The sequence below is a fragment of the Paenibacillus sp. ALJ109b genome, assembly GCF_010747435.1.
In the GTDB taxonomy this organism is placed as follows: domain Bacteria; phylum Bacillota; class Bacilli; order Paenibacillales; family Paenibacillaceae; genus Paenibacillus; species Paenibacillus taichungensis.
This window is the reverse complement of record NZ_JAAIFP010000027.1, coordinates 1-57,671: the sequence shown is the minus strand read 5'-3', so window position 1 is coordinate 57,671 and position 57,671 is coordinate 1. Positions and strand designations below refer to the sequence as shown.

At 44.7% G+C, this 57,671-nt stretch carries 52 protein-coding genes and 1 pseudogene; 21 read left to right on the top strand and 32 right to left on the bottom strand.

Features of this window, described 5'->3' with window-relative positions; translation table 11 throughout:
* Nucleotides 1-2: 2 nt before the first annotated feature.
* Both G3352_RS23565 and G3352_RS23560 read right to left on the bottom strand, forming a co-directional pair.
* On the bottom strand, nucleotides 3-839 hold the full coding sequence (locus G3352_RS23565; protein ID WP_240343195.1) for a carbohydrate ABC transporter permease: 837 nt from the start codon (nucleotides 837-839) through the stop codon (nucleotides 3-5).
* A gap of 108 nt (nucleotides 840-947) precedes the next feature.
* The gene (locus G3352_RS23560) at nucleotides 948-2,237 is read right to left on the bottom strand and encodes an ABC transporter substrate-binding protein (RefSeq protein ID WP_205525028.1); all 1,290 of its coding nucleotides are present in this window, start codon (nucleotides 2,235-2,237) and stop codon (nucleotides 948-950) included.
* Nucleotides 2,238-2,549: 312 nt separating this feature from the next.
* Here G3352_RS23560 and G3352_RS23555 point away from each other — a divergent pair, with 312 nt between their 5' ends.
* The 5 genes from G3352_RS23555 (at nucleotide 2,550) to G3352_RS23535 (ending at nucleotide 10,564) form a co-directional block, all read left to right on the top strand.
* A complete protein-coding gene (locus tag G3352_RS23555; RefSeq protein WP_163760573.1) occupies nucleotides 2,550-4,088 on the top strand; it encodes a glycoside hydrolase family 31 protein in 1,539 nt (512 codons plus the stop codon).
* A gap of 13 nt (nucleotides 4,089-4,101) precedes the next feature.
* Nucleotides 4,102-5,382, top strand: coding sequence for a Gfo/Idh/MocA family protein (locus G3352_RS23550; RefSeq protein ID WP_163760571.1), 1,281 nt, complete (start codon nucleotides 4,102-4,104; stop codon nucleotides 5,380-5,382).
* 83 nt (nucleotides 5,383-5,465) lie between these two features.
* Nucleotides 5,466-7,103 carry a response regulator gene (locus G3352_RS23545; RefSeq protein WP_163760568.1) on the top strand — a complete coding sequence of 546 codons (1,638 nt, stop codon included), beginning with the start codon at nucleotides 5,466-5,468 and terminating at the stop codon, nucleotides 7,101-7,103.
* 18 nt (nucleotides 7,104-7,121) lie between these two features.
* Nucleotides 7,122-8,855, top strand: a complete 1,734-nt coding sequence (locus G3352_RS23540) for a sensor histidine kinase (protein WP_163760566.1) — start codon at nucleotides 7,122-7,124, stop codon at nucleotides 8,853-8,855.
* Complete coding sequence (locus tag G3352_RS23535; RefSeq protein ID WP_163760564.1) at nucleotides 8,849-10,564, top strand: extracellular solute-binding protein; 1,716 nt, start codon at nucleotides 8,849-8,851, stop codon at nucleotides 10,562-10,564. Before G3352_RS23540 ends, G3352_RS23535 begins: the two co-directional genes overlap by 7 nt.
* Nucleotides 10,565-10,657: 93 nt before the next feature.
* Here the strand turns inward: G3352_RS23535 and G3352_RS23530 are convergent, their stop codons facing one another.
* On the bottom strand, nucleotides 10,658-11,413 hold the full coding sequence (locus tag G3352_RS23530; RefSeq protein ID WP_163760562.1) for an SDR family NAD(P)-dependent oxidoreductase: 756 nt from the start codon (nucleotides 11,411-11,413) through the stop codon (nucleotides 10,658-10,660).
* Nucleotides 11,414-11,725: 312 nt separating this feature from the next.
* The gene (locus G3352_RS23525; protein ID WP_163760560.1) at nucleotides 11,726-12,298 is read right to left on the bottom strand and encodes a TetR/AcrR family transcriptional regulator; all 573 of its coding nucleotides are present in this window, start codon (nucleotides 12,296-12,298) and stop codon (nucleotides 11,726-11,728) included.
* Between the two features lie 168 nt (nucleotides 12,299-12,466).
* Between G3352_RS23525 and G3352_RS23520 the strand changes: the two genes are divergently transcribed.
* Nucleotides 12,467-12,913, top strand: a complete 447-nt coding sequence (locus G3352_RS23520; RefSeq protein ID WP_163760558.1) for a hypothetical protein — start codon at nucleotides 12,467-12,469, stop codon at nucleotides 12,911-12,913.
* 47 nt (nucleotides 12,914-12,960) lie between these two features.
* Complete coding sequence (locus G3352_RS23515) at nucleotides 12,961-13,413, top strand: hypothetical protein (RefSeq protein WP_163760557.1); 453 nt, start codon at nucleotides 12,961-12,963, stop codon at nucleotides 13,411-13,413.
* A gap of 153 nt (nucleotides 13,414-13,566) precedes the next feature.
* Here the strand turns inward: G3352_RS23515 and G3352_RS23510 are convergent, their stop codons facing one another.
* From G3352_RS23510 to G3352_RS31745, 8 genes and pseudogenes are all read right to left on the bottom strand, one after another.
* The gene (locus G3352_RS23510; protein WP_163760555.1) at nucleotides 13,567-13,932 is read right to left on the bottom strand and encodes a hypothetical protein; all 366 of its coding nucleotides are present in this window, start codon (nucleotides 13,930-13,932) and stop codon (nucleotides 13,567-13,569) included.
* A gap of 187 nt (nucleotides 13,933-14,119) precedes the next feature.
* Entirely contained in the window at nucleotides 14,120-15,049 is a 930-nt protein-coding gene (gene rbsB / locus G3352_RS23505; RefSeq protein WP_163760553.1) for a ribose ABC transporter substrate-binding protein RbsB, read from the bottom strand.
* A 14-nt stretch (nucleotides 15,050-15,063) separates the two neighbouring features.
* Nucleotides 15,064-16,035, bottom strand: a complete 972-nt coding sequence (locus tag G3352_RS23500; protein WP_163760550.1) for an ABC transporter permease subunit — start codon at nucleotides 16,033-16,035, stop codon at nucleotides 15,064-15,066.
* Between the two features lies 1 nt (nucleotide 16,036).
* Complete coding sequence (locus G3352_RS23495) at nucleotides 16,037-17,518, bottom strand: sugar ABC transporter ATP-binding protein (protein WP_163760548.1); 1,482 nt, start codon at nucleotides 17,516-17,518, stop codon at nucleotides 16,037-16,039.
* Nucleotides 17,519-17,533: 15 nt separating this feature from the next.
* Complete coding sequence (gene rbsD / locus G3352_RS23490) at nucleotides 17,534-17,935, bottom strand: D-ribose pyranase (RefSeq protein WP_163760546.1); 402 nt, start codon at nucleotides 17,933-17,935, stop codon at nucleotides 17,534-17,536.
* Nucleotides 17,932-18,813 (bottom strand): ribokinase, encoded by an 882-nt coding sequence (gene rbsK / locus G3352_RS23485; protein WP_163760544.1) that lies wholly within the window; start codon nucleotides 18,811-18,813, stop codon nucleotides 17,932-17,934. The genes rbsD and rbsK overlap by 4 nt, the downstream gene beginning before the upstream one ends.
* Nucleotides 18,806-19,795, bottom strand: a complete 990-nt coding sequence (locus G3352_RS23480) for a LacI family DNA-binding transcriptional regulator (RefSeq protein WP_163760542.1) — start codon at nucleotides 19,793-19,795, stop codon at nucleotides 18,806-18,808. The genes rbsK and G3352_RS23480 overlap by 8 nt, the downstream gene beginning before the upstream one ends.
* Before the next feature lie 395 nt (nucleotides 19,796-20,190).
* Nucleotides 20,191-20,298 (bottom strand): annotated as a pseudogene (locus G3352_RS31745) (hypothetical protein); the annotation flags it as partial.
* 186 nt (nucleotides 20,299-20,484) lie between these two features.
* On the opposite strand from G3352_RS31745, the gene G3352_RS23475 reads away from it, so the two are divergent.
* A complete protein-coding gene (locus tag G3352_RS23475; protein ID WP_163760540.1) occupies nucleotides 20,485-20,910 on the top strand; it encodes a MaoC family dehydratase in 426 nt (141 codons plus the stop codon).
* A gap of 102 nt (nucleotides 20,911-21,012) precedes the next feature.
* Here G3352_RS23475 and ppsA read toward each other — a convergent pair whose 3' ends face one another.
* The 3 genes from ppsA to G3352_RS23460 form a co-directional block, all read right to left on the bottom strand.
* Nucleotides 21,013-23,628: a phosphoenolpyruvate synthase gene (gene ppsA / locus G3352_RS23470; protein ID WP_163760538.1), complete on the bottom strand. Its 2,616-nt coding sequence runs from the start codon at nucleotides 23,626-23,628 to the stop codon at nucleotides 21,013-21,015.
* Nucleotides 23,629-23,988: 360 nt separating this feature from the next.
* Nucleotides 23,989-25,728: a sensor histidine kinase gene (locus tag G3352_RS23465; protein WP_163760536.1), complete on the bottom strand. Its 1,740-nt coding sequence runs from the start codon at nucleotides 25,726-25,728 to the stop codon at nucleotides 23,989-23,991.
* Nucleotides 25,725-26,477: a response regulator transcription factor gene (locus tag G3352_RS23460; protein ID WP_240343194.1), complete on the bottom strand. Its 753-nt coding sequence runs from the start codon at nucleotides 26,475-26,477 to the stop codon at nucleotides 25,725-25,727. Before G3352_RS23460 ends, G3352_RS23465 begins: the two co-directional genes overlap by 4 nt.
* 154 nt (nucleotides 26,478-26,631) lie before the next feature.
* Between G3352_RS23460 and G3352_RS23455 the strand changes: the two genes are divergently transcribed.
* Entirely contained in the window at nucleotides 26,632-26,943 is a 312-nt protein-coding gene (locus tag G3352_RS23455) for a YbjQ family protein (RefSeq protein ID WP_163760533.1), read from the top strand.
* A 154-nt stretch (nucleotides 26,944-27,097) separates the two neighbouring features.
* Here G3352_RS23455 and G3352_RS23450 read toward each other — a convergent pair whose 3' ends face one another.
* Nucleotides 27,098-27,532: a MepB family protein gene (locus G3352_RS23450; protein ID WP_413027944.1), complete on the bottom strand. Its 435-nt coding sequence runs from the start codon at nucleotides 27,530-27,532 to the stop codon at nucleotides 27,098-27,100.
* Nucleotides 27,533-27,755: 223 nt separating this feature from the next.
* On the opposite strand from G3352_RS23450, the gene G3352_RS23445 reads away from it, so the two are divergent.
* Nucleotides 27,756-28,700 (top strand): DMT family transporter, encoded by a 945-nt coding sequence (locus G3352_RS23445; RefSeq protein ID WP_345940798.1) that lies wholly within the window; start codon nucleotides 27,756-27,758, stop codon nucleotides 28,698-28,700.
* A 127-nt stretch (nucleotides 28,701-28,827) separates the two neighbouring features.
* On the opposite strand, the gene G3352_RS23440 is transcribed toward G3352_RS23445, so the two are convergent.
* The 4 genes from G3352_RS23440 to G3352_RS23425 form a co-directional block, all read right to left on the bottom strand.
* Nucleotides 28,828-29,961, bottom strand: coding sequence for a serine hydrolase domain-containing protein (locus G3352_RS23440; RefSeq protein WP_163760531.1), 1,134 nt, complete (start codon nucleotides 29,959-29,961; stop codon nucleotides 28,828-28,830).
* Between the two features lie 168 nt (nucleotides 29,962-30,129).
* Nucleotides 30,130-30,645, bottom strand: coding sequence for a spermidine/spermine N(1)-acetyltransferase (gene paiA, locus G3352_RS23435; RefSeq protein ID WP_163760529.1), 516 nt, complete (start codon nucleotides 30,643-30,645; stop codon nucleotides 30,130-30,132).
* 192 nt (nucleotides 30,646-30,837) lie between these two features.
* A complete protein-coding gene (locus tag G3352_RS23430; protein WP_163760527.1) occupies nucleotides 30,838-32,346 on the bottom strand; it encodes a response regulator in 1,509 nt (502 codons plus the stop codon).
* A 19-nt stretch (nucleotides 32,347-32,365) separates the two neighbouring features.
* A complete protein-coding gene (locus G3352_RS23425; protein ID WP_163760525.1) occupies nucleotides 32,366-34,129 on the bottom strand; it encodes a cache domain-containing sensor histidine kinase in 1,764 nt (587 codons plus the stop codon).
* A 212-nt stretch (nucleotides 34,130-34,341) separates the two neighbouring features.
* Here G3352_RS23425 and G3352_RS23420 point away from each other — a divergent pair, with 212 nt between their 5' ends.
* The 7 genes from G3352_RS23420 (at nucleotide 34,342) to G3352_RS23390 (ending at nucleotide 40,004) form a co-directional block, all read left to right on the top strand.
* Entirely contained in the window at nucleotides 34,342-35,649 is a 1,308-nt protein-coding gene (locus G3352_RS23420; RefSeq protein ID WP_163760523.1) for an ABC transporter substrate-binding protein, read from the top strand.
* Nucleotides 35,650-35,717: 68 nt separating this feature from the next.
* Entirely contained in the window at nucleotides 35,718-36,590 is an 873-nt protein-coding gene (locus G3352_RS23415) for a carbohydrate ABC transporter permease (RefSeq protein ID WP_163760521.1), read from the top strand.
* A gap of 1 nt (nucleotide 36,591) precedes the next feature.
* Nucleotides 36,592-37,422, top strand: coding sequence for a carbohydrate ABC transporter permease (locus G3352_RS23410; RefSeq protein WP_163760519.1), 831 nt, complete (start codon nucleotides 36,592-36,594; stop codon nucleotides 37,420-37,422).
* Nucleotides 37,423-37,712: 290 nt separating this feature from the next.
* Nucleotides 37,713-38,444 carry a dihydrofolate reductase family protein gene (locus G3352_RS23405; RefSeq protein WP_163760517.1) on the top strand — a complete coding sequence of 244 codons (732 nt, stop codon included), beginning with the start codon at nucleotides 37,713-37,715 and terminating at the stop codon, nucleotides 38,442-38,444.
* 36 nt (nucleotides 38,445-38,480) lie between these two features.
* The gene (locus G3352_RS23400; protein WP_163760515.1) at nucleotides 38,481-38,798 is read left to right on the top strand and encodes a carboxymuconolactone decarboxylase family protein; all 318 of its coding nucleotides are present in this window, start codon (nucleotides 38,481-38,483) and stop codon (nucleotides 38,796-38,798) included.
* A gap of 21 nt (nucleotides 38,799-38,819) precedes the next feature.
* Nucleotides 38,820-39,215 (top strand): cupin domain-containing protein, encoded by a 396-nt coding sequence (locus tag G3352_RS23395; RefSeq protein ID WP_163760514.1) that lies wholly within the window; start codon nucleotides 38,820-38,822, stop codon nucleotides 39,213-39,215.
* Between the two features lie 42 nt (nucleotides 39,216-39,257).
* Nucleotides 39,258-40,004, top strand: coding sequence for an SDR family oxidoreductase (locus G3352_RS23390; protein WP_163760512.1), 747 nt, complete (start codon nucleotides 39,258-39,260; stop codon nucleotides 40,002-40,004).
* 675 nt (nucleotides 40,005-40,679) lie between these two features.
* Here G3352_RS23390 and G3352_RS23385 read toward each other — a convergent pair.
* The gene (locus G3352_RS23385) at nucleotides 40,680-41,720 is read right to left on the bottom strand and encodes an NAD(P)-dependent alcohol dehydrogenase (protein ID WP_163760511.1); all 1,041 of its coding nucleotides are present in this window, start codon (nucleotides 41,718-41,720) and stop codon (nucleotides 40,680-40,682) included.
* A 178-nt stretch (nucleotides 41,721-41,898) separates the two neighbouring features.
* Between G3352_RS23385 and G3352_RS23380 the strand changes: the two genes are divergently transcribed.
* Nucleotides 41,899-42,312, top strand: a complete 414-nt coding sequence (locus G3352_RS23380; protein WP_076289189.1) for a MerR family transcriptional regulator — start codon at nucleotides 41,899-41,901, stop codon at nucleotides 42,310-42,312.
* 92 nt (nucleotides 42,313-42,404) lie between these two features.
* Here the strand turns inward: G3352_RS23380 and G3352_RS23375 are convergent, their stop codons facing one another.
* The 4 genes from G3352_RS23375 to G3352_RS23360 all read right to left on the bottom strand — a co-directional run bounded on the left by G3352_RS23375 (nucleotide 42,405) and on the right by G3352_RS23360 (nucleotide 46,243).
* On the bottom strand, nucleotides 42,405-42,884 hold the full coding sequence (locus G3352_RS23375; protein WP_076289188.1) for a DUF6530 family protein: 480 nt from the start codon (nucleotides 42,882-42,884) through the stop codon (nucleotides 42,405-42,407).
* A gap of 103 nt (nucleotides 42,885-42,987) precedes the next feature.
* A complete protein-coding gene (locus tag G3352_RS23370; protein WP_163760509.1) occupies nucleotides 42,988-43,347 on the bottom strand; it encodes a GIY-YIG nuclease family protein in 360 nt (119 codons plus the stop codon).
* Nucleotides 43,348-43,382: 35 nt separating this feature from the next.
* A complete protein-coding gene (locus G3352_RS23365) occupies nucleotides 43,383-44,594 on the bottom strand; it encodes an MFS transporter (protein ID WP_163760507.1) in 1,212 nt (403 codons plus the stop codon).
* A 428-nt stretch (nucleotides 44,595-45,022) separates the two neighbouring features.
* Nucleotides 45,023-46,243, bottom strand: a complete 1,221-nt coding sequence (locus G3352_RS23360; protein WP_163760505.1) for an MFS transporter — start codon at nucleotides 46,241-46,243, stop codon at nucleotides 45,023-45,025.
* 233 nt (nucleotides 46,244-46,476) lie between these two features.
* Between G3352_RS23360 and G3352_RS23355 the strand changes: the two genes are divergently transcribed.
* Nucleotides 46,477-47,340, top strand: a complete 864-nt coding sequence (locus tag G3352_RS23355; protein WP_099856195.1) for an AraC family transcriptional regulator — start codon at nucleotides 46,477-46,479, stop codon at nucleotides 47,338-47,340.
* Nucleotides 47,341-47,436: 96 nt separating this feature from the next.
* Here G3352_RS23355 and G3352_RS23350 read toward each other — a convergent pair whose 3' ends face one another.
* Nucleotides 47,437-48,336: a cation diffusion facilitator family transporter gene (locus G3352_RS23350; RefSeq protein ID WP_163760503.1), complete on the bottom strand. Its 900-nt coding sequence runs from the start codon at nucleotides 48,334-48,336 to the stop codon at nucleotides 47,437-47,439.
* Between the two features lie 317 nt (nucleotides 48,337-48,653).
* Between G3352_RS23350 and G3352_RS23345 the strand changes: the two genes are divergently transcribed.
* Together G3352_RS23345 and G3352_RS23340 are read left to right on the top strand one after the other, a co-directional pair.
* Nucleotides 48,654-49,193: a GNAT family N-acetyltransferase gene (locus tag G3352_RS23345; RefSeq protein ID WP_163760501.1), complete on the top strand. Its 540-nt coding sequence runs from the start codon at nucleotides 48,654-48,656 to the stop codon at nucleotides 49,191-49,193.
* Nucleotides 49,194-49,215: 22 nt separating this feature from the next.
* A complete protein-coding gene (locus G3352_RS23340) occupies nucleotides 49,216-50,034 on the top strand; it encodes a MerR family transcriptional regulator (RefSeq protein WP_163760499.1) in 819 nt (272 codons plus the stop codon).
* A 141-nt stretch (nucleotides 50,035-50,175) separates the two neighbouring features.
* Here G3352_RS23340 and G3352_RS23335 read toward each other — a convergent pair whose 3' ends face one another.
* From G3352_RS23335 to G3352_RS23310, 6 genes are all read right to left on the bottom strand, one after another.
* Nucleotides 50,176-51,048: a YitT family protein gene (locus G3352_RS23335; RefSeq protein ID WP_076289180.1), complete on the bottom strand. Its 873-nt coding sequence runs from the start codon at nucleotides 51,046-51,048 to the stop codon at nucleotides 50,176-50,178.
* Between the two features lie 111 nt (nucleotides 51,049-51,159).
* Nucleotides 51,160-52,287, bottom strand: a complete 1,128-nt coding sequence (locus tag G3352_RS23330; RefSeq protein WP_163760497.1) for a Ger(x)C family spore germination protein — start codon at nucleotides 52,285-52,287, stop codon at nucleotides 51,160-51,162.
* The gene (locus G3352_RS23325) at nucleotides 52,284-53,378 is read right to left on the bottom strand and encodes a GerAB/ArcD/ProY family transporter (RefSeq protein WP_163760495.1); all 1,095 of its coding nucleotides are present in this window, start codon (nucleotides 53,376-53,378) and stop codon (nucleotides 52,284-52,286) included. Before G3352_RS23325 ends, G3352_RS23330 begins: the two co-directional genes overlap by 4 nt.
* 3 nt (nucleotides 53,379-53,381) lie before the next feature.
* Nucleotides 53,382-54,857 carry a spore germination protein gene (locus tag G3352_RS23320; protein WP_163760715.1) on the bottom strand — a complete coding sequence of 492 codons (1,476 nt, stop codon included), beginning with the start codon at nucleotides 54,855-54,857 and terminating at the stop codon, nucleotides 53,382-53,384.
* A gap of 329 nt (nucleotides 54,858-55,186) precedes the next feature.
* The gene (gene nspC, locus G3352_RS23315; RefSeq protein WP_163760493.1) at nucleotides 55,187-56,314 is read right to left on the bottom strand and encodes a carboxynorspermidine decarboxylase; all 1,128 of its coding nucleotides are present in this window, start codon (nucleotides 56,312-56,314) and stop codon (nucleotides 55,187-55,189) included.
* A gap of 1 nt (nucleotide 56,315) precedes the next feature.
* Nucleotides 56,316-57,554 (bottom strand): saccharopine dehydrogenase family protein, encoded by a 1,239-nt coding sequence (locus G3352_RS23310; RefSeq protein ID WP_091001908.1) that lies wholly within the window; start codon nucleotides 57,552-57,554, stop codon nucleotides 56,316-56,318.
* Between the last annotated feature and the right edge of the window lie 117 nt (nucleotides 57,555-57,671).

Here is a 57,671-nt window from a genome sequence, read left to right as displayed (position 1 = left end):
CCTCAATCGTAAATCACCCATTTTTTTTGCAGCATGAACTGGATACCCGTCAAAACCAGGTTGATCACCAGCAGAATGTTGACGATCGCTGCTCCATAGTTCTGATCGTAATAGATAAATGAATTTTGGTAATAAGCGTATACAAGAGAACGCACGGCCGGTAGCGCAACGTTCGTTTTACCGATAATCAGATAGATACTGTCAAAAATTTGTGTGGCACCGATCACGAGCACGATCGACGTAAAAAATAGTGTTGGTGTTAATAGCGGAAGCGTGATGGAACGAAACTTGCGAAAGCCGACAGCGCCATCAATCTCAGCCGCCTCATACAGAGTTCGTGGAATGCCTTGAAGCCCAGCTAGGATCAGCAACATGTTAAAGCCAATCGCTCCCCAAACACCGACCATGACAAGAGCATACATGGCGAACCGCTTGTCAGAGATCCACGCGATGTGTGTGCCGAGTACAGAGTTTAGTAGTCCGTAATCCTGAGCGAAAATAATGACCCACACCATAGCAGCCGCGGCCGCCATCGTAACCTGCGGTAGAAAATAAATGACCCGGTAGACAGCCTGGCCCTTGATCTTAGCGTTCAGCAGTACGGCGAAGAACGTCGAAAGTATAATCGTCGTAGGTACAAACAGCACAACATAAAGTATCGTATTACGTAGATTTTGCCAGAACTCTTCGTCCATAAATAATCTCTCGTAGTTGGCCCAACCGACCCAGTGGTTGACAAGGCCGAAGTTTTCGGACTTCAGGAAGCTCAGATAGATGGAATAGACTGCTGGCCAGCTCCAGAAAACGAGTGTTCCGATCAATGTCGGAGCGATCATCATATAAGCCCATATATATCTGCTTTTCGAATGCATTGCCTTCACCTCATTTGTGCCATAGGTATTCCGTTAACCGGAATACCATCGACAATTTTGCCTGACGTAGGGCGCTTACTTTGCGTCCTCAATCGCCTGATTCATCATTTCCGCCACTTTCTTGGCGCCTTCTTCAATTGAAATGGCGCCGCCCCATGCCTGTGACATGATTTCTGCTTCTTTCGAGAACCAGACTGGGTACGATTTTGAACCACTCGGGTACGGAGTCGCGTCCGCCGCCTGATCAATGAATACTTGCAGGTTCAAATCGGGATTGTTCTTCACCCATGCGTCTTGCGTGTTATTGAACGCTGGAATCGCGGCACCCATCTGGGCCGTGATCTCAGCGGCCTCCTTGGAGCCGAGGAACTTCAGGAACTGCCACGCTTCCTCCTTGTGCTTACCCTTAGTGGACATGACGTTGCCGATGCCATTAATGATATTGCCGCGCTTGACCTTCCCCTTCGGCAGGGGTGCCCAATCGTACTTTCCTTTGATAATTTCACTACTCGCCAGATTGCCGTTGTCCCAGGACCCGTCGAAAATCATCGCGAGCTTGCCGGACTTGAACATTTCGACCGAATCCGTGTCGGTCATCTGCTGGTGCGTCGGTGAAGCCTTGTCAAGAATCATCTGGTAACGGGCCTTTAGTGCCTCAATCGAAGCCAACTCTTCATAGCCAGATTTGGTCATGTCGTCATTTAAAATAAAACCACCGTTCGCTAACATATCGTTCCAGTAGCCTGCTTGGGTGTCCAGCTTTGCGCCAAAACCGTAAATACCCTTGTCTGGCTGACTTAGCTGTTTGGCGACTTCAGCAAGCTTGGCATAATCCCATGTGTCGTCTGGATAAGGAATGTTCGCCTGATCAAACAGCTCCTTGTTGTAGGCCAGACCAATGGTATCGAAGTCCTTTGGAATACCGTAGTTTTGCCCGTCCATCGTATAGATGGAGACGAGGTTGGACGCGTAGTTGTTCAGATCGATTTCATTGGCCTGGACTTTGTCCGTGATTGGCTCGAGGAACTTGCCCTCTGCGTACTTCATAAACTGACCACCATGCATCCAGAATACATCGGGCAGCATTCCCGCTGGCGCTGCGGCGGACATCTTCGTCCAATATTCGCCCCAAGGAATAGCATCAACTTTCACCTTGATATTCGGGTGCTGCTCAGTGAACGCATCGGCGATCGCCTCCATCGCCGGCTGCTGGTTTTTGTCCCAGATCGTATAAGAGATCGTAACGCTCTTCTGGGCACCACTGTCGGTAGCCCCGCCCCCGTCGTTAGAACTATTACAGCCCGCCATCAACGAGACAAGCAGTAAGCTGGCGATCCCTGCCGCCATTTTTTTTCTTATATTCATTGTCATACTCCCCTCGACTTTTCTTAAAAATGAAGATTGTACTCTTACGTCCAGCAATCATGCTCCAAAAGCTGGAGACGGAAAAAATGCGCGTTTTTTCCGCCAGTCGATCGTCGTGAGCTCTTGACGTTCTCATCATAAATCAGGAAAAATCCGGTTTAAATGCCCAGATTTTAAGATTCAAACCACATTTTTAAGATCCCCTTCCCAACTGCGGATGATCTCTGCATAATAAAACCCGTACCTAAATTCAAATGATTGGGGCAAATCATCCACAAGATTTTGTCCGCAATTCCAAAGGAGAATTCTCCCATGAATAATACCTCAATCGCCCGGCTGCCTGGCGAATACTGGTGGGGCGGTGTAATCAACGATGGCAGCTCTATGCCATTTGGCCATACAGCATATACGAGGGATTTGCGTGTAACGGATGACAATCAGGCCTCGCCTTTGCTGCTCTCCAATAAGGGCAGATATATTTGGAGCGAGGAGCCTTTTGCTTTCCATGTGGACGAAAATGGACTTTCCATCTTTGATAATGCAGGTGAAGTCATCGTGGAAGAGGAACATAGCTCACTGCAGGGAGCATACCGTCATGCTGCCGGCACACACTTCCCTCCTTCCAACCAAATGCCCGACGCCCTCGTCTTCACAGCCCCACAGTACTGTACCTGGGTCGAGATGTTCTATAACCCCACGCAGGACAGAATTATCCGTTATGCAGAATCGATTCTAGCGAATGAGCTGCCGCCCGGCGTCCTCATTATCGACGACAATTGGATGATGGATTATGGCATGTGGGACTTTGACAAGCACAGGTTCCCGAATCCCCGGGAGATGATTGATACGCTTCACGGCATGGGGTTCAAGGTGATGCTCTGGATGTGCCCATACGTGAGTGCGGACTGCACGATGTTTAAGGAATTGCGGGCGTGTGATCTACTTCTGACAGGCGTTGACAACGCGCCAATCATCCGACAGTGGTGGAATGGTTACAGCGCAGTTGTAGATTACACGAAGGAGGAAGGTGCGGCCTGGTTCAAGCAGCAGATGGATCGTCTGATCACTGATTACGGTGTTGATGGTTTTAAACTTGACGCTGGCGAGCCGTTCTTGCCGGGCGGAGCGGACACGACCCAGCCCGTTGCATGGACTCGTCCCCTGCGTCAGCTTGAAGACTGCGAAGCATACGCCAACCTCGGAGTTGGCTACTCGCTGGTTGAGCTGCGGATGTGTTGGAAGCTCGGTGGCCAGGGACTCATCCAGCGCCAGCGGGACAAGACACATACGTGGGACGCCACTGGGCTCAGCGGACTCATACCCAACGCGATTGCTCAGGGACTGCTTGGCTACGCATTTAACTGCCCCGATATGATCGGCGGCGGTATGGACGGCGATATCAACTCCCCGGAATTTCACTTTGACAGCGAGTTGTTCGTAAGGTACACCCAGTGTGCAGCTCTGTTCCCTGTGATGCAGTTTTCCATGGCACCCTGGCGCGTGCTGAAAGGTGAGGAGCTAACCTGGTGCCTTGACGCCGTAAGGTTAAGATCCGAGCTCGGTCCCGAGCTGCTCACGCTTGCTCACCAGGCCGCTGCAGACGGTTTACCGATACTGCGCAGCCTGGAGTTCGAATATCCTGACTGCGGATACGAGCTCGTAAATGACCAGTTTCTCCTCGGACAGAATCTGCTCGTTGCGCCAGTCGTCGTCAAGGGACTGACATCCAGAACCGTGGTTTTTCCTGAAGGTCAATGGCAGGACGAGGATGGGAATATCATCAACGGGCCAACCGAACTTCAAGTTGATGCGCCCCTCTCACGTCTGCCTTGGTATCGTAAAATCCAATAGGAGGTATATCTCCATGAAAAAAATAAAGCTCGCCCTGATTGGCGCAGGCGCCCGAGGGCTGCTTAGCTATGCTCCCTATGTACTCGCCCATTCGGACGAGGCTGAATTCGTAGCGGTCGCCGAGCCGGACGCGGCCAGGCGGAACGAAGCTGCTAAGCAATTCGGCTTGACATCGTCGCAACTTTACGAGTCATGGGAGCATCTGCTGGCACAGCCAAAACTCTGCGATGCCGTCCTCATCTGTACGCAGGATCGGATGCACTACGAGCCAACCATGGCGGCACTGGACTCGGGCTATCATGTACTCCTTGAAAAACCAATGTCAAATGATCCTCTGGAATGCTTAAAGATGGCGGAAGCGGCCGATCAAGCGGGACTTCTACTCACCATCTGCCATGTCTCTCGTTATGCTTCCTTCTGGCAGAGACTCAAACATTTATTGGCAGGCGGCGCAATTGGCGAGATCGTATCGATTCAGCACAATGAGAACGTAGGCTACCTCCACTACGCACACAGCTTCGTCAGAGGCAACTGGCGCAACGATCAGTTTGCCAGCCCAATGATACTGGCGAAATCCTGCCACGATATGGATCTGATCCGGTGGCTGATTGATGATGAGTGTGTACGCCTCAGCTCGTTCGGTTCGCTGAAACACTTTCAGATCAGCGAGGCACCTGAAGGATCGACGGAACGGTGCACGGACGGCTGCGCGGTGGAAGCCAGCTGTCCTTACTCTGCCCCCCGTTTCTACATGCAGCCGCTCGAAGACAATGGCTTCGCAGCATTCATCGCGACTCCTCCCACAGAGGCGAATCGGATGAACGCTATTCTTCACGGGCCCTATGGGAGATGTGTGTACCGGACGGACAACAACGTCGTCGATCATCAGATCGTTAACATGGAGTTCGCTGGTGGTTCAACGGCGATGTTCAGTATGTGTGGCTTCACGCGCGACATCAACCGTATTGTCCAAATTATGGGCACCGGGGGAGAGATTCGCGGCGATCTGCTGAAGGAAGAGATCGATCTGTTCGAATTCTCCAGTGGGAAGCGCAGTATCATCACCACGTCCGCTGGTGCGGCTGGACACCAAGGCGGTGACGAGGGTATTATGAGTCGGTTCCTGGCCGATCTGCGCGAGGGAAATCATAGTGGCACACTCACCTCCGCTCAGGCCTCACTGGACAGCCACCTAATGGCATTCGCCGCCGAGGCGTCAAGGCTGAAGCAAGGAGCGGTCGTCGAGATGAGCCAATTCAAGGCAAGGATTCTGGCGTCTTCGACCTCCAATTGACAAAGGAACAGTTCTGCTCAGATAATAAAAAGGTTGAAGATACACCATCCGTAACAAGCGAAAACTGACTGGGGGATTTAAGCATGTATGAGCTACTAATCGTTGATGATCATGCTCATCTCGTGGACAGTCTCGAACGCACCATGCCGTGGGAAGCGCTCGGCATTGGCAAGGTTCACAAGGCTTTCTCTGGTGAAGAGGCACTCGAACATTGCAAGAGCTATCCCGTCGATATTATCATCACCGATATTCGAATGCCCGGAATCTCCGGCCTGGAGCTGATCGAGCATATAAAAAAATACGACAAGCACTTCAAAAGTATCCTGTTGTCCGGGTACGGCGAATGGGACTACGCACAGGAGGCGATCAGACAGCAGGTGGATGGTTACCTGCTCAAACCGGTCGACCAGAGGGAGCTGGCCGACATGCTGCATCAACTCACGGAAGCACTCCGCCTGGAATGGGACGAACGGGGCAAACAGGTGAAAGCAATGAGCATGCTCAGCGAACATATGCCATTGTTTCGAGAAAAGTTGCTAATTGATCTGCTTCAAGGTAGGAAGCTTCCTTCCAAACTGCTCGAAGAAAAAATGGCTTATTATCGGTTGCCATTCTGTCCGAGCGACGAAACTGCAATATGCCTCCTCCGCATTGAATTGTCTGCAGAGGATTTGAACTGGAAGGACCAGTCCCTGCTCTCCTCGGCCGTCGCAAATATCGCTGAGGAAACCTTCTCGGAATTGTTCCATGTCTGGCACGGGCGTGATGCATACGAGCATGAAGTCTTTGTTCTCAAAGTACGGGAAGAGTCATGGCTAGCGCGAGAGAAAGAACCGGAGCTTAATCGACAGCGGTCCCTTGAACATTTGGCGGCCAGGCTGCAGCAGCACGTCAGACACTTTCTCAAAAGCAGCATTTCAATCGTCGTGAGCCACTGGCAGGTCATGGCTAACGGCCTGCGTGAGACTTACCAGGACTCACTGGCTATACTCACCCGCCATCTTGGCGGTGAGACGGACCTCTTAATCCGCATGCAAGACGCCTTAGTGCCCGAAAAGCCCTACCGCGTCCATAGCCTTTACGAGTCGCCCACGATGATCCAGTTGTTCGAAATTTACCAGTGGGAGGCGATCTCTGCCAAGTGGGAAGCCATTTTCCTTGAGGTGACAAACAAACGAATGGATTCACGGGAAACGCTACTTGAGCTCTATTATCACGCGATGGGTGCCTTCAGCTTTTTTGCCCACAAAAACGGACTCAGCCTGCTTGAGATCATCCCTCCAGAGCTAGACAAGGCCACTGAAGCCAACCGTTTCCGCCATATGTACCAGCTTCAGGATTGGATAGTACTCACGCTCGAGCGATTGCGAGAGATGACCAAAAGCGAATGGAACAATGAGCAAGTAGCGCTCATCCGTAAGGTCCAACAGTTCATCACAGCGCATCTCGCGGAAGCCACGCTGCAGACGGCAGCAGATCACGTCGGCCTGCATCCCGCGTATCTATCTGCTCTGTTCAAAAGCAAGGCAAGCGAGAATATTAGCGAATATTTGTACAAAGTGCGCATGCAGCGCGCGCGGGAAATCCTTATCGAGCAGCCAGAACTCAAGGTTAGCGACGTTGCGACGGCAATCGGCTACCATAAGCCGCAGTACTTCATCAAATTGTTCAAAGAGCATTTTGGACTGACACCGCAAGACTTCCGTCATCAATCCTCCTGACCGAACGGGGACACTATAATGAAACTAACCATTTTCACAAAAATTGTACTTGTCATCTTTCTACTGCTCGTCTCTACCCTGCTTCTTTACTATCTGACCAATCGCTCCAGCGTGCGGCTCATCAAGCAGGAAATTCAAAGAGTGAAATTGAATGAGCTTACTTTCCTGGCCGGAGACATCGACAACAATCTGTCCAAAGTATCGTCCTTTAGCGATTTTCTCGTACTCGACAAAGATGTGCGACTGCTTGCGACTCCTTCCTTTCTGGAAGGAGATTTTGAGCTGAACAAGTTGAAACTGCGGGTATCGGACAAGTTGAACCTTTTGCATGCCCTGAACAATTGGAACGCCGAATTTATGGTGATTTATGATGAAGACAGCTCGTCTTTCTCCTCAACGTCCTCTTCGTCGAAGTTAAGCGAACTGTATTTGGAGACGCACTTCCGCCCGTTCTGGCAGTATGAGCAGACGGGCGATGGCACGTATTTGACCTATTATTTGGCGCATCCGTACACCTTCCGCTTTGATCCGGAGGAAGTGTCTTATGTCGTCAGGGCCAAGATCGACACCAAAAATGTACTTGCCTACTTGGACCGTGCCAAGGGAACGAACGACAACAGCGCAATCTTGTTGTCTGCGGCTGGGGATGTGCTGACAAGCGACACAGAGAAGCTTCCTTTCATTCATGAATTGACAAGCCGACTTGAGGTTGGTAAAGAAATGAGTGGTAACCGGCTTATTAAACTGGATGGGGAGCAATACCTCGTTAATTTCACTGCTCTAAGTAACTTCAAAGATTGGTACATCGCGGACTATACCCCGATCAGTGAGGTACTCAATCCAATCTACGCTAACCAACGTCTCTACTATTTCTCTAGCGTTTTCCTACTTCTGTTCAGTATCCTGCTCGCCCTGCTGTTATACCGGGACGTGCAGATTCCGATACGTAAATTGCTCTGGGGCGTTAGGAAAATCACATCCGGCCAATATTCCATCACACTCCACCAGGAGAGTAATGACGAATTCATGTACTTGTTTGAGCGCTTCAACGAGATGTCCAAAGAAATCAAAGAATTAATTGAAAGGGTTTACATGGAACAGATCCGCTCCAAGGAAGCCAAACTGCGGCAGCTCCACTCCCAGATCCAACCGCACTTCCTGTACAACTCACTTGCATTTATCAAGAGTATGACTGAGCTTGACGAGAAGCAGGCCGTTATTGACATGTCCATAAGTTTAAGCCGTTATTTCCGGCAAACAATCAAGTTTGAGAACACGTATACAACGGTGCGGGACGAGCTAGAGCTCGTCCGATTATACCTGACGATCCAGAGCCTTCAGATGGACCGCTTCGTTTTCTCCATTGATGTCGAGGAGCAGCTTCTCGATATACAGGTGCCGCGGCTACTTCTACAACCGCTCGCGGAAAATGCCATTCTGCACGGCATTGAGTCGCTGCGCATGGTTGGGGACATCCGAATTCGTGGCTATTCCAACGGAGAATATTGTGCGCTGATTGTGGCGGATAACGGCTGTGGTGTCGAGCCCCGTCGACTCGACACGCTTCGTAATGCAATCTACTACGGCACGGACGCCAATACTGCGTGGGCACTTCACAATGTATATGAGCGGATGAGAGCAATGCTCGGCTCGGAGGCCAATATGGAGCTGTCTAATGGAGAACTGGGCGGACTTCAGGTGACGTTGCGCTGGAAAGTGGTCCGTGAACAGGAGGTAACAGAGATATGTTAATCTGGAAATGGTTGAAGCAAACAGGGCTGTTTGGCCTCGCGATCATCTTGTTCCTGGTTGTTATGATTTTCTCGTTTATCTTTTGGGAAGATCCAACGGGCCCCTCCCAACTACTGGAGAAAGAAAACACCTCTGTAGGGCCTGCGCCTTCGTTCATCGGTGGAAAATATGAGTCTCCCGTGGTCTTGACGACCGTTGGGCATCTGTACCCGGACATCGAGTTCAAAAACGGTGAGGATCTGCAAAACAACGTACTGAGCCGAATGTTTGAGGACAAGCTTGGCATCAAGGTCAATTACCTCTGGACGACGACTGGTGATGAGGATGTCTACATCAATAAACTGAACACCTTGATCGCGACCGGTCAGTCCCTTCCCGATATCGTCACCTTCAAGGGTGGACAAAATATGTATCCGTTGCTGCGCTCCGGTGCCTTCCGCGACGTAGGAGAATTGTTCGAGCAGTATGCCTCACCTAAGTGGAAGGCAGCCATGGCGCAGGCACCCGAGTCGTGGGACCGATACATGATCAACGGCAAAAAAATGGCGATACCAATCCTAGACGGCAAGATGAATTCGAACGAGGTATTGTACATTCGTCAGGATTGGCTTGATAAGCTTGGTCTGCAGGCCCCCACCACCCTGGACGAGATGGAATACGTCATGGATGCGTTCGTTCATCTAGACCCGGACGGCAATGGTAAAGACGACACCTATGGACTTAGCATCAGCTTGAAAAATTCGTTTTTCACCTGGATGTCGGATGTGGGCTTCGTGTTTGGGGCTTACGGGCAGATGCCGGACATCTGGAGCACAGGTGCGGACGGAATGCTGTCTTACGGCTCGGTCCAACCAAGTGTTCGACAAGGTCTTACGACGTTAAAACGCTGGATGGAGCGAGGCTACATACCGAAGGATGCTGAGATTCTCGATGAGGTCCAAGCGACGGAATCATGGAAGCTAGGCAAGGCAGGCATGATTGTGGCGCCGCTGTGGGCGGCCGGATGGCCGCTAGGGAACGTAACTACGAATGTGCCGGGCGCCCGGTTCGAGGCATATCCGATCCCCGTCGGGCCGAGCGGCTTATCCGGTACGCGTGGCACGCCGCCAGAGTATGGCGCAATGGCTATTAACGCAGATATGGCGAACCCTGAGATTTTTTTCAACTATATGAACTTTGTTTATGACAACTTCATTGATCCTCCTGCTGGGTCACCGTATCGCTGGGGTATCGCTGAAGGCTACGACTACGGCTATGAAGATGGCAAGGTGACATTCCTGGAAAGCCAGGTTCCGGGCGGTTTTGCAGACCCCCAGAAGTATCTCTTAAGCCTTTCTCTCCCCTCGGTCCCTAACCTGCTCAGTGAATCGATTGCTCGTATCAACAGTGGTTCATCCGATCAGACCTCATATGACATCAAAAACAAGCTGCTCCGTACCCCGCAGGAGCTGAAGGGTTGGCAAATCGTTGAAAGCAATCCCTCCGTCTACAAGACAGATGCCTTCACCGGTGCTCCGACGCCTACGATGGAAAAGATCGGTGACGCCCTTGACGAGTTACTGCATGACGCGATGCTCAAAATCGTATATGGACAGGAGCCGCTGTCAAGCTTCGATCTCGTCGTCGCTAGATGGCACAAGCTAGGTGGCGATAAGATCACTGAAGAGGTGAACGATTGGTACACATCGCTGGAAAAAATCAATCAATAATCGTTGTTTTCTGGTGGGTTATCTATAAATTGAAAGGATCAGATGAAAAACATGGCGCACAATGTTTAGTTGTACGCCATGTTTGATGAAATATTAATGCAATGCTCCTATGATTGGATAGATTGGGCCTCTCAGATTGAAATTGTAGTTCAGATCGACAATCCCTACGACTTCGTTGTTATCATATAGTTCTAACATGAAGCCTGCCATCTCTTTGGCAGTGTGGTATTTAGACATGTTTGCTTTGTAATCAAAATCTTCTGTATCTAATGATTTATTTACGAATTCCGTTTCCGTTATAGCTGGAGCTAGCACTTTTGCTTTTAATTTTGCACCTTTTATTTCAAGTTCTTTGGCAAGCCCTTCAGTGAAGGCACTAACGTAATATTTCGATGCCGAATACGCAACACTTCCAACTGCAATGGCATATCCGAGTGCGGATGCAACGTTAATTAACTGAGTTCCCTCTACGTCTGCGTAATCTCGCACATACAGTGTGGAAAGGATCGTTAGGGACTCAATGTTCACACGTAACATGGTTTCAACTTTCTCCAGATTCTGTTCTGCTACAAAAGAACCTTCACCAAGCCCCGCATTGTTTATCCAAGTCTCAATTTGGTATTCCTTCAGCGTGTTATACAGTGTGTATGCCTGAGCAGTATCCGATAAATCACTTGTATGAACAATAACATGTACTGTAGCATCAATATTCTGAATTGCTGATTTGAGTTCTTCTAATTTGTCCAATCTTCTAGCGACTAAAATTAAGTTTTTGCCTCGTGCAGCAAACGCCAATGCTGTCTCATATCCAATCCCTGAACTTGCACCTGTAATAACTGTGTATTTCATCCTATTTTCTCCTTATCAACATGTATTTTAGTATAAGTAAGCTTTTAAAATAATTTTAGAATGATCGTTCTTAATATTGCAAAAAAAACAGTTAGATCTAACTTGCTATTTAGAATAGCATTTCTAGAACGAACAGTAAAGAATTATTTTCTGACTACCATATAATGATGTTGGAACAGGGAATAATGAGTCTTGCAAGACATGCGATACAAGTTCTTTATAACATTAACAGGACAAGAACCTGTATCACTAAAACAAACCATCCTCCATGTAGGCAACTCCCTCTTTGCCTGCCATGTTGTAACTCCATTTTCAATCTAAAACGGATAATGTCATATCCATAATATTTGTTAATTTTTGCGGATCCGTAGTGGTCTTAACCAACGTACGTATCCCCACCCATGCATTCATCAAATAATGAGAAATAACTACAGGGTCAACGTCAGCCTTGATTTCACCCTTTTGCTGGCCTTCCAGAATAAGATTTCTCAAGAATTCCTCTGTTCGCAAATAACTTTCATTAACTAGCGATGCAACTTCAGGATCCAATAGGCCCAATTCCACGCCTGAATTTACAAGAAAACACCCTATAGGTTGTCCTTCATTTCTTATTGTTGACTCAAACAATGCCCGAATAATCTCTTTGATTGGTTTTTGTGTATCGATCAACAAGCTCATTTGGGTGGTTTGCTTCGTTTCATATCGTTCAAGAGCTTTCATAAAGAGAGCATGCTTATCCCCAAAGGTATCATAGATACTTCTTCGATGAATGCCCATATATTCAACCAAATCCTGCATCGAAGTTTTCTCATATCCTTGGGCCCAGAACAGCTGTATTGCTTTATCTAATACTTCATTAACTTCAAATTCTTTGGATCTTGCCATCGTCAATCACCTCGAATAATCATTATACATTTAAGTGCATGATTGGGAAACTTGTATTGTTGCAGAGGCTATAAGGTTAATTCACGAAAAAATCCTTACCAATTAGCTGATAACTCTTTGAAAATAGCTACATAAGATATAACAAAATAATAGATTGGAGGAATTGTTATGGTTCGTACGCTTGACGCTCGTACTTCACTCGGGTCTAACGGTGTTGCTCCGTTTAATGTTCCACTCACTCCAAATACGCCTACCTTGGTGGGTATCCTTGGTCTGAACATTGTCAATCCAGGAACAGTAATTCGCACTCAATTTAACGGAACCTATCGGATTTCGGTAGCAAATTTGTCCTCGCAACCTTCTTCCATTCGTTTTGAAATTTTCAGAGGTGCGACCTATACAGGCACGCCGATTTATGTCGTTTCCCAACCTATATTTCCTTCTGTGGGAAGCATACTGGCAAGCTTCGATGGTTCTGATTACAATGTGCCTCCTCCTCCCTCCGGGCAGCTTATCTATTCTTGTTTTGTTACATTTGTTCCGGCATCTCCATCAGAGCAAGCCAGCCGCGTTGGTCCAGAATGCTTCAATGCGGTTGCATACAGTGACGATTAACTCATGGCTAACAGGACTCTATGAAAATACGGAAGGAGGAAAATTTCATGGTTAAAACGTTAGATGCCCGGACTTCCCAAGGTTCCAATGGCCAGCAAGTTTTAACTCCCAGCTTTACGAATGGCGTCCCACTATTGTTTGCCCAGGTTGGATTGCAAATCAGCAACCCGGGTATGTCGCTCCGAACTTTTTTTTCGGGGATCGTCGAAATTACGGCAAGTCAGTTGCCAGTTAACGGAAATCTTGTCATAGAAGTATATCGAGGATTAGGCGGTTCGCAACAGCTTGTGTATCGGGCCACTACAACTGTATTGGCCAACCCTTTTTTCAGTCCTTGTATTTTAAGTTTTACCGGTTCGGAGTACAATGTCCCAGCCCCAAGCAATGGACAGCTTGTCTACTCAGCGTACGCCACATTCTCCTATAACCCTATTTATAATGTGAATAACGTACGCTTGGGGCCTGAAAGTTTCAATACAACTGTTTATTCTGATGATTGAGTCAATACGTTTGACCGTTTTATATTATGAAAATAAATTAAACCATCTCAATTATTGAGATGGTTTTTTGGATCTTTCTAAAAACTTACACACGTATTATTCACGTTCTTGAAGATGTGCACTATGGTCAAACACGTTTTATGTCCCAGCAATTTATTTTTTCACAACGTCATCCATGGCCTGAACAGCCAGTTCAAATGCTTTAATTCTTCTTCTTAAAAGCGTTCTTTGAGGGCTGCCCGCTTTTGACTTACTGTAACTGTTCTCAAGTGAAGGGAATAAACCGATCAGAACATTGCGAGCTTCAGCTAACTCTTCCTTGGTGTAATGATGAGCTTTTTGATTCCAGGCCGTTTCCAATAACGCCAAACCGATGTATAAGGCGTTGAGTCGTTTCTTTAATAAAGTAGTGTTATTTCCTTTCTGAGTCAAATTAGTCAAGGCGTTTTCGGATTTGCGTATGGTCGATTGGAAAGCTTGGATGGATTGCAATTTTTCTTCCTCTGATACATTTTCCATGTAGTGCTAACCTCTCCTTTTCTCATGCATACAACTAATTTACATGCCCCGCGAGATGTGATCAATAATATAACGAGCAAAAACTACCGCAGGTTTCGATGGATATCTGTCGTCTCCACCGTAGCAGATAGATAAAATGAAAATCCCGTTCTAGACATTTTGTCCAGAACGGGATTTTCATTTTAAATTAATCGTTCGCGTTTTTCTTGGTCACCAGCTTCAATTCAGCCGGAATTGATTTCTCTACTTGCTTGCCGTCCAGCACATCCAGAGCAGCTTGCACCGCCAGCTGGCCAATCAGTACGGGCTGCTGAGCGACTGTTGCCGTCAACTTTCCGTCCTTAATGGATTTGATCGCATCATCGTTGCCGTCAAATCCAATTACGGGAATATCTTTACCAGAACTTTGGATCGCTTCGATTGCACCCAGTGCCATCTCGTCATTATGGGCAAATACCGCCTGCACGTCAGGATTGCCCTGCAGCAGATTCTCCATTACATTCAAACCTTTGGAGCGATCGAAATCGGCAGACTGTTTGGCAACCACATTGAGTTTTTGATCAGCAATCTCGTGGAAACCTTTCCCCCGCTCTCTTGTTGCGGAAGCTCCGGGTACACCCTCAAGTTCGATCACTTTTGCTCCCTCGCCAAGCTGTTTTACGAAATATTCCGCCGCCATTTGTCCACCTTTGACGTTATCGGATGCGACCAACGCTGCCACGTCGCCTTTGTCGGCCGAACGGTCAAGTGTAATCACAGGAATACCCACGCTATTGGCCGATTGTACAGCCGTAGAGATTGCCGCGGAATCCGCAGGGTTAATCAGAAGGGCATCCACGCCCTGTTGAATTAAGTCGTCCACATCATTGGTTTGTTTGGCTGAATCATTTTGAGCATCAACCACGATGACCTGAATTCCTTGTTTTTTGGCTTCTGCAACTACCCCGTCTTTGAGAGAAACAAAGAAGGGATTATTTAACGTGGAGACCGACAGGCCGATTTTTTTCTGTCCATTGCTTCCGGCAGAGTCGGGCTTAGCCCAACCCGGAGGCTCCAGAGAGCATCCTGCCAGAACGATCATCATTACGCTTACAAGCAATATGGTTAGTTTTTTCATGTTCGCTTCTCTCCTTAAGCCGTTTTCTTGCGGTCCAGCAGGACAGCGATGGCAATAACGACGCCTTTTACAACCATTTGATAAAACGAGTTCACTCCGAGCAGGTTCAAACCATTGTTCAGCACGCCGATAATCAGAACCCCAATCAGTGTGCCGACGATCCGTCCTCTACCACCTGATAGGCTTGTTCCACCCAGAACAACAGCTGCAATGGCGTCCAGTTCATATGAAGTACCTGCCGTAGGCTGTGCAGAATTCAGACGGGAAGTCAGGATCGCGCCTGCCAGGGCTGACAGCATACCTACCAGCGAGTAAATCATGATTTTCACGCGATGCACTTTAATACCTGAGATAATGGACGCTTTCTCATTGCCCCCAAGCGCGTACGTTTTACGACCGAAAGCTGTTTTATGCAAAATCGTCCACAATATTACGAAAGTAATGAGCATTGTGATTGCTGGAACCGGTATGCCTAGCATATAACCACGACCGAACAGTTGGAACAGCAGGCTATCGCCCAATCCGGTAATCGGATTACCATTTGTATATACCAGAGTTAATCCCCGGAACACCGTCATCGTCGCTAATGTAGCGATAAACGGGGCCATTTTGCCCTTCGTAATCATCAGCCCATTCACCATACCCATGACACCGCCGAGCGCAACCCCAATAATGATCGACAGAATCGGATCCAAGCCAGACAGCATCATATTGGCTACAAAGGCGCTAGATAAAGCCAGAATGGAGCCAACCGACAAGTCGATGCCGCCTGTCAGAATGACAAATGTCATGCCAAAAGCAATCAGCGCGTTAATCGAAACTTGACGCAATAGATTCAAAATGTTAAGCGGTTCCAAAAAGCTTGGATTCAATACCGATACGATGATTATCAGAATGATCAGTCCGAGCAACGGACCTAATTTCTGTGTTAGATTCGTCAAGCGAAAGCCGCTTTTGGCGGATTGGTTTTCCTGCAAAGTTGTCATATCATTGTCCCCCTGTAGCCAATGTCATAATATTTTCCTGTGTTGCCTCTTCTTTTGCCAGTTCACCGCTAATACGTCCCTCATGCACAACCGCAATTCGATCGCTCATGCCGAGCACTTCAGGCAGCTCGGAAGATACCATAATGATGGCAACCCCGCGGTCAGTCAGCTCGTTCATCAACTGATAAATCTCTCGCTTGGCTCCAACATCCACACCGCGTGTCGGTTCATCCAGGATGAGTACACTCGGACCAATGCCGACCCATTTGGCGATTACCACCTTTTGTTGGTTGCCCCCTGAAAGGTTTCGTGCTGCCGTCTCAGAGGATTGTGTCTTGATTTGCAAACGTTTGATGAGCGTATCGACAAACTCCTGTTCTTTCTGAGTCGAGATGAATCCCTTACTTGAGAAGCTGAACAGATTGGGTAAGGCCATATTCTCACGAATGGAGAAATCAAGCACCAAGCCTTCATCCTTACGGTCTTCGGTAATAAATCCAATTCCATGTTTAACCGCGTCCGCAGGCTTCCGAATATGAGCCTTTTTGCCTCGAATCATGATTTCGCCACCATCCAGAGGTTCCAAACCGAAGATCGCTCGCATAATCTCTGTCCGTCCAGAGCCCATCAGCCCGGAGAATCCGAGGATCTCGCCTGCTCTCACCGTAAAGCTGATATTCTGGAACAATCCTCTGCTGCTTGCGTCCCGTACTTCAAGGACCACTTCACCATACGAAGGATTTCGTGCCGGATATCGTTCCGTGAGTTCCCGTCCAACCATCTTCCGCACCACTTCGTCAAAACTGGTCTCCGGGATCGTCTTGGTGTCTACCGTTTTGCCGTCACGCATGATCGTAATCCGGTCGCAAATGGTGAATATCTCCTCCATCCGGTGCGAGATATAGACAATGGAAACACCATTTTTCTTAAGCGAAGTGATCACGCCGAACAACTTCTGAATCTCCCGCTCCGTAAGCGCCGCCGTGGGCTCATCCATAATGATTACTTTGGCGTCGGTCATCAGTGCTTTGGCAATTTCAATCATTTGCTGCTGACCGACAGAACATTCCCCGGCAGGACGATCCAGCGGGATCTGCACGGAAAGCTTGGCAAACTGCTCAGTGGCAAGCGCTTTCATTTGTCTTGTATTTAGCAACCCAAAAGATGAAGTTATTTCCTTACCGATGAAGAGATTATCAAGCACCGTCATTTCCGGCCAAACATTCAACTCTTGGTGGATAAAAGCAAGCCCCATCTTCTCGGCTTCCTTCGGATTGGCAAAATAGGTTTCTTTGCCGTCAATAGAGATGGTTCCCTGATCACGCCCGTGAAGACCAATCAAAATGTTCATTAACGTGGATTTGCCGGCCCCGTTCTCTCCCATCAAGGCATGAACCTCGCCTTCTTTCAGTTCGAAATCTACCCCGCTTAACACTTGGTTGGTGCCAAACGCTTTATATATGTCTTGCATCTGAATAAGCATGATACCGTCCCCCTTTTAACCGAAAATGACGCCCGATTGTAAAATGCAATTGGCATACGGCGTAGCTTCGCCCGTACGAATGACCACTTTGGCATTCCGGCTCAACGCCTTGAATTGTTCATGACTGATGGAAACGTCAATGGCTTCATCGCCAAATTTCTCGGTAATAAATTGCAAAGCTTCTGGATTCCCTGCCTTGATCTCTGCTGCCAGAATCACTTTCTCAACGACCATATCGTCCGCAATAAGCTCCACGACCTCTTGAAAACTTGGTGTTCCCAGTTTCAGGGACAGATCGATTTTGGGTACACCATCTGGAACTGGAAGGCCAGCATCCGCGATAACTATCGTGTCCGTATGACCCAGATCAGATAACACTTTGGAGATGTGACTGTTCAATATTCCCTGCTTCTTCATTTCAGGCTTTCCTCCACTTCATCCCTCGTCGGCATGCCTCCTTGTGCGCCGAATTTGGTCACAGATAGGGATGCAGCCCGATTGGCGAATCTAATGCTGTCTTGTAGCGGTTTTCCTTCCGCCAGAGCGACCGCAAATGCGGCGTTAAACGTATCACCCGCTCCGGTTGTATCCACTGGTTCCACTTTGAAAGTAGGTACAACGATCTCCTGTTCGCCGTCAAAATATCGAACCCCGTTGCTGCCCTCCGTAATAAACAACTTGTTTGGATATTTGCGCAGCGCCTCAGCCGGAGTCATGCCTTGAAACAATATCTCGGCCTCATGTTCATTCGGCGTGATATAAGCAGCTTTGTCAATGACCTCATCCGGTACTTTCCTTGCAGGTGCAGGATTCAACAACAGGGGCGTTCCGCTTTGGGCGCAAATCTCGCTGACACGAACAACGGTTTCCTCCGGAATTTCCTGCTGAATCAGTACAATATCGGCACGTTGGATCACTTCTGCCGCTTCATCGACATAAGCTGGTGTAACTTCGCGATTTGCCGCTTCAACAACCACAATACTATTATCACCTTCGGCCAGCACGATATGAGCCGTACCGCTCTCCAAATGTGTAACCGGTTTCACATTATGCGTATTTACACCATTTGCTTTGAAATTATTTAAAATGGCTGTACCAAAAGTGTCATCGCCCACCCTGCCGATCATGGAAACGTCGGCCCCCAGTCTTGCGGCAGCGACTGCCTGATTTGCTCCTTTGCCGCCCGGAACTGTTTTGAAGCTGTCGCCAAGGACGGTTTCACCCGCCCCCGGCCGTCTTGAGGAAGTGACAACCAAATCCATGGAGCTGCTGCCAATTACGCATATTTTAGCCATCTGAATTCACCCTTCTTGTTGTGCCCCGTTCAATGAAACTGACCGGAAGCTGTATGTGTTTGTTTTCGATTGGAGCTTGTTCCACCAGTTTGATAAGCAAACCGGCAGCTTCTCTTCCCATCTCGTATGCCGGTTGTCGAATGGTCGACAATGCAGGCGATAGCAGGCTGCTCATAGGAATATCGTCGAAGCCGATAATTTGCATATCCTCCGGAACTTTTTTTCCGATGCGCAATGCCTCGTGCAGTACCGCCATAGCTGCAATGTCATTACTGGCAATGACTCCATCCGTATCCCCGTACTTGCTGAAAAGCTCATCCGCCCATAACCCAACATCGTTAAAGGAAAAGGATGTCGTTTGGATTACACGGTAATCCAGGCCCGCCTGACGTATGCTCTCGATTGCGCCTTCAAAACGGTCCTGCGCGGGTTTGATATGTGCCGGCCCCTGCATAACCGTAATTCGGCGGCTTCCGCGCTTGATAATCTCCCGTGCAGCCAGATGTCCACCCTCTCTGCCATCCGCATATACGGAGGGACTGTCCAGAGGTGTTCTGTCAAGAAACACCACGGGAATTTTCAAATTCTCATATATTGAAGAATGAGGGTAATTCGTTGAAGAGATTACGCCGACTACATTATTCTGGATAAAAGTCTGGATGTAATCCTTTTCCTTCTGTTCGTCCTCATCACTATTTCCGAAAATCAGTCTGAATTCCTGCTCTTGCATCCGGTCCTCTACTCCGCGTGCAAGCTGCGGAAAGTAAGGGTTTGCAATATCGGGTAGCAGCAGGCCAATCAATTTGGACTTACGCTTGTATAAAGAGCGGGCCACCTCATTGGGAGAGAAGTTAAGCTGCTTAACCGCTTCCTCCACTTTCTTGCGAGTGTCCGCATGAACATAACCTCTTTCATTAATGACCCTCGATACAGTGGCTACTGAAACGCCAGCCAAATTAGCTACATCTTTTATTGTTGTCATGAACGTTCACTCCTATGTGTGTAACCGGTTACAGATATGAAAATATCATATTTATTTCAGTTTGACAATCCTTTTGTTACTGGAAATTTATCCTAGCCATCAGATAAAGACCTAATTAACGCAGTAACACTATGCCATAGCGTCATCTTGAACCAATGCATATATTCAAGCAAAATAAACGACTCTTATCCGTTGTAAATCAGGATATTAGCCAAATTATCGCCTATTTCGACGGGGACTCCGATTGTCTTAAGGTACTCCGTTACCTTGGTGAGAAGTTGCTGAACTGGAATAAGCAAACGGATTGGGATTCTCTTTTTAGGGGATCGTGGTTTTCGAAAAAACAAAAAAGCCGCTAAATAAGCGACTTTTAAAGGGGTCATTGTTTTGTCCTGAACTAGCACAATCCCATGAAGGACAATCCATTTGGGTCCATATTTAACGAACAGCCTGCCCGTAATTGGAGCCAAAAGTCCGTTCAATGCACTCGCAGGCAGTAATAATCAAATTTTCATCCCGTTGACTCGTGTTTAAAATGCTTAATTCTCATTGTCGGCACTAAAGAGTTCAATAGCTTTTATGCAACCCTTACATGATTTTAATTAGACACTAAGATACATATTCTAGGTGTGCATTGCTTGCCTTAAATTCAACTTATCCATTAGAGTAGATACTGGAGGTGTACATCATTGAAATTTAACGAGTATGTTCTAGGCGAGACCTATAGAACAGAGTCTATCCAATTGTCAAAGAAGGATATTATTGATTTTGCTAAAATTTACGACCCTCAATATATGCATATAGATGAGGCAAAAGCCAAAGAAGGCCGCTTCGGCAGCCTCATTGCTTCGGGTATGCAGACGATGAGCACGTCTTTCAAACTTTGGGTTGAACTCGGGTTATATGGTGAAGAGGTTGTCGCAGGAACCGGTATGAATAACATAAAGTTTATCAAACCTGTATTTCCAGATGATGAAATTAGTGTTTTATCAGAAGTGATTGAATTATCTCCAAGAAGGAGTCGTGGTGGCATTGTCACGGTGCGGCTCACTACTTTTAACCAAAATAATGAAAAGGTTTTTCAAGCAGAATTAAGTGCTCTGATTAGTAATTGAATTTGAACAATTCATTTCCGTTGTTGACTTTGAAAAAAAACGATCGCACATCAGGTCTGATGCGCGATCATTGCTGTACACTCTCAATTCGTGTTGTATCATTTACAATATTTCGATATATCCTTCTGTTCCATTGACCCGAATTCGCTGCCCATCTTTTATTCGTTGGGTTGCCTTCTCCACTCCGACAATGGCTGGCAAGCCATATTCACGCGCAATCACAGCTCCATGGGTCATCAGTCCACCCACTTCAGTGACTAGGCCTTTTATAGAAACAAATAATGGTGTCCAGCTCGGATCTGTATAGGGAGTCACTAGTATATCTCCATCTTCCAGATCCGCATCTTCAATATTGAATATGACACGTGCACGGCCCTCTATCACTCCGGAAGAAACAGGCAGGCCGACAATGGCTTCGGTTGGCAGATTTTCACGTTTATACTGACCTGTAATGATTTCACCATCAGACGTGAGCACACGAGGTGGAGTTAGCTTTTCATAGAACTTGTAATCGTTTTTCCGTTGGGTAATGATCTTCTCATCCAGTATATTGGTGCGTACAACTTCACGAAGTTCTTCAAAAGTGAGAAGGTATATATCTTCTTTTTCGGCAATAACCCCCGCTTGTGCAAGTCGTTCGGCTTCTTTCAATAAAGCCTGTTTATATACGAAGTAACGATTGATCATGCCGTATTTGGGATATTCCCGATAACCGATGAAATTGCGAACCAGGTCGATCATTCGTTTTGTTTCCTTGGCTTTTTGTTCACCATCCGGCAACAGCTTCAACCGATCCAATATTTCCTGTTCTTTCTTCAACGCTTCCTGTCGTCCCTGCTCGAATTTCCGTTTGCTTGCATTAGGCTCAAAGTTTTTGATGTTACCCAGAATCAATGGCACAAGTGTAATGGGTTTTTCAGTCCAACGGGTTCTGGTCAGATCGATTTCTCCGGCACATCGCATTCCGTATTTGTCCAGATAGTCCTGGATGGCGTCCCTTGTTTCCTGTCCACCCTCAACCTTAACCAGTTCATCCATAAATTCATCCTCTTTCACATGCTGTAAATAAGCAATGACTTTAGGATAGGGACGAATTACATCTGCAACATCCAGTAATGCCAGACCCATTTCCGAAGTGATATTGTTAGGTACAGATTGAGACAACGTATCTGCTGCATTTTTTTCACCCAACCAATCTTTCATGTTTTCATTGATCCATGCTGAAGCATTCATGGCAGTCATAAATACATTTGAACTTCGTGGGTCAGATAGAAATTTCTTCAATTCTTGCAGATCTTCAAGGATAAAATCAAACAAATCCAAACCAGACTTGTTTTGGATGTTACGTTTTAACGCTTCTACTGAGGCTTGATTGCTCGTAATCAATTCAGAGACGATAGTCGATTCATTTTCAATATGTGCTTGAAAACCATCAGACACGCTCTGTTTATGGTTATTACCTAGAGTTGGTGCTGGCTGATCAACAGGTAACGATTTTATGAAATTCCCGCGTTCGATTACAGTTGTAAGTGCGTCCTTAAGGAGCGGATCGGATTGTCCCATGGTATTTATGAAGTTTTCTCTCATGACAGGCGAAGCCAGCCTAGGCGTAATATCAACAAACAATCTTCCACCAGCTATACGCATGGGTGCCGGAGTCGTTAATAGAAAGAAAGATAAGCCCAGCGGTTTCATGGGATCAGTCATCATTTGTTGATGACCTACAGACAGGTACACATGATTTTCCTGGTCACTCGCTTCAGGGATCGGGTATAACGTTGTGATTGGCCGACTTTGGACTATATAAAACATATCATCCACCAAACACCATTCGATATCTTGCGGGAAACCAAAATGAGCTTCGATCTGTCTTCCTATACGTGCCAGTTCTAAAATTTGTTGATCGGTAAGTGTTTGCGTCTTTTGCAGCACGGGATCAATCTGCTGTGTATACGTTCCACCATCTTCACTTCCATAAATAGCCAACGTTTTGACGGCTATTCTCTTGTCGACAATTTCACCTTCCCGAACTTTATAGCAGTCGGCAGATACCAAGCCGGATACCAGCGCCTCACCAAGTCCAAAACTGGCGTCGATGGATAGCAGTTTCCGGTTGCATGTGATCGGATCAGCCGTAAATAAAATCCCTGAAGCCGTTGGGAATATCATCTTTTGAATGATAACGGACAAATAAACCTGACCATGGTCAAATCCATTTTGCATACGGTAAATTACCGCGCGATCGGTAAACAGAGAAGCCCAGCATTTGCTGATATGGTGCATGATTGATTCTTTCCCAATAATATTTAAGTAGGTGTCTTGTTGACCAGCAAAAGAGGCATGTGGTAAATCTTCAGCGGTCGCACTGGAACGCACTGCATACGCATGACCCTCTCCAAATGTGGAGAGATAATGAGCAACTTCTTTTTCAACATCGGCAGGAATGTCTACGCCCATAATAAGTTCCCTGATCTTCCTACTGATTTCACCAATTTGCTCTCGTTCTTCTACTTTTAACAAGGTTAATTGATCCAGCAAAGCATGATACGTTTCATTTTGTTCAACGGCTTTCTGATATCCGACAGTTGTAACACAAAATCCATCGGGGACCTGTACTCCTTCAACCTTTGATAACTTCGCTAGATTTAATCCTTTTCCACCAACGAGCGCAAGCAGCAATTTTTCCATTTCCTGAAATCCGATAACCAAAGAACTCATTCCGAATCTCCCCTAACCAATAAATTGAGAAAAAAACATTTGACAAAGAGTTTAACGCCATGATAAGATTTAAATATAAGATAAGATATTTATGTCTGCGAGAGTAGAAGAAATGTAATCTGATTATATCATGGTGTTTGTTTATATACAATATCGAAGAACCTGGGATAATTATCCCAGGTTCTTTTTTGATTTCAAATACTATTAATCCTTTAGAAAAATGGCTCTCCTCAACCAGATTACTGTCGTGCAGCATGTTATGTATCACAGATGTAGAAGCCAACAAAAAAAGCAACCTGCCCTCAAATGAGGTTGGGCTGCTTTTTCCAGTAAAGACATTTTCCCTATCAAGCAAACATTTCAACAGGGCAAAAAAATCTCGATTTTCGTACCTTGCCGTACTTTGGACTGTACATGAATTTCTCCGCCGTGTGCTTCTACGATCGTTTTGGCAATGCTCATCCCGAGTCCAGAGCCAGCAGTAGATTCCTCAGTATTTGTTCCCCGATAGTAACGATTGAACAAATGCTGCAGCGTTTCCTCGTCCATCCCTTTGCCATTATCGAATACGCGAATACATGCCTTATTGTTCATTCTGCCAATGGAAACGGTGACGTTCACCCCTGGAGAGTTATGCTTCACGGCGTTGGACAGCAAGTTATCCATTAACCGCAGCAACCAGGTTTCATCAGCCTGCACCAACAGGGGACGCTCCTCTCCAACGTAGTGGAATTGGTATTCAGATAGCGTAGCGTCATTGACATACTTCAGCACGGAGCTGCGCACCAGCTCAACCAAATCGGTTTTCCGAATCACCATAATCGAATCGCCCTGCTTAAGCTGATGGATCATGGAAAAGTCAGAGATCAGCTCGAGCATATAATCCCCCTTTTCCCGGATCGTCTCCCCCATGGTGCGCATCTCTTCTTGGCTCCATTGTTCCGGTAAACTCTCCAGCATATATCCATAACCTTGAATTGTGGACAGAGGCGTACGCAGATCATGTGAAATTCCTGACATCCACTCTCTTTGATCTTTCTCCAGACGCTCGCGCTCCTTCTCGGTTTGGGCCAATTGATCAGCCATTTGGTAGAAGGATTCAATCACTTCCTTATAGAGCCTGTAACGGTTTCGCATCGTGCCATTGGAGCGAAATATCTTGCGCTTGTCCTTTGCGGTAAGTACCTGATCGTACTGCCCACGCCCCATACGTTCGAACCAGCCTGCAAACAAAATTAGTGGCTGACCGTAACGGTAGCCATGCCAGATCGATAAGGGTACTGCCAAGAGAAGAGCTAGACCTGCAAACCATATAAGTCCGCGCGTTGCCGTATCCATCGCCGGATGTTTCAAAGGACCACCCGCTGGATTGGGCGTATAAAGAATCCAGGTCATTCCACTACGCTGGTCCCGATGGGCGACAATATTCGTATCATAGTTGCTGGGCGATTGCTGGATTGCCAGAATGTCCAGTGGACGGTACTCCTTCTGCAAATACGTTCCATCACCGATGGCTTGTTCGGAATGACCCGTGGAATTGATTACCTGGAGAAAACTGCCGGTTTCACGCAGTCGCTGATCCAGAAAGGAAAGCTTTTCGCTAGATACCATGCCTTGCTGCCCGTATTCGTCAAACCAGCCCATGAGCTGATCAAGGTCAGAATTTTGGTAGCCAAGGATATACAGAACCGGCACATTAAAAGCAAAGTTCAGATGAGTTTGAACAGCATACGTCCCCAGTGTCCTCGTCTCCTGAATATCAAGTAGTTGGGCAATTGAGTACGATGGAGACAGCCCATCATGCGAATTTGTATTTACTTCGTAGATGACCTCTCCTTCGGCATTTACAACTTGCATCCACATTCCTTTTTCCTCAATGAGCTTATCCCACTTGGGGGAGATTTGAATCGTCCCGTCCTTTGAAGAAGCTTCTTGAGCAATCAGTTGTAAGGCACCCACCGGAAAGTTCCGGCGCAACTCACTATTGGTCGTATTTTGAAAGTATATAATGCAAGCAATGAGAGTAATGGCCAGAATGATCAGGGCATAAAAGATCAATTGATACGTGAAGTGGAATGTCATACGTTGTTGTATCTTCATTGCTCCTGAAACTCCTTTGACAGCTTGTAGCCGAGCCCGCGTACGGTGAGCAGCAACTTTGGATTTCCTGGATCGATCTCGATCTTCTCTCGTATGCGCCGAATATGTACCATTACCGTGGAGTCATCTCCCTGTCCGTTGATCCCCCACACCTGATCGTAGAGCTGTGTTTTAGAAAATACGATCCCCGGAAACTTGCAGAAATGCAGCAGCAGATGGAAAACCTGCGCAGGACAAGGGACAGGCTGTCCCTCTACAATCAACTCGCCTTCCGCCTCATTCACGGTGAAGCGGCCGAATCGGTAAACCCCTGGTTCAGGGCGTTTCACCTGACTCACAGTTGGAGCTTCAGGCTCCAAACGGCGTATGCGCGCCTGAATTCTTGCAGCTACCTCCAAAGGATTGAAGGGCTTGGTAATATAATCGTCCCCGCCCATGGCGAATCCCCTCAGCACATCGAGATCGGATGCCTTAGCCGTCAGAAACAAAATATGCGGATTTCCATATTCACGGAGCTTGGAACAAAGCTCCAGACCACTCCCGTCTGGGAGCGTGATGTCGAGCAGGACGATATCCGGGGAAATCCGCTGTACTAGATCGAGAGCTTCTGCACAGGTGGAAGCATCGTACAGCTGATGGAACCCTGCCCTGCGAAGCACCATTTGCAGCATGGTGACAATCGAGGGTTCATCGTCGACAATTGCGATTTTAATATCCGTTTGATTGGTCATCGTTTTCACCCATTTCATAGTAGCATACTCACATTAACAGAACCTAAACGGCTTGGGCAAACTTAATCAATTGTTCAGCAACTCGTTTAGGCTCTGTTTCAATAACGCTGTTAGCATAGGAAATGAGAAACCTCATTCGCGACAAATCTATTTTATTTTAGGAGGAAAACATTTGATTATTACAACAACAGCAATAGTTGAAGGTTCCCCAGTCAGGCAGTATATCGGCGTTGCAACCGTTGAAGTCATCATCTCTGCCAATGTCGGGAGAGACTTTCTCGCTTCATTTAGAGATCTTGTAGGCGGCCGTTCTCGTACCTATGAGAACAAGCTAAGAGAAGCAAGAGACGCTGCCTTTGAAGAGATGACCCAGCAAGCCGCACAGATGGGAGCCAATGCTGTAATCGGTGTGGATCTGAACTACGAAGTTGTTCGTCAAGGTATGCTCTTGGTCGCTGTAAGCGGAACGGCAGTTATTATCTAAATTTCAAACTATTGATTCCCAGTTCCAAACGAACATTTCTCCAGCAATGGCACCACACCCTGATCTCCAAGCATATGCAGCATTCCAACAACCACTAGAGCGTCGGAGTAGTTGAGGGTTTTAAAGTGGAAAGAAAGTAGTAGTGTATACAAACCTAACCAAAATATAAGTCTATTAATTTTTGGTCTTCTATTTCATCAGATAAATCAATAAAATATTCTTGTTGCCACTTTTGTGTTTGGGCAGCTGATTTATTTAACTCTTTTTCCCAAGAAGGGTAAACTCTAATAGCCATCTTCCCTTTAGTGTCCTCATTTTTCAAAATTCCTTTTTCGAGTAATTTAGATTTTGGAAAAACAAACTGTCCCTTCATATTTCCATTTATAATTGAGATTATTAGTTTGTCTGGACTTTCGAAAAAGGAGTACGGTTGATTTTGATTGTTTTCGTCTTTTTCCCAAAATACAACAAAAAAACCTTTTTTCTTTGGAGTTAATTTGGCGAGGCGACTTCGATATTTATAATCTCCAATATAGATAATCATTCCTTCATACTCTCTATTATGTTTTTCTTCAATGATGTTTGTAATCTCTATATTATCAAAGTTAGCAAGTATGCTATCTATTAGCTCTTTAGATTTAAAAATGCTCTCATCCCCTCAATCATTTTTCACAACGTTAATTATAGCCTCTTAGCCTTGTTATGAAACGGAATTTCATTTTTTTGTTACAGCTACTCGCAGTTTGTGATATGGTCAGTGAGGTGCGATCAGCCCGTACACATTTACATATCATGCGAGGAGAAGATTGAAAGTGAATGAAATAAAAGCATTGGAGAACCCCAACAAGTTTAGTGATCCTTTATTTGTGACACTAGTTGCAAGTTTATGTTGCTTGTTATGGGGGAGTGCCTACCCGTTTATTAAGCTTGGATATAGTGCTTTTGACATCCTGTCAGAAGATATTCCATCCAAATTTGTATTTGCGGGTTATCGATTTATTTTAGCAGGATTACTGCTTCTATTCTTGTTTCGTGTCATTAGTAAACGGAAATTTGAACTGTCTGGACGACAATTTTCAAGCTTAATATTGCTTGGCATGTTCCAAACGGGTCTGCAGTATATGTTTTTTTATGTGGGTGTAGCCAATACGACAGGTGTCAAAGGTTCGATTATGAATGCGACAACGACCTTTTTCAGTGTGGTTCTAGCTCATTTTTTATATAAAAATGATAAACTGAGCAAAAATAAAATAGTCGGCTGTTTGCTAGGATTTATTGGTGTAATTATTGTAAATTTCCACTCCAATCTGCTGGAATTCTCCTTCTCTCTCACAGGTGAAGGTTTCGTTATTATTGCGGCTCTTATTTTTTCCATTACGGCCATCTATGCAAAGCACTTAACAGGCTCCATCGACGTCCTCGTTATTACCGGAGTTAGCTTGTTTGTCGGCGGACTGGCACTCACCATACTGGGACTCCTGCTTGGCGGCCGGGTTACACATTTTACACTTGAATCAACGGGTATCTTGATTTATTTAGTTTTACTTTCATCAGCCGCATTCTGCTTGTGGAATCTACTTCTGAAATACAACAAAGTGGGGAAAGTATCTGTGTATAACTTCCTGATCCCTGTCTTTGGTGCATTGCTATCGGCGTTGTTTTTGGGAGAAACGATTTTGGAATTCAAAAACCTAATTGCATTGCTCTTTGTATCCATCGGTATTTATATGGTCAATAGAGTAACCTCATTAAAATAATGTGTTTCTTGCCAATCGATCGAATAGGAACTACCCACCTAATACTTGGTACAAGAACTTACTCTCTAAATACAAAAAGGTCGCTCATTAGCGACCTTTTCTTGTATTTAAGCCTCACCTTTCCGCATTACAAACAGGAGTACACGACATTACGCAAGCGGCGATGAATATAAGGCTCCTGATTGTTCAGCAGATGCTGCGCATACATAACCGTAAGTTCAGAGTCTGGATCAATGATGGCCATGCAGCCGGCAGCACCACTCCATCCGAATTCACCCAGTGGGCTTAACGAACCGCTGCCCGCTTTGGAGATATGCGTACGTACACCCAGCCCATAACCATACCCTCCCATATGATCCCAGGAGTAATCATCACGGGTCAGATCGTTCAGATGGTCTGTGCGCATCAGCTCAATCGAAGCCTGTGACAGAATGCGAACGCCTTTTGGACTTGTTCCTTTTCCCGTCAGCGCACTAAGGAACAGTGCATAGTCGCTAACGGTGGACAATAGTCCGGCACCGCCGCTCTCCAAATCCGTGCCTACCCGGAATCCGTTTCCGTCCATTCGTACGGCTTTTTCAAGCTCATCATTGTAAGCATACTGCGGAATCAGGCGGGTCTGCTGTGCCTCGTTCAGGTCGAATGCCGTATCGTTCATACCTAGCGGTCCGATAATTTCTTCTTGCAGATATTTACCAAAACGTCTGCCACTCACAACCTCCACCAAAGCTCCGAGCACATCGTGACACATGCTATAGTTCCAATGCGTACCTGGCTCAAACAGAAGCGGTTCCTTGGCGAGCGCTTTCGCGAAGTCTCTTGTCGATAATATTCCGTTGGTGCTCTGCACAGCTTCCTGAATGCTTGGCGAACCAACATCATAGGAGAACCCGGCAGTCATCGTAAACAAGTCGCGTACTGTGATCGCCTTTGTCGCTTTTTCCAATCTGACCTCGCCGCTCGATAAAGTTTTCTTCACCGTCATCTCGGCATATTCCGGCAGATAATCAGATACTGGATCGCTCAGCAGCATTTGCCCTCTCTCTACAAGTTGAAGTGCTGCCACACAGGTCATAATTTTCGTCATGGAGTAGAGATTAAAGATCGCCCCATCGCCGATGGGCGTTTGCTCCTCCAGATTGGCGTAACCATTCCGGTAACGGAAAACGGTATCATTTTGATGCATCACAAGAACCTCTGCCCACGGAATTCTCCATGATGTGATGCGATCAATAAATGAAGCAAGCGGTTTAAAGTCCATATTTCCCCGTCCTTCTATGTAGAATCGTTTATCAATGCACATAGTGGATCTATGTTCATACACATGACCCACATAGTATTAATATACGACCATTCACATGCATTGACCATATCTAATAGAAAGCAACTTTTCGACAAACTGTACCATTTTTTAGAATCGGTACGATTACTAGAGTGTCTTGACCATGATAAAATCGATTTGTTCCTCATCCCCCATATAAAAAGAGTGTGAGCCCGTTTGAACAAATCCCATCTTCTTGTAAAAAGCAATGGCATTGTCATTCTTTTCCCATACTCCGAGCCAGATTTCCTTCTTTTTGTGCTCCAATGCGGTCTCCATCGCTTTATTTAGCAGATATTTACCCAGTCCATGCTTTTGGAATTTTTTCCTGAGATAAATTCTCTCAATTTCAAGTGAAGCATCACTCATTTGTTCGGATTGGGCGCCATCTCTGTTCACTTTTAGATATCCGGCAAGTTCATCATTGTAGTAGACGAAAAAGATGTCTGAACAGCTATTAGATAATTCGGCTCCCAACTGTTTAGCGTTAAATGCTCTTTCGAGATAGGCCCTCATATTGTCAGGGGAATTCTGATCTTTAAATGTATCGTTGAATGTTTCTATACTTATTTCTTGTAGTTTTAGTAAATCCTCGTGACTGCATGCTCTTATATCCACTGTCATTGTGATGTATCTCTCCTTCTATGAATCAATTACTTATTTAAAACGGCTCTTTTTTTGTTGCAAATACAACATTTACTCTATTCTTAATCTACTCCAAATTTGTATAGTTTGCAACATAAAATAGTGAGACCAGGCAGATTAAAATACATAGCAAACGTTTTCGGAACTTTTAATAAGTTTTCCTCGGTCAGTCTATTTAAGCAGTATTTCTTTATATTCTGTCGGACTAAGTCCCGTATATTCCTTAAACACCTTGGAGAAATAATGCTGATCACTAAACGATAACAGATCCGATAACTCCTTAAACTTCATATCCGGTTGACATTCCATTAGTCTGCATGCTTCCTTAATTCTAAGCTTTGTATAATACTGAACAAATGTGAGTTGCGTTACGTTTTTAATGACTCTGCTAACGTAAGAGGGGCTGACGTGAAACTTCATTGCAATGTCATTGATGGATATTTGGGTAAACTTGTTCCGTTTGATGTACTCATCCATTTGCATAAACAGATCTTCTCTGCTTTTCCGACCATGGGATTGAAGCATATCAAAACATTGTCCAATCCATTCCGTTAATTCACGGCAGAAATCACCGTATGTTTCTTCATCAAATAGTTTTTTTGCTCTAAGCTCCAGACCAAGCCTAATTCCCTCCCCTTGCTCCTCAACCAAATGTGCGAACGTATCCACTACTAAGTTGATAAATCGTTCCAATTCTTTCACATGTACGTTATCCTCCGTCCATCGATTCATCAACTCGGACAGCTTAAGGGCAAACTGCTCCTTCTGACGAGCTTGTATCATGTGGACAAAAGTCAATTCCAGTGCTGAATCCAGGCAACCTGACTCAGTTCTTGCTATGGAAACCGGATTTCCGCTATCCAGCACCAATCCACTATTCAATCGCTGATGCATCGATAAGATGGACGATATTTGGTGATAAAGCTCCGACAGATTAACATCTTCCGACCATAGCAGCTGCCCACCAATGGTTGTGTCCATGCCTTGTGCAAACAAATGACGGCGCAACGATTCCAGACATTCATGTACAGAAGAATACAAATCAAGAATCCCCCTGTTTACAAAAACGATGAATTGCTGAGGAGTTTGACTTAGAAACACTTTACAGGGACGTGGTGCAAAAAAATCTTCTAAGGAAGCCTGTAACGTCTTTTGTCCCCATCGTTCTCGTTCCGGGATAAAAGGCTGTCTACGCAGAATAATCATCATTTGGGCCAGAAAAGCAGCATGTTCTCCTGGCTTAAGTTCAGCATAACTATGGGGATCAACGATCTCCTGCAACTCATGAAAGTGCCTTGACCTCGATTGATTAAGCTGTTTAATAACTCTGCCCATGACTTCCTCCAGCGCCTCAGGCTCGACGGGCTTCAGCAAATAGTCGAACACCTGCAAATTCAATGCTTTTCGTGTATATTCAAAATCGCTATACCCGCTAATTAGAATGACCCTCAACTCACGCTGGGCAAGCTTCGCCTTCTCAATTAGTGATAAGCCATCCATCTTGGGCATCCGTATGTCTGTCAACAGGAGATCGATTGGCTGCTTCTGAAGTGCTTCTAACGCCTCTTCTCCATTTGTGGCCGTAACTGCCACGTGAATGGGGAAGTCCAGCTTATCCAACAGCATTTTAATATTGCGCAATATAGGTTTGCTATCCTCAACGATCATGATATTGTACATGGGTCTATCCCTCCTGTACTCAGTAAAAATCCCTCGTCATCGATCCGATGATTTGAACGGTTGCTCCTTTTTCATTGTCTGAATGATTGTTGTAAATGTTAAATAAAAGCCGATTGCTATACATCAGTTTAAGCCGATTGACGCTATTGACGATCCCCATGTTGCCAAGAGCTGTCTGACGATCGGGGGTTTGATTCATTCCAGAGTCGGACTGCTGTATATTGGACAAAATCTCTTCTATTTTGTTTGGCTGGAAGCCCTCTCCGTTATCTTTGATCTCCAATGCCCATAATCCGTTATACTGCTTCACGGTAATTTGGATACGCCAGGGAGGTGTGATATTAAAGAAAGCGTGCTCAATACAGTTTTCAACAAAAGGCTGAATGACCAGCCGCGGCAGCCGGATTTCACTCGTCAGTTCATCAGCATCGATGTTCCACTCCAAATCTTCTTCATACTTTTGTTGTACCAACGATAAATAATGTCTTGTATGCTCAAGCTCATCCGTCATCGTCACATGTGCATAAGGAGATGAAACAATATAACGTAAACTGTCTGACAGATGTTTGCACATATCGGACACGACCTGGGTTCTCCCCTCTTGAGCAGCAATGCTGATCAAATAAAGGACGTTATGAAGGAAATGGGGAGCAATCTGAGCTTGCAGCGCGGAATTCCGCGCAGTGACTTCTTCATGTAACGCCTTCTTCTCACGATCAATGGACTGCTGTAATCGTTCCATCAAGTCCTGAAAAGCTTCATTCAACAGCAGCAGGTCGTTATTTTTAGGTCGATCATCAACTTTTAGCTTCATATTGTTGTAGTTGATGCGCCAAATCTGGCTGCGAAGCTTACGAATGGGAAGCAACAGGTTGCGTGTGGAGAAGAAAATGTACACGAAAGAAATGAGCATTAAGGCTGTAATCAGCAAAATGGACATGCTTTGTACGGAACGGATCGAGCCTAATACCGAATCTTTCGGCGTTATTATAAAAGTAATCCAACCCGTCTGGTGAGATGTAGAATGCGTAACGTAATTATTTTGTTCATCAACTGCCAGTCCTTCGTCAGATAAGGGCTCTTTCCACTCCAATGAGTCCTTTCTCATTTCCAAGCCAGTCATTCGCTCACCTTGCTTGTTCAAAATGAATACATCTCCTGCTGTAATTCCTTCCGTAAGGTTTTGAATGTAAGCTTGATCCATTTGAATACTAAGATATCCGTATAGCTTGCCATTCTGATCGTTGACCGTACGGACAAAGGAGATAGTGTCTGCATCTCGAAGCAGAATAAAACCGTTCCCTGTCCACTCTCGTCCACTTCTACTTTTTTCCGTTAAGGCACTTAGGATTGTTGGAGGATGACCTGAACCCAGATACGATGTGAGCAGCACACCTTGTTTATCATAAATGGACATGTCCTTGATGTTCATGCTGGGGCCAATAGCCTGAAACATGATATCTTTTAGTTTCCGAATCTGCTTCAGTCTTTCATAATTGCTTGGGGCTGAAGAGCTCTTGTCCATCGTTGCGAAGATGTCCTTATTGGACAATATGCGCTGGGACATCTGGTTTTGCTGCTGTACATATAGGTCAACCTGTTCTCTTACCTTTGTGGCAGTGACCAGTGTATCCTCCTCTGTTTTTTGTGTAAGCGGCCGGATAACGACAAGGTTCACATAAACGATAAAGCAGCCCAGCACGAACAAAAGAAGGGCGAGAAATGTCAAAAATACTTTTGTCTGCAAGCTGAATTGTGTGGCTCTATGTATAAATTTAGCCATGCTTCGGGAAGCCTCCTGTCTTGTCATGCTGTGAAACTCGTCTGGATCATGTCTTAATGTAGCATGGGTTCGAATGAAATGATAGCGATTTCAAGTTCAGGATTTTACACATAAATATTCAAGCACAGACATGTACCGGAGAAGAAGTGGATTTTATAATTGAATTTGTAAACGGATTCATTACATGTTTCAGAGGGGGATTTACGTTGAACATGCATAAAAGAAAAAAAGCAGCATCCATTGTACTGGCGAGCTTGTTGTCCATTTCACTGACCGCTTGCGGATCAGGTAGCACTGATTCTGGCACGTCTGCAAGCAGTGGAAATAAGAACAGCAAGGTCACACTGGAATTGGCCATTTCGAAGAGTTCACAGGATTCTGCCTTTATCCAGCAGGATATTCTCGATGAATTTGAAAAACAGACCCATATTTCTGTTAATCTGCAGCTCATTCCGGCAGAACAAACAACGACCGTACTGCAAACCAAGCTGGCTGTGGATGAAACGCCCGACATCATCCAGTACAATTTGGCCAGTGCAATTACGGATCTGAATCTTGAGCGCAATTTCGAAATTCTGGATAACGAGTCCTGGGCCAGCAGAATTGTAAACAAAGATGTACTCTCCGCTGCCGGTCATATCTACAGCTTCCATGTCAGCCAGGACACGGGCATGCAAGGCGTCGTGTACAACAAACAGATTTTTGCTGACCTGGGTCTGTCCATCCCTACAAGTTACGAACAATTTTTGGCGATCTGTGAAAAAATTAAAGCTGGCGGCATCACTCCTGTATTCATGCCCTATAGAGATGCATGGGCTGCGAACATTTGGCCTGCGGCAGCATTTGCCGATTTTGTAGCCAAAAATGATCCGTCTTTTTTTGATGAGCTCAACAGCAACAAAAGAAAATGGTCCGATATTCCCGAGTTCAAAACATTTTTGCAGCAGCAATACGAAGTCTACACCAAGGGGTATACCAATACGGATGTGCTGAGCGACAGCTATGACATGGCGGTTGGCAAATTCCTGAAAAAGGAAGTGGCCATGATGTTTATGGGAGATTGGTTAATCGAAGGCGTAGCAGAACAGGATCCAAGCATGGAACTCGGCGTATTCCCAATTCCGTCTTCCGATGATGCCAAACTGGGTGCAAGTCCGCTTGGAGGACAGCTGTTCATTCCGAAAAAGGCTAAGCATTTGGACGAAGCCAAACAGTTCCTGGACTTTATCGCCTCCAAGGAATTTGCGCAACAGATCGTAGATTCCAAGGGCTATGTATCCAATTTTAGCGATGTTACTACACCAGAGTTACCTGCTTACAAACAGGATATCGTCGACAATTACATCCTGCCCAAGAAAACTGTGTTAACCACGGATGCTTACATGCTGGTAGATCGTAGTGAGCTATACAGACTGTTACAGGATCAATTCGCTGGCGGTTTGACTCCGGAGGAAGTGTTGAAATCCTGGGATGAGAAGTTCAGTCAACTGATGCAGGATAAAGGCGTTTCCGGTTTCTAAGAAATGAAATACAGGGCAGCATGTCATTCCTGAATGATGTGCTGCCTAGCCATAACGGAGTGTGAGACATGAAAAGGGCTAAAAATTTATATTCGTATTACATGGTATTTCCGGCACTACTCATCTACTCTATCTTTTTTGTTATTCCAGCAATTGCTGCTTTCTACTACTCCTTCACGGATTGGCGTCTGGATCGAATTGATCTGAAGTTTGTCGGATGGGACAATTTCGAGAAAATTTTCTCGGACAAAACGCTTATTTTAGCACTTAAAAATACGGCGATTTTTGCCGTAGTTACGGTTGCTGGCAAAAATATTATTGGTCTGCTGTTGGCCGTGGCCCTAAATATGAGATTAAAAACGAAGAACCTGCTGCGCGCAATTTTCTACTCCCCTTCCATACTGAGCATTCTGGTCATCAGCATCTTGTTCACACCAATGCTGCGTACAGAAGGTACGATCAATCGTGTATTGGAAGCAGTCGGATTACATTCATTGAGCCAGGCTTGGTTGACCAATCCTTCCCTTGTCATCTGGACGATTGCCATAGTATCCATCTGGCAAAGCGCTGGATTCCAAATGGCCATCTATCTGGCTGGTTTACAATCCATTTCTCAAGAATACTATGAAGCCGCTACGATTGACGGAGCAAGCTCCTGGAAAAGTTTTTTCAAAATTACACTGCCACTTTTGCTGCCAGCCATCAATATTAATCTGATGTTGACGCTGATTGGTGGGCTTAAAGTATTCTCGGAAGTGTATGTCATGACTGGCGGAGGTCCAGGCAACGCTTCACAAGTTGTGGGAACAATTATTCTCCGCTCCTTCGGCGAAGGAAACTGGGGACTTGGTACCGCAGTCAACACACTTCTGTTTGTGGCGGTCACGATTATTGCTATACCGCTATTGATTTTCATGCGGCGCAAGGAGGTTACGGAATAACATGGGATATACACGCAAACTCGCTATTCGCAACTATGTTGTTGAAGGATTTCTGCTCCTCGCCTCTCTGCTCATTCTGTTGCCTCTGGTGATTCTAATATTAGGTTCGTTTAAAACGAGCGCTGAAGTACTCAGCTTCTCCTTGAGTTTGCCGGATAAATGGCAGTTTTCAAACTATGTCCGAGTATTTGAAGAAGGCGGTCTGTCCCGAGCATTTTTGAACAGCATCTGGATTACGGGGATCTCGTCCATTATCAACATTTTGGCTTCCTCAGCAGCATCCTTCATTCTGGCACGCCGGGACACAAAACTTTCAAACACAATATATATGTATTTTTTTATGGGACTGATTGCGCCGATGTCGATCATTACGACGATTCGGGTCGTACAGGGATTGGGATTTTACGGCAGCATATCAAGTGTCATCCTGATTTACGCTGCGCTTAATACCGCTTTTAGCGTATTTTTGTACAGCGGATTTATTAAAACCATTCCGAAAGCACTGGACGAAGTCGCATTTCTGGAGGGTGCCAGCGTATTCGGTGTGTTTTTCCGTATTGTTACACCGCTCATTCTGCCCGTTAACGCAACGGTAGCGATCATGGTGTTTATGTCCGTATGGAATGATATTACGATTCCGGTGTACTTCCTTACGAATAGTTCAACATGGACGATGCCGCTTTCGATCTATAATTTTTACGGCAAATACAGCCGCGATTGGAATTTGATTTTTGCAAATCTTGTACTGACTTCACTTCCTGTGTTTATCCTCTACTTGTTTGGACAGAAATATATCGTTAGCGGACTTACTGCGGGAGCAGTCAAAGGGTGACCATGGTATTTAAATAGAAATAAACTTAGGACGCTTTTGGGAAATCAACTCCCAAGGCGTTTTTTTGTCATACTATCTTGACGTTTATTTACAATACACAGTTCTTTGTTTATTTCTGAACAAATTCAATGAATCTAACAATTGATTATACAATTCTCCCTTATATAATAATAGATAGATGTTCATTATTGTATGAATGTAAATTTAAATTACACATCAGTGTTACTACAATAATGGATAACAGTCACTTTATCCCCTGCAATCCATTCATGTCGAAAGGAGATGCTGCGATGGACAGACCCTATATGATTTGTCATATGCTTAGTTCATTGGATGGCAAAATTATCGGCGATTTTCTGGAAGATGATCGGTCAACCTACTTCATTAATGAGTATGAACGTATTCATGACCGCTACGGATGTGATGCTTGGATGTGCGGACGAGTCACGATGCAGGAGCATTTTGCACATGAATATAATCCTCCATCCAATCAAGACAAGCAGTCCCCCATTCCTCGAACGGACTATGTTGCGCAGAAAGACGTTGAAACTTATGCCATCGCTGTAGATCCACACGGCAAATTGGCTTGGAACCACAACTATATATCCGAAGAGAATGGCAACAGAACAAAGGATCACATCATTGAAGTCCTGACTGAAGAAGTTTCCGATGCTTATCTCGCATATCTACAGAAATTGCGCATCTCTTATATCTTTGGTGGAACGAAAGAGCTGAACGTTGTGACGGTTGTAAAAAAACTGAAGGCATTGTTCTCCATTGATCGATTATTGCTTGAAGGCGGCGGTGTCTTGAACGGTTCTTTCCTGAACGAAGGTTTGATTGATGAGTTGAGTCTCATATTCGTTCCTTTTGCAGAGGCAAGCTCTCCGGCTTTGACCATCTTTGAGAAAGGTTCGAGTTCCAAAGAAACCTCCCCCTCTCATTTTGAATTGATAAGAGTCGAACAAATGGAACATAACGGATTGTGGATGACTTATCGAGTAGAAGGAAATTCTAAATAATTCTTAAATGTACAACGAATGGAGGATCACATAGCTATGAAAAAAAAACAAACTGCTGGACGAGATATATTGGGTGAGTTCGCGCCCAAATTTGCAGAATTGAATGACGATATTCTGTTTGGCGAGGTATGGTCAAGAGTAGAAGAATTATCTAGTCGTGATCGCAGTATGATTACCGTTTCTGCACTTATTGCAGGTGGAAATTTCGAACAATTAACCCCACACCTTCATAAAGCAAAGGAAAATGGAGTAACTCGTAATGAAGTGTCTGAAATGATTACTCACCTTTCCTTCTATGTGGGCTGGCCTAAGGCATGGTCTGCGTTCAATATTGCAAAAGATATTTATAAATAAAATAGAAAGCAGGAATTCATTATGACAAACGAACATTTGAGTAACAGCACCATCTTCCCGCTGGGAAAAAAAGTAGAAGCCAATTTTATTGGAGACGCGTATCTGGAGATGGTCTTTACAGATGAAACTCCACTAAACACTAGCATTGGAAATGTCACTTTCGCGTCAGGAGCACGCAATAATTGGCATTCACACGCTGTAGGTCAAGTGTTACTTGTTACAGGTGGTGAAGGCTGGTATCAGGAAGAAGGTAAACCCGCACAATTGCTAAAAACCGGAGATGTTGTAAATATTGCTCCGAACGTTAAGCACTGGCATGGCGCAACGGCCGAAAGCTGGTTTGTGCATCTGGCTATGACACCTGGACAAACGGAATGGTTAGAACCTGTGAATGATGCGTGGTACAACGCGCTCTAAGGCGAAAGAATCTGTATTTAAATGAAAGGAATGAAATCGAATATGTCTAATATTGCAGGTAAAGTTGTAATTCTTACGGGCGCATCTAGTGGAATTGGAGAAGCTACCGCGAAAGTTCTTGCTTCGAAAGGAGCCAAGCTGGTATTGGCAGCTCGCCGGGAAGAACGTTTAGTACAATTGCAAAAAGAAATTCAGAACAATGGCGGCCACGCTATTATCAAACCAACAGATGTGACTTCGCAAATTCAAATGGAAGATTTGGCTGAATATGCACTAAGCGAATTTGGGAAAATTGATGTTCTAATCAACAATGCGGGCATCATGCCTCAAGCTTTTCTTTTCAAGAAAAAAATTGACGAATGGGACAACATGATCGATGTAAACATTAAGGGTGTCCTCTATGCTATTGCAGCAGTTCTTCCGTCCATGAGAGAACAAAAATCAGGTCATATTTTGAACCTTTCCTCTGTTGCCGGTCATAACATTTATCCGGGTGGAACTGTATATTGTGGAACGAAGCATGCCGTTACAGCCATCTCCGAAGGCTTGCGCCAGGAAGAAGCCATGAGCGGCACAAATATCAGAGTCACCAATATTTCTCCAGGCGCTGTTAGCAGCGAGTTACTGGAAACGACAAGTGACCCTGAGTCCAAAGCAGGTTTAGATGAGTTCTACAAATCTGCTATTGATGCAGATAACATCGCACGTGCAATCGCATTTACAATTGAGCAACCATCGGATGTAGCGATTAACGAAATGATCATTCGCCCAACCGTTCAAGTGGGTTAATGGTATTGATTCACGAAAAAAGGAATGAATGCACTCTTCTTATCGAGGCTGCTTCGTTCCTTTTTACATATTAATCTTACAATTTCCGAGCTGTCACCATAGGCTGGTAATAACCCGTGTCCGCAGGGAAATGCCACTCTACATCCATAAACCAGTCGCACTTAATACGTTGTTTATATCTTCTTTCAACAATGCTCTGTACTGTGTGCTATCATGTTTAGTTTTTCATTCACCATTCATTTTTGCACAATAAACTGGTTTGTCGTATACGTTTTCCCCTCTTCGGCCCAATCCCATACCTGAAAAACAATCCTCTTCCCCTCATCTAAAACACGCGGTTGCGTGGTTGATGTTTTCTCTTTTACCAATACATCGTAATCTCTTATCGTAGCTATGAACAAGCCATTCCGATTGAAAGTTATAGTTTACCCCGCGGGTCGCGGCTTCTTTCTCAGCTCTTTTTACAAAATCAGGACTTATGTCAGTAGCACTTACGTTATACCCGTATTTCACCAGCCCGATTGCTTGTGTACCTGGAAGATAGATTCTTTGACAATTCAGTCTCCTTCATCCGAATAGAAGAAAATCCAATCGCAATGATATGAGCGATTGGATTTTCTAATTTCTAGTTATAAATCAAATGGTAATTGTCTTTACCAACTACTTTAAAACAATTTAAATTGTGCTAGTGTCAATTACGAATCTATACTTCACATCTGAAGCTAATACACGTTGGTATGCCTCGTCAATTTGGTCAGCTGAAATGACTTCGATCATAGGGACGATACTATGTTCTGCACAGAAATCAAGCATTTCCTGAGTCTCACGGATGCCCCCGATCATTGAACCTGCAAATGAGCGACGGTGACCGATAAGGGACATTACGTTTACTGACAACGGCTCTCCAGGAGCACCCACATTAACCAGCGTACCATCTAGAGTGAGCAGTGAGAAGTAAGCATTGATGTCGATATTTGCACTTACCGTGTTAATAATCAGATCAAAAGACCCGGCGAGTTTTGCGAACGTATCAGGTTCACTTGTGGCATAATAATGATCTGCCCCAAATTGAAAACCATCCTCTTTTTTCTTCAATGATTGTGACAGAACAGTTACTTCTGCGCCCATGGCATGTGCAATTTTGACAGCCATATGACCCAGTCCACCCAGACCTACAACCGCTACTTTTTTACCTGGTCCCGCTCCCCAATGATTTAACGGCGAGTATGTTGTAATACCTGCACATAGTAGAGGTGCAGCGACATCCAGCTCGATGTTATCCGGAATACGAACAATGAACTCCTCGGTTACGACGATGTGGGTGGAGTACCCTCCTTGTGTAGGTTCGCCGTACTTATCAACACCCGCGTAGGTAGGAACATTTCCTTTGAGACAGTACTGCTCTTCTCCTTGGCGGCAGTTCTCACATTCGCCACAGGAGTCAACCATGCACCCAACCCCTACTCGGTCACCAACTTTGTACTTTGAAACTTCAGCTCCTACATCGGTAACAATTCCTGCGATCTCATGTCCAGGTACGAGCGGATAGTTTACAGGGCCCCATTCGCCGTGAGCAGTATGGATGTCAGAGTGGCAAATGCCGGCATATTTAATCTCGATCAGGACATCGTGCAAATCCAGATCGCGTCGTTTAATCTCAGCCGCCCGGAATGATTGGTCCGGACCGTCAACAGCTCGTGCTTTAGCAGTTATCATCATAAAACCTCCTAAGATTGTCATTCTTCCTTTCTCTTGCAAAACTATCTTAATCCCTCTAGTTAACTCTAGGTCAAATGTCTTTTGAAATTTTGACATCCCACAACCTGCGTGGTAAAATCCCAAAAGAAGTTAGAGTTAGCTCGAAGTCTATATTAGTACGAAAAGGGGAACATAAATGACATATTCAATTAGCGAAGTTGCTAAAGAATTGAATCTAACCGTATATACATTACGTTACTACGACAAGGAAGGACTCATGCCCTTTGTAGAACGTACCCCTGGCGGAGCTCGAAACTTCAAAGAATCAGACATCGATTTTTTGAAGATCATTCAATGTCTGAAATCTACCGGGATGCCGATCAAGGATATCAAAGATTTTATTGCATGGTGTTCCGAGGGTGACTCCACCTTGCAGGAGCGATATGACATGTTTACCGAACGAAAGGCTAGTGTAGAAGCGCAAATGGAAGAACTTAGAAAGACTATGGAAGTTATTGAACATAAACGTGCATATTACAGGACTGCTCTCGATGCTGGAACGGAAGAGATTCATAAAAGCAATCGAATGGGGAATTTCATTGCTAACTAAATACGTTATTTTCAACTCATAACAAAGAGCCTAAACATCTATAGACGTTTAGGCTCTTTTTGCTCAATCCACTTTAGCATGACGTTTTCCTGTTAATAACCCATATCTTTTAATATTTTGGATAATGTACGCAAACGCTCGCCAATCATTTCATCGTCATCACTCAGAGCTTGGCTGAACAGTTTAATATCTTCATTAATTCTCTCATTGTCCGTACAGATCTCCACGGACATTGCATCCCCTTGCAGGCCAACACGATCGATGACAGGCTGCTCTGGGTCATATAAATTCTCATATCTATAGGCCTCCCGAAAATGTTCCAAAGACCGACAAATCAGAATGGACAAATCCAGCACGCGATGGAGAGGCAGTTCCTCAGATTGTCTGGACCACTTTTCTCCGGTGTATCTCCATACTTTGGCTGAAATATCAACCTTTCCTCTATCGTTCCACTGGGCTAATCCCAGGGAAAGGCCTTTTGCGTCCGTGTTTCCGGCCATTCGGCCGTCAACCTTTTCATAATTATCCGATACGACAACAGGTTTATGTTTTAATGTTGTAGGTATTTTCAATTTCATTCCCTCATTCCGTTTACCTTTTTACTAATTTACTAAACGACGGTTTCATCTTATCTTGATTTTAACCGTTAGTCAAATCAGTTTCCTGATCCATGATTTAATTCTTTGGAGGTCTATTATAGCCCTTGTCTCCGTAAGGCTGTAACTTCTGAAGCCACGGCTTCAGGATTTGTTTTTGTTCCCAACGCATATCCGTCACCTTGTCGATGTCCTTCTGTTCCAGTACCTCGTAAGTGAATGCTTCTTCTCCGAATTCTCTCCATTCTTTTTGCAGCTGGGCATTTGCAAATCGTCCTTGATCTAGCTGCATCTGTAGAGTAAACCATTTGTTTTTCAAGTTGGGATAGCTGTCGATATAGATTTTTCCGTTTACTTTGTTTTTAATTTGGGCTACGCCCATATACGTCTTGATCTGTTTGTATTCCTCCAACAGCTCCCTGCGCTTATTCATATCCATGTCTCTCTCTCCTTATCGTTTCGATTCTCTTTCCGTCATAGTGATGGAGTTTCCTCGGCAACTTTATTTCTTCTTTCAATGACAATAGGTAGCAATAATAGCGCACCGATCATCACAAAAACACCACTCGCTATAAATACACTAAGCAGGGAAAACGTATCCTTGAGATATCCGGAGGTAAGCATTCCAATCACCATCATTCCCATAAAAATCGGCATGATCGTTCCGGACACCCGGCCAATAAATGCACCTTCCGTATTTCGTACAAGAAGCGTCTGAATCCCACCTTGGATACACGGGAAGAACAAACCGCTGATTACGAGGAAATTAATGGTTAACCAGATTTGTGTTGATGCGCCCATTCCAACCGTACAGATGGCATTAACAAGTAAGCCGACTAAGAGCAATAACTGTGGCTTTACTTTTTTAGCGATCGTGATAATTACAGCACCTCCTACCAACATGGCCGCCCCATTCGCCATCACCAGCCATTGTAAGAACTCTTTGTCCTGACCCAAATTTTCAATGACAAGAAAGAGCTGAAGCGGCTGTGTCAGTCCTGATGCCAAGCCGACTGCCGAGAAAGTTAATCCAAGTGTTCTCAAGGATTTATTCGCCCCGATATAACGCAGGCCATCCGTGAGCTCTTTAACGAAGCCGCCACTATTCCCTGATTTCTCCTCCTCTACATCTCGGGGAAGCGATAATAATACAAACGAAGAGCCCAGAAACATGACCGCTGTCAGGATGAGGGATACGCTAATGCCAAACTTAATGAAAATAAACGTGCCGATGACTGGCCCCAAAACCATAAAGACAGCAACAAGCGTTTGGGACATCGCCATAACGCCCTGCAATTGTTCGGCTGGTACATGCCGTTTGTACAGTTTCATCGCGGAAGGCTGAGAAAACTGTGACAAGCTGGCAGAAACGAAAGATCCAATCAGAAGTGCAATCCATCCACCATTCATGACCGCAAACAATACAACGGCAACGGACAAACCTGATAATAAATCGCTCCATACCATTGTTTTTTTCGGCCGCCATCGATCGGCAAAGGTACCGCCAATCAGGCCAAATATAAAGATCGGTGAAAATTCCGCTACCGAAATCAGTGAAATATCAACCGGATTATTATGCGTCAATTCGGAAACATAAAGAAGAACCGCATAATTCCGGATCCAAATTCCGAGCTGCAAGAGCACCCGGGAAAGGATAATTGTTCGAACATATGGATTGGCAAACATGTTAATACCCCATATCCTTTAAGATTTTTGCTAACTTGCGCAGCCGTTCACTATTCATTCCATCATAAAGCAACTGTTTCTTTCATTTTATTCCTCCTATTCCCCAACTATTTTATTTAGTAATTTACTAAATTACTAATTTACTAAATTACGGCTTCATTCTATACAGTATATCTTTCTTCGTCAACCGTTTTTTTGAATGCTTCCTTTTCACTTCTGTCTTTGAACAAAAAAGTGATCCATGGGAAAAAGGTGTTGCACAGCTTGTTTTCACAATAATATTTGTGCTAGAAATGTATCCGAAAAAACAAAAAAAGCCGCTAATTTAGCGGCTTTCCGTGCTCGAACATGTATGATTATGTCGTTTCAATTTGCTTACTCAATGAATAGTCACACTTGTAGACCAAAGAAGCAGACTTCAGGGGCAACTAATTGGGACTTGGAATCGAATAGTCTACTTTAGGAGCAGTGGCTCCCTCCGGCTTCAATTGAATGGACCGCTGGCAGATCGCTGTGATCACAAAAGCCATCAGAGCTAGTATCACAGCTACTGGTGGCACCCAATTCACACCACCTAAATTGACAGCAAGCCCGCCTATTCCGGAGCCGAGTGCTATCCCCACGTTTGCTGCCACGGGCAGCAATGTGGACGCAAATGGTCTGGAATTCGGCGCGATCGCTCCGGAGACGTCGAACAGATAGAGCTGGGACGCCGCGCTCATCGCTGATGACAGGCAACCGATAAGGAACAGGAACGCCAAGCCCAGCCACAGGTGAGACACGGTGAAGCTGAGTCCCAGAAAGATTGCAGCTTGAATGACGAAAAGCCATTTAAGCTTGGGTAAGAAATCTCCTTTGGCTATTTTGGCACCGATCCAGTTGCTCAGTATGCTGCAGGCACCGTAGATGAGGAGTACAGCGCTAATCCAACGTGCAGATACACCCATGGAGTTCCCCAGCAAAGGAGTAATATAAGTAAAAATTACAAAAATACAACTGTTTCCAAGAACCGGAATCAAGCAGGCCAGCAATATGCGCGGCTTCATAAATAGCGCCATTTGATCACTGAATGAACCAGCAATGGTCGTAGTTTGTCGCGGAAGAATCCGGAACATGAATATGAATGGCACGACCCCGATGCATGCTGTAACAACAAACGTCATGGACCAGTTCAGATGCTGTCCGATGAAGGTTCCGAGCGGGACGCCAAGTACATTAGCAATGGAAAAGCCACCGAGTATCCAGGCGATCGCTTCCCCTCTCCGTTCCCGGTTAACTGCATCGCTTGCAATCGAGATCGAAAGCGATATCGTAAGTCCGCATGCTACGGCTGAAACGATCCGAATAACCATCAAGGAATAGAACGTCGTTGAGAAAATGGTAAATACGTTCAAGGCAAGCACGACTGCAAACCCGATTAAAATGGAGTTTCTTCGGGGAATTTTGGCCAAGAAAGCAACGGCAAACGGTGTTCCGATCGCATAGGCAATGGCGAATCCGGATACGAGCGCGCCTGCGGCAGCCAGCGATACTTTCATATAGGTTTCGATTTCCTTCAATACGCCCACGATTACGTATTCGGTTGTTCCCAATACAAAGCTAACCAATGTAAGTGTTAAAATAAGTAAATTTTCTCTTTTTCTAGTCAATAATAAGCCCTCACAATTCTCTCTAATGTTGCAAGCGTTTCATTTTCTTAAATAGATTCCATTCTTAACAAATTTTGCTTTCACATCCCTTCAATTCGATATATAGTACATATTATTGAATAGTGAAATTGTACTGTCAGACATGCTAAGCGGCAATCAAGGTTGTTGTGATCTTCACCCAAAACATTATGTATGTTGTCATTTCACCACAGAATATTGAAGGGAAGACATTAATGAATACACGCCATGAGCCAGACCGACTGCATGAGGATCAAGATTGCATTATTATTTATGTAGGGAAGTTGGCAGATAATCCCCATTGGAGTTTTCCCACCCATAAGCATGACGATTTGCATGAGATTATTTATGTTAATGAGGGTCAGGGCTCGTTCACGATTGATGGGACAAAGCACTCGGCTCAAAAGGGAGATGTTCTTGTATACAATAAGGGAACTCTTCACGAGGAAAGATCGGACCCGGAATTCCCTTTATCCACCTTTTATTGCGGCTTTCGTTTCAAAGAGGGTACTCGTGTCAACAATGATTGGGTTGTTCCACCTGGTAGTGATCCAGTTGTTCGTGCCAATCGTTATTCCGAAGAGATCCGTTCGTTAATGCAGACCATGTTCAATGAATTTTCAATCCGGGAAGAAGGATACAACTCTATCTCTCATCATCTGTTGAATGCCGTTTTGCTGATTATCAATCGCATGTCTCACCATCAGCGCACAGCAAATGAGATCGTTCGAAGCAATACCCTCGCTGAAAGTATCAAAGATTATCTGGACACCAACTATCGTCAAAATATTAAGCTGAAAGACTTGGCTGACCAATTCCATATCGACTTCTATTACTTGATTCATATGTATAAAAATTGCTACGGTACCTCCCCTTATCATTACCTCATTCAGCGAAGAATGGGAGAAGCGACCCGATTGTTGGTTTCAACCAAGAAAAAAGTATGGGAAATCTCCAAGTTGGTTGGGTACGAGAACCCAAACTACTTTACGATTCTATTTACCAAAACAGTCGGTGAATCTCCGAGAAGTTTCCGCAAAAGAAACCAAAAAGACATGTTCGGTGACCCTTCCAACTAAAAAACAGGTAGCCTGAGGGCTACCTGTTTTGTCATACGTCAATAAGAGTATGTCCATGTGTACCGGCAAGTCCTAATATTTTCCACTCATGTTTTATCATTGAAGTGCTTCATTAGGGGCTTCATCCGAGTCTGGTTCAACATGAACATGGACAGTGTATACCTCATGTTCCCTTAACAATTCGTCTTCTACATTTGTTGAAATATCATGAGCTTTCTGAAGATCCAAATCCGATCGTACCAGAATTACCACATCGACAACGGCATTATTACCGTAATTCCGGGCTCTTAAGTCTTTAACCGCCTCTACGCCATCTACACTGGCAATTGTACTCCTGTATTCCTTGATTAGCTCTTCGTCAAATCCATCTGTAAGATGGTGTGTTGCTTCACGAAAAATGTCCCAAGCGGTTTTACATATTAGAAAGCCCACTGCTACAGCTGTTAATGGGTCGAGCCATGGTAGGCCGAATTGTGAACCAATAATCCCTATAACGGTCCCTATACTAACCCAGGCATCAGAGATATTGTCTTTTGCAGCTGCCATAACCGCCTGGCTCTTGATCTTCAAAGCAAGTCTTTTGTTATATCTGTAAACGAGATACATCACAGCGGCACATAAAATGCCTGTCCAGGCTGCCATGATGTCCGGAGATTCGCTTTTCCCCTGGAAGACGGATGTAATCGCTCCGTAAAGCACTTGTAGCCCAACTACCATCATTATGAAAGACGCAACCAGTGAGGCAACAGTCTCTGCTTTCCAATGTCCGTATGTATGATCTTTATCAGCAGGTCGTTGAGCAAGTCTCAGACCGATAAGAACCGCGATCGAAGCTATAATATCGGTAGCATTGTTCAACCCATCGGCTTTTAAAGCTTCAGAATTAGACATATAACCGATAATCATTTTGATTGCAGTCAAACAAATATAAGCAATAATACTGATGATTGCTCCCTTTTCACCCAATTTTAAGTTGTCATACTTTATTTGCTCCACTAAACGTAATCCCCCTGATCCCAACTGTTTTCTAGCACTTTTACGATGGTATCATCACGATGTTGTGTGGGTCTAGAGAAACGTTTTGAACCAAGTAAAACAATGTCTGTACAACGAAAGAGTTTGACCTCGGCCAAAAAAAGTTGCGATAAGTAAACTTTTAGATATTGTGAATCGCCCCCTTTATCCACTCACAATGCTCCTCTTCACTGTGCTCTGCCCCACCTTTTTCGTCATATGGCTTGACTCTGGTATCGTACCAGGGTTTATCGTGATGTATAACAAATATGGCTTTACGAATCAGGAGTGGATTTAAGATGATGTCGCAAAAACAGTTTGACCAAGTGTTTAAAATTATGAAGCAATCGTTTCCCGAAGCCGAATATCGGGAATATTCAGAACAGAAGAAGCTGTTGTCCCATTCATGCTATCGCCTTCTTACAGAGGAAAATAAGCAGAATGAAGTGATTGGCTTTCTCGCAGGCTGGGAGTTCGAGTCGTTCAGATATGTTGAGCATTTGGCCGTTTCCCCGAACATTCGTGGAGGCGGCATAGGCAAGCGGTTAATGGAGCGTTTCATGAACCAGTCCCCCAAGCCGGTTATATTGGAAGTTGAATTACCAGAAGATGAGTTAAAGCGGAGAAGGATCGGATTTTATCAGCGCCTGGGATTCTGCCTGGGGGACCATTCATATGTTCAGCCGCCCCTTCGTGCTGTCAGGCAGCAAACCTTACCTTTACAGATCATGAGTTATCCGGAAAAGTTGACCCCGACACAATTTGAAATGGTGAGAAAATTGCTGTATAAGGAAGTGTATGGCGCGACTTCAGCATACGTGCACGCATATAATAGCTAAGTACAAATGAGGAAGAAAAACGATGAAAAACGATTATAAAATCAATGAAATTTCGAAGCTTTACGGAATAGGTGTTGACGCACTGCGTTATTACGAAAAATTAGGGTTGCTGGTGCCTCGGCGAGACGGTAACGGGTATCGTCTGTATAGCCTTCAGGATATGTATAAGCTGAACATCATCCGGGACCTGCGCCAGTTGGATTTTACCATGCAACAGATCAAAGCGTATTTAGATCAGCAAAGTGTCGAAAATACGCTTGAATTGTTATTGACTGAACAGGAACTGATTAAGAAACAAATAGCCAAGCTCGAAACTACGCAACGTATTATTCAAGGCAGAATCAAGGTATTAACTGATGCCAGCAAAATTCAGACAGGAGTTTTCTCTATCAAAACGTATCCTGACCGGCCGTGTCTGCAGCTCAATACACGCATAACTCGGGATGAGGAGATGGACTATGCCATTAAGAAGCTGCATCAAAAACATAAAAGTCACATTCCGGACTTTGGAAACCAATTATATGGTGCATCCGTGTCTCTTGAGGAACTAAAACATGGCGTGAGGGATGTTTTTAACTCCGTCTTCTTTATCTTTAATCCTGACGAAGCCAGAACGATCGATTACGATTACATGCTGCCAGCTGGTGAGTATCTTTCCCTTTTTTATCGGGGGAACTACCGTCAAAGTCATGAAAAAATGCTTGAGGTCGTTGCTTATGCGAATGAAAAAGGGCTCTGTGTAATGGGGGATCCTTTTGAAATCTATGAAATTGATAATCGTGATACGATCATTACCGAGCAATTTCTGACCGAAATACAGTTGCGGATTGCCAAAGAATGATGAACTCCTAAAGGTAGAAGTTATTGGATACGACTTGATACCATAACTTCTACCCTTATAACAAAAAAAGTCGCTAAATTAGCGACTTTTTGTATGTTAAATCCTTTTCTCTGCGACAGTAACTCCAACTCATTGTAGTGATTAGTGAATATCTTTCTTTTTGAAATTGCCGCCCTTCACTTCGGCTACGTCGTACACTACAATGAAAGCATTGGGATCAATTTCGTGAATGATATCCTTGATTTTGCTTTCTTCCATACGGTTGATTACACAGGTAATCTCTTTGAATTGTTCATTGGAATAACCACCGTAAGCATCGGTATAGGTTGCTCCACGACCTAATCGGTCACGAATGGTTTCGACCATGATCTCCGGTTGATTGGTGATAATTTTAAAGGTTTTGGAGCCGCTCAAACCTTCTTCAACGATATGTATCACTTTGGAAGCGATGTAATAAGCAAGTGCGGACAGGATCGCCCCTTGTAGACCAAATACAGTTGATACGACAATAAAGACAAACATGTTCAAGAATAAGATTAGATCACTTGTTCCAAAAGGTAATTTGCGTGAAAGCAGGACAGCCAACATATCGATTCCATCCAATGCCCCACCATTACGCAGCGCTAAACCCATACCAAAACCGATGATAATCCCGCCCACAACGGTAATTAACAGTGTATCCCCTTGAATAATCGTGGGTACATGGTGCATAAGGCTTGTACCAACAGCTAGCGAGGCAATACCGATAATGGAGTAAATAGCAAAGCTCTTACCTATTTGTTTGTAACCTAACCATACAAATGGAATGTTGATGATACCAATCAGCATCCCTAGTGGTAAACCAAACAGTTGTGAACCAACGATACTAAGACCTGTCACACCACCGTCTGATACATTGTTTGGAATTAATACGGCTTCCAGACCATATGAGGTGATAAAAGCCCCGATCATAATCAATAATACTTTGGAGATGATTTTCAGTTTGTTCGATTTTTGCACGTTCCTTTGATTCATTCCTTTTCCCCCTTGGACAATTAACCGATAAAAAATAGTCTATAATAAATATCACTATTTTGGCAAATTAATAATCTTTATTAGCAGGACTGCTTCTGTTGATAGTATCAATTACTCCACAGCTCCAGTGGCGCCGATTCGAAGATCAACTTCTACATCAAAATCAGCTTGGGATAGTTCTTCCCCCCAGTTGGACTGCGCTTCCTTATATAAGGGGTATTGATATGCCCTGGCATAAAATCCAAACCCGAAAGGATCGATTTCATAGTCCTGGCACTTTTTGATGAGCGACTCTATGCTTTTTTTCATTTCCTCACTTAATTTCTTTTCCATTTCCTCGGAATTTTCCAAAAGTTCAAATTCAAGAAACTTTTCAGTTATACTAATGATCGACTTTACTTTAATTTTGTATTGAAATCTGCCATTTTTATGAGAGGATTTAGTTTTTACGGAAATGTCACCTAAAGAAAAACTCACTTTGTCGATGTTAAATGGCATTGATTGTTGTAGATCATCAGCCTGAAAAGTGAGACTGACCCCTGGCTCAGCTTGATTTTTCAAAATATGAAGAAGTGACGTTTCCTGATAAGACAGAGAAGTTCTGTATTGCCCTTTTTGGGATAAAAGAGTCGTTCCTTTTAGCATGATCTTGTTATTTTCGATCTTGATCTCCGAGATGGAAGGCGTCATCGCTCGGTCATTCAATTGTCTATGCAGCTCCTGAGCGGTTGTTTTCACAGTAGCTGAACTACTACTGCCTGAATCAACAATCGCTTTTACAAATAAAGGTAACGGCGGTTGGTCTTTTGCTTGAAACTGAAAAATATCCGCAATAGAACCATCAAAAGCAACGATGCGATCGGTAATCGTATTGCGAGGATCGCGGAATATGACATCAAGCACTTTAAACCAATCCTTATATTGAAGCAATTGTTTTCCTACAATAATGACTTGAAAATTCCGTCCGGCAAGTGAACCCGGAAATTGGGCATCCTGCTGATTCCTCGACTGTCTTAAACCTTCTGCTATTCCTCCCCCTTCACGGCTTTTCTTTTGAATGTCTTTACTGAATACAGGTGCAGATATATAATAATGGAGCTTTTTATCTATGACATCCAAACCAAGTGCCAATGGGACCGTTGCATCTTCTAAATTGGTCTTGTCGTTTGAGCAACCTGCGAGCGCAGCCATTAAAATAAAAAAAACACTCGAGATCATGAATTTTACGCCCAATCTCATAAGTCTCGCCCCCGTCCCATCTTTTTGCGAATTGCTACATACAAAAGAATGCCCGCAGGCAGAGCAAACTCCATCATAAATCCAATGTAATTAAGTGCGTAGTTTATTTGGGCTGATTCGATAAAGTTAGGCCGATAGAGGAAAAAGCTAATTTCAATGACAACACACCACACTGCAAGGTGGTATCTTTCCTGACCCTTTCCCATCAGCGATGCAGAGCACTTCGACACAAGATACATGGAGGGAATCCATATGCATGAGAACACAAACAGATAAAATGCAATAAATAGCACTTCCACCCGCTCAATAAACTGGAATTCAATGGACTTCATAATGCTAATCACCGGGTCGTTATACTCCCCGATCTCATCTGGGCTAAAATACACGTAACAAATCAGGGTGATTCCCAAGTAAACTATGCAAGTAAGCGTGTTTGATATCATCATGGCAGGCAATGCCTTTTCTTTGTTAACTAGATGGGGATAGAGAAACAAAACTAAACCGATGCCAAGCATCGGATAGATCATAAATTTTATGGATGAAAGAACCGGAAACCATCCCTCTTTAAAGATGGGCAGTAAATAGAGCCAATGGGCATGACTCAGCGTAGATACATAAATGAACGGAATCCAAACGGAGAGCATCGTGACAATTTCGCTATACCGCCCAATCGCCTGGAAACCATGTTGCGCAATCTGAAATGTGGGTATGAGCAGCAGCAGGACAAGAATATAGATATATGTGCTTGGCAACAACCATAATTTAATGACAAGTGAAGCAATCATATAACCGTCATATGCCAGAAGCAGATAATAGGTCATAAATATAAAAGCAGCCACTTTTGCTGCCCACACGCCGATATAACGCTGAATCAATTCAAGTATTGAGCTGTTTGGATTATATCTCATCACCTTGACGATCGCTATGGAGGCCAACGTCGCCAGACCCCAGCCCAAGAAAATCACTAGCCAACCATCCGTCCCCGCATGTCTTGCGAGCTCTCTTGGAAGAGACAAAAAAGCAACGCTGATTTGGAAAGTAGAAATAATAAGAATGAATTGAAGCATAGTTACCGGACGAGAAGTCTTCATTTGCTAATTTTTCTCCTTCCATCCTCTACTTTTCCCTTGCCGTCTTGACTGACGTGATTGCGTGCTTACGGGACGGTTGTTCATCATCCACAACGGGACCCGTAATAATGTATCCTTCCAATCCGCAGCTCTAAATGGAGCTATAGGTGTGCTATAGGAGGTATTGAGCGAGTTTAACGTTATTAATCGACCGATGATGGTCATCATGCCCACGACTAGTCCGATGAACCCAAACCAGTTAGCGAGTACCATAATCATGAAACGCATGATGCGTACAGCTGCCATCATGTCTTGATTGGGAATAATAAAAGATGAGATAGCTGTAAAAGCGACGACGATAACCATCACATTGCTGATCAGCCCAGCCTGAACAACCGCCTGCCCAATGACAATACCTCCCACAATCCCTACGGTCTGCCCTACCGGAGCTGGAAGCCGAACCCCCGCTTCCCTTAGCATCTCAAGCGTGATTTCCATAATGATTGCTTCAACGAATGGAGGGAATGGGACTTGGCCCCTTGATTCACCAAGCGTCAATAACAACTTCATCGGTATAATCTCAAAATGAAATGAAATGACTGATATAAAAAATCCAGGCAAAAAAATCGCGATGAAAAAGGCAAAGATACGTAAAATCCTAAGAAATGACGAAATGGACCATCTGGAACTGTAATCATCAACCGTCTGAAAAAAGGACATGAAGGTAACAGGTGCTACCAACACACTGGGCGAACCGTCGACCACAACGACACATCGTCCTTGCAGTATTTGAGAAGCGGCCGTATCCGGTCTTTCTGTCGTAATGATTTGGGGTAGTAAAGCAAGGGGTTGGTCTTCAATAAATTCTGCTAATTCTCCAGTGTTAATAATGGCATCCACATCTATGGATTGAATCCGTTCTTCGAGTACTTTAATCATCTCCGGTTTCGCCACATCTTCCAAATAAAGCAAGGATACTTCCGTTTGACCTCGCTTCCCAACGATATACCGTTTGAGCTTTAACTCTTTGTCCGCGATATAACGGCGGATCATGGCTATATTTTGAGAACCGGTTTCAATAAATCCTTGATGGGCTCCTTTCAGTGATGGCTCCTGCTGAGGATCCTCAATCGCTCGCTGCGGAAACCCTTTTGTATCTAGTGCATAGGCAATACTTCTTCCTTCGATAAACAGTACGCTATAGCCAAGGATAATGGAAAGTTTGAGATCATCCCACTTGGAATATGGCTTCATATATCCAACCGTTGTTATGAAGTCTTCGGAGGGGTTGCCGGTTTCGAGCTGAAGCGGAGCAAGAACATCATGATTAAGCGACGTTTTGTCAGTCAATTCTTCCATATAGATGATGGTAGCTTGTTCTCCAGTTTGTTTTATATAAAGCTTTCGAATGATCAGATCAGGAGTATCTGTGAAAATTTCTTCAATTCTAAGGATGGATTCGTCTAAACTTTCGGTGATACTTTCATCTTTCCTGTCCATGGCAGATTGTTCATCCACTACCCTAGCCTCCCTTCTTCCAGCAACTTTTCCTTATTATGACGATTATTGGAGACGATATGCATATCACTAAAATCTACTTCAAAGTTAGTCCACAAAACAAACTTATTTTATGTAAAGAAAAATGCAACCGTTGGCCCTTTCAGTCAGGAATAATATACAGCAAGTCAAATATAAAAAAGACGCTTCCTGTACCAAATTGGATTGGTACAGGAAGCGTCTTATATTGGATCATTTCCTAACAGAAACGGATTTATTATAAAATAGACCACTCTGTCTGAAAACGCAGTATAAAGTAAGAAATAATGAAGTTAAGCCAATCTCATTTTGAAGTCCTGATAGCCGAACTCGCGAACCACTTCGCAATCGCCATCTTTTCTTTTCACTGCTATTGCTGGCAGCGGCATGCCGTTAAATGTATTGGTTTTGACCATGGAGTAGATCGCCATGTCCTCAAATACCAATCTGTCACCCGTTTTGAGCGGTTGGTCAAACGAATAATCGCCGATCACATCACCCGACAGGCAAGTTTGTCCGCCCAGACGATACAGGTGAGGTTTTTCTCCCGCTTCTCCCGAACCGATAAGCGGCGGGCGATACGGCATTTCCAGCACGTCCGGCATGTGGCATGTTGCCGAGGTATCCAGAATGGCAATGTCCATACCGTTTTTGTGGAAATCGAGCACAGAAGTCACCAGGAAGCCCGCGTTCAGCGCAACCGCTTCGCCCGGCTCCAGATATACTTCCAGGCCATATTTTTCCTGCATGCGTTTAATGCAGGCTTCCAGTCTTGGAATGTCGTAATCCTCGCGTGTGATGTGGTGTCCACCGCCGAAGTTGATCCATTCCATTTGTGGCAGCCATTGTCCAAACTTCTCTTCTACCGCATTCAGCGTCGTTTCCAGATCATCTGAATTTTGCTGGCACAAGGTATGGAAATGCAGTCCGGAGACTCCTTCCAACAGCTCAGCACGGAAATCTTCTTGCTTTGCACCGAACCTTGAACCAGGAGAACATGGATCGTAAATCTCATGCCCCTCCTGAGTCGAGCATTCAGGGTTAATACGCAGGCCTACTTTTCGACCAGCCTGAAGCGCTTTGCCCTTGAATTTCTCAAGTTGGGAGAATGAATTGAAGATAATATGATCAGTAATCGAAAGGATTTCATCGATCTCATCTTCGCGATAGGCCGGGGCAAAAACATGGTTCTCTTTGCCCATCTCCTCATGACCCAGGCGGGCTTCATACAGCCCGCTTGCCGTTGCACCGCTCAGATATTCTCCAATGAGCGGATACATCGTGGTCATGGAAAATGCTTTCTGAGCCAGCACGATTTTGGCTCCTGTACGTTGCATGACACCGTTCAGGATTTTGAGATTTCTTTCGATAAGTCCTTCGTCAACAACAAAACATGGCGTCGGTAATTGCTCAAACCGCATCTTAACGAACTAGCTCCGATTCTTTGACTTCTTCTGGCAATTCGTCAACGAGTACTGGATTGAAATCTTCAACCCATGGGAGACCCCATTTATTCAACTCTTCCATGAATGGATCTGGGTTGAACTCTTCAACGTTGTATACGCCTGGTTTGTTCCATTTGCCTGTCATCACCATTGCTGCACCAATCATAGCTGGAACACCTGTTGTGTAAGAGATGGCTTGGGAACCAACTTCTTTGTAGCATTCTTGGTGATCACAAATGTTGTAAACGTAGTACGTTTTGTCTTTGCCGTCTTTTTTACCTTTGAAAATGCAGCCGATGTTCGTTTTGCCCACAGTACGTGGTCCAAGGGACGCCGGATCTGGCAGTACCGCCTTCAGGAATTGCAGCGGAATAATTTGTTTGCCTTCGTATTCGATAGGTTCGATCGAAGTCATGCCCACATTTTCAAGAGCTTTCAAGTGCGTAAGGTAACTTTGACCAAATGTCATGAAGAAACGAATGCGTTTCAGACCAGGCATGTTTTTAGCCAGGGACTCCAGCTCTTCATGATAAAGCAGGTACATGTCTTTCTCGCCAACTTCTTTGAAGTCATAGACACGTTTAATTTCCATTGGTTTCGTTTCGATCCATTCACCTTTTTCCCAGTATCTTCCGTTAGCCGAAACTTCGCGGATGTTGATTTCAGGGTTGAAGTTGGTTGCGAACGGATAGCCGTGATCCCCACCGTTGCAGTCCAAAATGTCAATATATTCGATCTCATCAAAGTAATGCTTCAGAGCATAAGCAGAGAATACACCAGTAACACCTGGGTCAAATCCACTGCCAAGCAGCGCTGTTATTCCCGCTTTTTCAAAGCGCTCTTTGTAATCCCATTGCCATTTGTATTCGAATTTTGCCGTATCTTCCGGCTCATAGTTCGCTGTATCCATGTAGTTCGTTTTCGTTGCAAGGCAAGCATCCATGATTGTCAGGTCTTGGTAAGGCAATGCCAGGTTCATGACGATATCCGGTTTAACTTCGTTGATCAGAGCGATCAGTTCGTCAACGTTGTCAGCATCCACTTGAGCTGTTGTAATTTTTGTTTTACCGCCGTCCAACTTCGCTTTAAGATCGTCACATTTGGATTTCGTACGACTTGCGATGCAGATTTCCTCAAATACTTCGCTGTTTTGAACACATTTATGAACTGCTACTGAAGCTACGCCGCCGGCGCCGATGATTAGTGCTTTTCCCATTTTCCATTCTCCTAACCCAATATGAATTTTTTTAAATTAACTTCATTATTTTTCTCATTTTTCAACTTTTCGCCCGTTCTGAACCAACAAAAAAAGCAAGGTGAAAAATGCCCCAAA

Coding starts and splice junctions, on each gene's coding strand:
- G3352_RS23355 (WP_099856195.1), top strand. CDS start 46,477: ATGAATACACGCCATGAGCCAGACCGACTGCATGAGGATCAAGATTGC.
- G3352_RS23525 (WP_163760560.1), bottom strand. CDS start 12,298: ATGGCAAGATCCAAAGAATTTGAAGTTAATGAAGTATTAGATAAAGCA.
- G3352_RS23415 (WP_163760521.1), top strand. CDS start 35,718: ATGAAAAGGGCTAAAAATTTATATTCGTATTACATGGTATTTCCGGCA.
- G3352_RS23405 (WP_163760517.1), top strand. CDS start 37,713: ATGGACAGACCCTATATGATTTGTCATATGCTTAGTTCATTGGATGGC.
- G3352_RS23480 (WP_163760542.1), bottom strand. CDS start 19,795: ATGACAACAATAAAAGATGTAGCTAATTTGGCTGGCGTTTCAGTAGCC.
- rbsK (WP_163760544.1), bottom strand. CDS start 18,813: ATGGCTAAAATATGCGTAATTGGCAGCAGCTCCATGGATTTGGTTGTC.
- G3352_RS23335 (WP_076289180.1), bottom strand. CDS start 51,048: ATGAATCAAAGGAACGTGCAAAAATCGAACAAACTGAAAATCATCTCC.
- G3352_RS23330 (WP_163760497.1), bottom strand. CDS start 52,287: ATGAGATTGGGCGTAAAATTCATGATCTCGAGTGTTTTTTTTATTTTA.
- nspC (WP_163760493.1), bottom strand. CDS start 56,314: ATGCGGTTTGAGCAATTACCGACGCCATGTTTTGTTGTTGACGAAGGA.
- G3352_RS23430 (WP_163760527.1), bottom strand. CDS start 32,346: ATGTACAATATCATGATCGTTGAGGATAGCAAACCTATATTGCGCAAT.
- G3352_RS23310 (WP_091001908.1), bottom strand. CDS start 57,554: ATGGGAAAAGCACTAATCATCGGCGCCGGCGGCGTAGCTTCAGTAGCA.
- rbsB (WP_163760553.1), bottom strand. CDS start 15,049: ATGAAAAAACTAACCATATTGCTTGTAAGCGTAATGATGATCGTTCTG.
- G3352_RS23385 (WP_163760511.1), bottom strand. CDS start 41,720: ATGATAACTGCTAAAGCACGAGCTGTTGACGGTCCGGACCAATCATTC.
- G3352_RS23520 (WP_163760558.1), top strand. CDS start 12,467: ATGGTTCGTACGCTTGACGCTCGTACTTCACTCGGGTCTAACGGTGTT.
- G3352_RS23495 (WP_163760548.1), bottom strand. CDS start 17,518: ATGCTTATTCAGATGCAAGACATATATAAAGCGTTTGGCACCAACCAA.
- G3352_RS23560 (WP_205525028.1), bottom strand. CDS start 2,237: ATGAATATAAGAAAAAAAATGGCGGCAGGGATCGCCAGCTTACTGCTT.
- rbsD (WP_163760546.1), bottom strand. CDS start 17,935: ATGAAGAAGCAGGGAATATTGAACAGTCACATCTCCAAAGTGTTATCT.
- G3352_RS23550 (WP_163760571.1), top strand. CDS start 4,102: ATGAAAAAAATAAAGCTCGCCCTGATTGGCGCAGGCGCCCGAGGGCTG.
- G3352_RS23540 (WP_163760566.1), top strand. CDS start 7,122: ATGAAACTAACCATTTTCACAAAAATTGTACTTGTCATCTTTCTACTG.
- G3352_RS23400 (WP_163760515.1), top strand. CDS start 38,481: ATGAAAAAAAAACAAACTGCTGGACGAGATATATTGGGTGAGTTCGCG.
- G3352_RS23325 (WP_163760495.1), bottom strand. CDS start 53,378: ATGAAGACTTCTCGTCCGGTAACTATGCTTCAATTCATTCTTATTATT.
- G3352_RS23530 (WP_163760562.1), bottom strand. CDS start 11,413: ATGAAATACACAGTTATTACAGGTGCAAGTTCAGGGATTGGATATGAG.
- G3352_RS23320 (WP_163760715.1), bottom strand. CDS start 54,857: ATGGACAGGAAAGATGAAAGTATCACCGAAAGTTTAGACGAATCCATC.
- G3352_RS23420 (WP_163760523.1), top strand. CDS start 34,342: ATGCATAAAAGAAAAAAAGCAGCATCCATTGTACTGGCGAGCTTGTTG.
- G3352_RS23535 (WP_163760564.1), top strand. CDS start 8,849: ATGTTAATCTGGAAATGGTTGAAGCAAACAGGGCTGTTTGGCCTCGCG.
- G3352_RS23365 (WP_163760507.1), bottom strand. CDS start 44,594: ATGTTTGCCAATCCATATGTTCGAACAATTATCCTTTCCCGGGTGCTC.
- G3352_RS23390 (WP_163760512.1), top strand. CDS start 39,258: ATGTCTAATATTGCAGGTAAAGTTGTAATTCTTACGGGCGCATCTAGT.
- G3352_RS23565 (WP_240343195.1), bottom strand. CDS start 839: ATGATGATCGCTCCGACATTGATCGGAACACTCGTTTTCTGGAGCTGG.
- G3352_RS23510 (WP_163760555.1), bottom strand. CDS start 13,932: ATGGAAAATGTATCAGAGGAAGAAAAATTGCAATCCATCCAAGCTTTC.
- G3352_RS23345 (WP_163760501.1), top strand. CDS start 48,654: ATGATGTCGCAAAAACAGTTTGACCAAGTGTTTAAAATTATGAAGCAA.
- G3352_RS23370 (WP_163760509.1), bottom strand. CDS start 43,347: ATGGATATGAATAAGCGCAGGGAGCTGTTGGAGGAATACAAACAGATC.
- ppsA (WP_163760538.1), bottom strand. CDS start 23,628: ATGAGTTCTTTGGTTATCGGATTTCAGGAAATGGAAAAATTGCTGCTT.
- paiA (WP_163760529.1), bottom strand. CDS start 30,645: ATGACAGTGGATATAAGAGCATGCAGTCACGAGGATTTACTAAAACTA.
- G3352_RS23410 (WP_163760519.1), top strand. CDS start 36,592: ATGGGATATACACGCAAACTCGCTATTCGCAACTATGTTGTTGAAGGA.
- G3352_RS23395 (WP_163760514.1), top strand. CDS start 38,820: ATGACAAACGAACATTTGAGTAACAGCACCATCTTCCCGCTGGGAAAA.
- G3352_RS23465 (WP_163760536.1), bottom strand. CDS start 25,728: ATGAAGATACAACAACGTATGACATTCCACTTCACGTATCAATTGATC.
- G3352_RS23440 (WP_163760531.1), bottom strand. CDS start 29,961: ATGGACTTTAAACCGCTTGCTTCATTTATTGATCGCATCACATCATGG.
- G3352_RS23545 (WP_163760568.1), top strand. CDS start 5,466: ATGTATGAGCTACTAATCGTTGATGATCATGCTCATCTCGTGGACAGT.
- G3352_RS23340 (WP_163760499.1), top strand. CDS start 49,216: ATGAAAAACGATTATAAAATCAATGAAATTTCGAAGCTTTACGGAATA.
- G3352_RS23380 (WP_076289189.1), top strand. CDS start 41,899: ATGACATATTCAATTAGCGAAGTTGCTAAAGAATTGAATCTAACCGTA.
- G3352_RS23555 (WP_163760573.1), top strand. CDS start 2,550: ATGAATAATACCTCAATCGCCCGGCTGCCTGGCGAATACTGGTGGGGC.
- G3352_RS23460 (WP_240343194.1), bottom strand. CDS start 26,477: ATGAAATGGGTGAAAACGATGACCAATCAAACGGATATTAAAATCGCA.
- G3352_RS23515 (WP_163760557.1), top strand. CDS start 12,961: ATGGTTAAAACGTTAGATGCCCGGACTTCCCAAGGTTCCAATGGCCAG.
- G3352_RS23425 (WP_163760525.1), bottom strand. CDS start 34,129: ATGGCTAAATTTATACATAGAGCCACACAATTCAGCTTGCAGACAAAA.
- G3352_RS23500 (WP_163760550.1), bottom strand. CDS start 16,035: ATGACAACTTTGCAGGAAAACCAATCCGCCAAAAGCGGCTTTCGCTTG.